General features: G+C 69.7%; 54 protein-coding genes (1 of these 54 only partly in view). 32 read left to right on the top strand and 22 right to left on the bottom strand.

What is annotated here, in order from left to right:
- Positions 1-3,597, bottom strand: partial view of a DNRLRE domain-containing protein gene (locus tag ACWD3H_RS02750; protein ID WP_451953795.1) — the 5' portion only. It extends 2,751 nt beyond the left edge of the window; 3,597 of the gene's 6,348 nt are visible here — the first part of the coding sequence; its start codon is at positions 3,595-3,597; its stop codon lies beyond the left edge, outside the window.
- A gap of 516 nt (positions 3,598-4,113) precedes the next feature.
- Positions 4,114-4,416: a hypothetical protein gene (locus ACWD3H_RS02745; protein ID WP_451953794.1), complete on the bottom strand. Its 303-nt coding sequence runs from the start codon at positions 4,414-4,416 to the stop codon at positions 4,114-4,116.
- Positions 4,417-4,658: 242 nt separating this feature from the next.
- On the opposite strand from ACWD3H_RS02745, the gene ACWD3H_RS02740 reads away from it, so the two are divergent.
- A complete protein-coding gene (locus ACWD3H_RS02740; protein WP_451953939.1) occupies positions 4,659-5,465 on the top strand; it encodes a ComEC/Rec2 family competence protein in 807 nt (268 codons plus the stop codon).
- Here the strand turns inward: ACWD3H_RS02740 and ACWD3H_RS02735 are convergent.
- Entirely contained in the window at positions 5,462-5,617 is a 156-nt protein-coding gene (locus ACWD3H_RS02735) for a hypothetical protein (RefSeq protein ID WP_451953793.1), read from the bottom strand. The genes ACWD3H_RS02740 and ACWD3H_RS02735 overlap by 4 nt on opposite strands.
- A gap of 109 nt (positions 5,618-5,726) precedes the next feature.
- Here ACWD3H_RS02735 and holA point away from each other — a divergent pair, with 109 nt between their 5' ends.
- Complete coding sequence (gene holA, locus ACWD3H_RS02730) at positions 5,727-6,698, top strand: DNA polymerase III subunit delta (RefSeq protein ID WP_451953792.1); 972 nt, start codon at positions 5,727-5,729, stop codon at positions 6,696-6,698.
- 280 nt (positions 6,699-6,978) lie between these two features.
- On the opposite strand, the gene rpsT is transcribed toward holA, so the two are convergent.
- Together rpsT and ACWD3H_RS02720 are read right to left on the bottom strand one after the other, a co-directional pair.
- Positions 6,979-7,254 carry a 30S ribosomal protein S20 gene (gene rpsT, locus ACWD3H_RS02725; protein ID WP_355549120.1) on the bottom strand — a complete coding sequence of 92 codons (276 nt, stop codon included), beginning with the start codon at positions 7,252-7,254 and terminating at the stop codon, positions 6,979-6,981.
- Positions 7,255-7,422: 168 nt separating this feature from the next.
- Positions 7,423-8,340, bottom strand: a complete 918-nt coding sequence (locus ACWD3H_RS02720; RefSeq protein ID WP_355549122.1) for a glycoside hydrolase family 18 protein — start codon at positions 8,338-8,340, stop codon at positions 7,423-7,425.
- 158 nt (positions 8,341-8,498) lie between these two features.
- Between ACWD3H_RS02720 and lepA the strand changes: the two genes are divergently transcribed.
- Both lepA and ACWD3H_RS02710 read left to right on the top strand, forming a co-directional pair.
- Positions 8,499-10,337: a translation elongation factor 4 gene (gene lepA, locus ACWD3H_RS02715; protein ID WP_451953791.1), complete on the top strand. Its 1,839-nt coding sequence runs from the start codon at positions 8,499-8,501 to the stop codon at positions 10,335-10,337.
- Between the two features lie 95 nt (positions 10,338-10,432).
- On the top strand, positions 10,433-11,068 hold the full coding sequence (locus tag ACWD3H_RS02710) for an MOSC domain-containing protein (protein ID WP_355632235.1): 636 nt from the start codon (positions 10,433-10,435) through the stop codon (positions 11,066-11,068).
- Positions 11,069-11,144: 76 nt separating this feature from the next.
- On the opposite strand, the gene ACWD3H_RS02705 is transcribed toward ACWD3H_RS02710, so the two are convergent.
- Positions 11,145-12,422, bottom strand: coding sequence for a glycoside hydrolase family 18 protein (locus ACWD3H_RS02705; protein ID WP_350913233.1), 1,278 nt, complete (start codon positions 12,420-12,422; stop codon positions 11,145-11,147).
- A 185-nt stretch (positions 12,423-12,607) separates the two neighbouring features.
- Between ACWD3H_RS02705 and hemW the strand changes: the two genes are divergently transcribed.
- Positions 12,608-13,819, top strand: coding sequence for a radical SAM family heme chaperone HemW (gene hemW / locus ACWD3H_RS02700; RefSeq protein WP_451953790.1), 1,212 nt, complete (start codon positions 12,608-12,610; stop codon positions 13,817-13,819).
- 13 nt (positions 13,820-13,832) lie between these two features.
- Here hemW and ACWD3H_RS02695 read toward each other — a convergent pair whose 3' ends face one another.
- Genes ACWD3H_RS02695 through ACWD3H_RS02685 form a run of 3 tightly spaced genes read right to left on the bottom strand, consistent with a single transcriptional unit; the run spans position 13,833 to position 16,125 of the window.
- Complete coding sequence (locus ACWD3H_RS02695; RefSeq protein ID WP_451953789.1) at positions 13,833-14,486, bottom strand: DUF4870 domain-containing protein; 654 nt, start codon at positions 14,484-14,486, stop codon at positions 13,833-13,835.
- A gap of 24 nt (positions 14,487-14,510) precedes the next feature.
- Positions 14,511-15,326 carry a DUF3097 domain-containing protein gene (locus tag ACWD3H_RS02690; RefSeq protein WP_399526214.1) on the bottom strand — a complete coding sequence of 272 codons (816 nt, stop codon included), beginning with the start codon at positions 15,324-15,326 and terminating at the stop codon, positions 14,511-14,513.
- Positions 15,327-15,384: 58 nt separating this feature from the next.
- Positions 15,385-16,125, bottom strand: coding sequence for a hypothetical protein (locus ACWD3H_RS02685; RefSeq protein WP_451953788.1), 741 nt, complete (start codon positions 16,123-16,125; stop codon positions 15,385-15,387).
- Positions 16,126-16,308: 183 nt separating this feature from the next.
- Here ACWD3H_RS02685 and hrcA point away from each other — a divergent pair, with 183 nt between their 5' ends.
- Genes hrcA through ACWD3H_RS02670 form a run of 3 tightly spaced genes read left to right on the top strand, consistent with a single transcriptional unit; the run spans position 16,309 to position 19,241 of the window.
- Complete coding sequence (gene hrcA / locus ACWD3H_RS02680) at positions 16,309-17,322, top strand: heat-inducible transcriptional repressor HrcA (RefSeq protein ID WP_355549200.1); 1,014 nt, start codon at positions 16,309-16,311, stop codon at positions 17,320-17,322.
- A gap of 14 nt (positions 17,323-17,336) precedes the next feature.
- A complete protein-coding gene (gene dnaJ, locus ACWD3H_RS02675; RefSeq protein WP_355549136.1) occupies positions 17,337-18,476 on the top strand; it encodes a molecular chaperone DnaJ in 1,140 nt (379 codons plus the stop codon).
- 33 nt (positions 18,477-18,509) lie between these two features.
- Positions 18,510-19,241, top strand: a complete 732-nt coding sequence (locus ACWD3H_RS02670; RefSeq protein WP_451953787.1) for a 16S rRNA (uracil(1498)-N(3))-methyltransferase — start codon at positions 18,510-18,512, stop codon at positions 19,239-19,241.
- A 160-nt stretch (positions 19,242-19,401) separates the two neighbouring features.
- Here ACWD3H_RS02670 and ACWD3H_RS02665 read toward each other — a convergent pair whose 3' ends face one another.
- On the bottom strand, positions 19,402-20,097 hold the full coding sequence (locus tag ACWD3H_RS02665) for a hypothetical protein (RefSeq protein WP_355549140.1): 696 nt from the start codon (positions 20,095-20,097) through the stop codon (positions 19,402-19,404).
- A complete protein-coding gene (locus ACWD3H_RS02660) occupies positions 20,094-20,573 on the bottom strand; it encodes a SigE family RNA polymerase sigma factor (protein ID WP_043655278.1) in 480 nt (159 codons plus the stop codon). The genes ACWD3H_RS02665 and ACWD3H_RS02660 overlap by 4 nt, the downstream gene beginning before the upstream one ends.
- A gap of 282 nt (positions 20,574-20,855) precedes the next feature.
- Here ACWD3H_RS02660 and ACWD3H_RS02655 point away from each other — a divergent pair, with 282 nt between their 5' ends.
- The 7 genes from ACWD3H_RS02655 to era all read left to right on the top strand — a co-directional run bounded on the left by ACWD3H_RS02655 (position 20,856) and on the right by era (position 26,514).
- Positions 20,856-21,206, top strand: a complete 351-nt coding sequence (locus ACWD3H_RS02655) for a histidine triad nucleotide-binding protein (protein WP_030903982.1) — start codon at positions 20,856-20,858, stop codon at positions 21,204-21,206.
- Positions 21,207-21,298: 92 nt separating this feature from the next.
- On the top strand, positions 21,299-22,363 hold the full coding sequence (locus ACWD3H_RS02650) for a PhoH family protein (RefSeq protein WP_350913248.1): 1,065 nt from the start codon (positions 21,299-21,301) through the stop codon (positions 22,361-22,363).
- 55 nt (positions 22,364-22,418) lie between these two features.
- Positions 22,419-22,901 (top strand): rRNA maturation RNase YbeY, encoded by a 483-nt coding sequence (gene ybeY / locus ACWD3H_RS02645; RefSeq protein WP_343979833.1) that lies wholly within the window; start codon positions 22,419-22,421, stop codon positions 22,899-22,901.
- Positions 22,898-24,199, top strand: a complete 1,302-nt coding sequence (locus ACWD3H_RS02640; RefSeq protein ID WP_355549143.1) for a hemolysin family protein — start codon at positions 22,898-22,900, stop codon at positions 24,197-24,199. Before ybeY ends, ACWD3H_RS02640 begins: the two co-directional genes overlap by 4 nt.
- A gap of 365 nt (positions 24,200-24,564) precedes the next feature.
- On the top strand, positions 24,565-25,191 hold the full coding sequence (locus ACWD3H_RS02635) for a hypothetical protein (RefSeq protein ID WP_451953786.1): 627 nt from the start codon (positions 24,565-24,567) through the stop codon (positions 25,189-25,191).
- A 52-nt stretch (positions 25,192-25,243) separates the two neighbouring features.
- On the top strand, positions 25,244-25,576 hold the full coding sequence (locus tag ACWD3H_RS02630; protein ID WP_350913254.1) for a cytidine deaminase: 333 nt from the start codon (positions 25,244-25,246) through the stop codon (positions 25,574-25,576).
- Between the two features lie 17 nt (positions 25,577-25,593).
- Positions 25,594-26,514 (top strand): GTPase Era, encoded by a 921-nt coding sequence (gene era / locus ACWD3H_RS02625; RefSeq protein WP_350913256.1) that lies wholly within the window; start codon positions 25,594-25,596, stop codon positions 26,512-26,514.
- A gap of 102 nt (positions 26,515-26,616) precedes the next feature.
- On the opposite strand, the gene ACWD3H_RS02620 is transcribed toward era, so the two are convergent.
- The 7 genes from ACWD3H_RS02620 to ACWD3H_RS02590 all read right to left on the bottom strand — a co-directional run bounded on the left by ACWD3H_RS02620 (position 26,617) and on the right by ACWD3H_RS02590 (position 32,890).
- The gene (locus ACWD3H_RS02620) at positions 26,617-27,333 is read right to left on the bottom strand and encodes an urease accessory protein UreD (protein ID WP_451953785.1); all 717 of its coding nucleotides are present in this window, start codon (positions 27,331-27,333) and stop codon (positions 26,617-26,619) included.
- 102 nt (positions 27,334-27,435) lie between these two features.
- Positions 27,436-28,104, bottom strand: a complete 669-nt coding sequence (gene ureG / locus ACWD3H_RS02615; protein ID WP_355549150.1) for an urease accessory protein UreG — start codon at positions 28,102-28,104, stop codon at positions 27,436-27,438.
- Positions 28,105-28,131: 27 nt separating this feature from the next.
- Positions 28,132-28,809 carry an urease accessory protein UreF gene (locus ACWD3H_RS02610; RefSeq protein ID WP_451953784.1) on the bottom strand — a complete coding sequence of 226 codons (678 nt, stop codon included), beginning with the start codon at positions 28,807-28,809 and terminating at the stop codon, positions 28,132-28,134.
- Between the two features lie 28 nt (positions 28,810-28,837).
- The gene (locus ACWD3H_RS02605) at positions 28,838-30,565 is read right to left on the bottom strand and encodes an urease subunit alpha (RefSeq protein ID WP_451953783.1); all 1,728 of its coding nucleotides are present in this window, start codon (positions 30,563-30,565) and stop codon (positions 28,838-28,840) included.
- On the bottom strand, positions 30,543-30,869 hold the full coding sequence (locus ACWD3H_RS02600) for an urease subunit beta (RefSeq protein ID WP_030903960.1): 327 nt from the start codon (positions 30,867-30,869) through the stop codon (positions 30,543-30,545). Before ACWD3H_RS02600 ends, ACWD3H_RS02605 begins: the two co-directional genes overlap by 23 nt.
- Positions 30,870-30,891: 22 nt before the next feature.
- Positions 30,892-31,194: an urease subunit gamma gene (locus tag ACWD3H_RS02595; protein WP_343978549.1), complete on the bottom strand. Its 303-nt coding sequence runs from the start codon at positions 31,192-31,194 to the stop codon at positions 30,892-30,894.
- Between the two features lie 139 nt (positions 31,195-31,333).
- Positions 31,334-32,890 carry an endonuclease/exonuclease/phosphatase family protein gene (locus ACWD3H_RS02590; RefSeq protein ID WP_451953782.1) on the bottom strand — a complete coding sequence of 519 codons (1,557 nt, stop codon included), beginning with the start codon at positions 32,888-32,890 and terminating at the stop codon, positions 31,334-31,336.
- Positions 32,891-33,193: 303 nt separating this feature from the next.
- On the opposite strand from ACWD3H_RS02590, the gene urtA reads away from it, so the two are divergent.
- The 7 genes from urtA (at position 33,194) to ACWD3H_RS02555 (ending at position 40,485) form a co-directional block, all read left to right on the top strand.
- On the top strand, positions 33,194-34,429 hold the full coding sequence (urtA, locus tag ACWD3H_RS02585; RefSeq protein WP_350913270.1) for an urea ABC transporter substrate-binding protein: 1,236 nt from the start codon (positions 33,194-33,196) through the stop codon (positions 34,427-34,429).
- Positions 34,430-34,548: 119 nt separating this feature from the next.
- Positions 34,549-35,415, top strand: coding sequence for an urea ABC transporter permease subunit UrtB (gene urtB / locus ACWD3H_RS02580; protein WP_355549161.1), 867 nt, complete (start codon positions 34,549-34,551; stop codon positions 35,413-35,415).
- Positions 35,412-36,521, top strand: coding sequence for an urea ABC transporter permease subunit UrtC (urtC, locus tag ACWD3H_RS02575; protein ID WP_355619590.1), 1,110 nt, complete (start codon positions 35,412-35,414; stop codon positions 36,519-36,521). Before urtB ends, urtC begins: the two co-directional genes overlap by 4 nt.
- Positions 36,518-37,276 carry an urea ABC transporter ATP-binding protein UrtD gene (urtD, locus tag ACWD3H_RS02570; protein WP_350913276.1) on the top strand — a complete coding sequence of 253 codons (759 nt, stop codon included), beginning with the start codon at positions 36,518-36,520 and terminating at the stop codon, positions 37,274-37,276. The genes urtC and urtD overlap by 4 nt, the downstream gene beginning before the upstream one ends.
- A complete protein-coding gene (gene urtE, locus ACWD3H_RS02565; RefSeq protein ID WP_343978534.1) occupies positions 37,254-37,943 on the top strand; it encodes an urea ABC transporter ATP-binding subunit UrtE in 690 nt (229 codons plus the stop codon). Before urtD ends, urtE begins: the two co-directional genes overlap by 23 nt.
- A gap of 113 nt (positions 37,944-38,056) precedes the next feature.
- The gene (locus ACWD3H_RS02560; RefSeq protein ID WP_451953781.1) at positions 38,057-39,430 is read left to right on the top strand and encodes a transporter substrate-binding domain-containing protein; all 1,374 of its coding nucleotides are present in this window, start codon (positions 38,057-38,059) and stop codon (positions 39,428-39,430) included.
- Complete coding sequence (locus ACWD3H_RS02555; protein ID WP_451953780.1) at positions 39,427-40,485, top strand: hypothetical protein; 1,059 nt, start codon at positions 39,427-39,429, stop codon at positions 40,483-40,485. Before ACWD3H_RS02560 ends, ACWD3H_RS02555 begins: the two co-directional genes overlap by 4 nt.
- Here ACWD3H_RS02555 and ACWD3H_RS02550 read toward each other — a convergent pair.
- On the bottom strand, positions 40,479-40,724 hold the full coding sequence (locus ACWD3H_RS02550) for a DUF2630 family protein (RefSeq protein ID WP_350913284.1): 246 nt from the start codon (positions 40,722-40,724) through the stop codon (positions 40,479-40,481). The genes ACWD3H_RS02555 and ACWD3H_RS02550 overlap by 7 nt on opposite strands.
- A gap of 294 nt (positions 40,725-41,018) precedes the next feature.
- On the opposite strand from ACWD3H_RS02550, the gene leuA reads away from it, so the two are divergent.
- From leuA to ACWD3H_RS02520, 6 genes are all read left to right on the top strand, one after another.
- Positions 41,019-42,731: a 2-isopropylmalate synthase gene (gene leuA, locus ACWD3H_RS02545; protein ID WP_350913286.1), complete on the top strand. Its 1,713-nt coding sequence runs from the start codon at positions 41,019-41,021 to the stop codon at positions 42,729-42,731.
- A gap of 201 nt (positions 42,732-42,932) precedes the next feature.
- A complete protein-coding gene (locus ACWD3H_RS02540; RefSeq protein ID WP_451953779.1) occupies positions 42,933-44,627 on the top strand; it encodes an FUSC family protein in 1,695 nt (564 codons plus the stop codon).
- A gap of 13 nt (positions 44,628-44,640) precedes the next feature.
- Positions 44,641-45,144, top strand: a complete 504-nt coding sequence (locus ACWD3H_RS02535) for a MarR family winged helix-turn-helix transcriptional regulator (protein WP_350913290.1) — start codon at positions 44,641-44,643, stop codon at positions 45,142-45,144.
- A gap of 680 nt (positions 45,145-45,824) precedes the next feature.
- Positions 45,825-46,139, top strand: a complete 315-nt coding sequence (locus ACWD3H_RS02530; protein WP_451953778.1) for an SSI family serine proteinase inhibitor — start codon at positions 45,825-45,827, stop codon at positions 46,137-46,139.
- Between the two features lie 255 nt (positions 46,140-46,394).
- On the top strand, positions 46,395-47,690 hold the full coding sequence (locus tag ACWD3H_RS02525) for an FAD-binding protein (RefSeq protein ID WP_451953777.1): 1,296 nt from the start codon (positions 46,395-46,397) through the stop codon (positions 47,688-47,690).
- On the top strand, positions 47,687-47,812 hold the full coding sequence (locus ACWD3H_RS02520) for a hypothetical protein (RefSeq protein ID WP_451953776.1): 126 nt from the start codon (positions 47,687-47,689) through the stop codon (positions 47,810-47,812). Before ACWD3H_RS02525 ends, ACWD3H_RS02520 begins: the two co-directional genes overlap by 4 nt.
- A gap of 27 nt (positions 47,813-47,839) precedes the next feature.
- On the opposite strand, the gene ACWD3H_RS02515 is transcribed toward ACWD3H_RS02520, so the two are convergent.
- Positions 47,840-50,041, bottom strand: a complete 2,202-nt coding sequence (locus ACWD3H_RS02515) for a DUF262 domain-containing protein (protein ID WP_451953775.1) — start codon at positions 50,039-50,041, stop codon at positions 47,840-47,842.
- Between the two features lie 112 nt (positions 50,042-50,153).
- Entirely contained in the window at positions 50,154-50,852 is a 699-nt protein-coding gene (locus ACWD3H_RS02510; RefSeq protein WP_451953774.1) for a TetR/AcrR family transcriptional regulator, read from the bottom strand.
- A gap of 113 nt (positions 50,853-50,965) precedes the next feature.
- Between ACWD3H_RS02510 and ACWD3H_RS02505 the strand changes: the two genes are divergently transcribed.
- The 3 genes from ACWD3H_RS02505 (at position 50,966) to ACWD3H_RS02495 (ending at position 53,244) form a co-directional block, all read left to right on the top strand.
- Positions 50,966-51,310: a YrdB family protein gene (locus ACWD3H_RS02505; protein ID WP_355549184.1), complete on the top strand. Its 345-nt coding sequence runs from the start codon at positions 50,966-50,968 to the stop codon at positions 51,308-51,310.
- A gap of 13 nt (positions 51,311-51,323) precedes the next feature.
- Positions 51,324-52,268, top strand: coding sequence for an NAD-dependent epimerase/dehydratase family protein (locus ACWD3H_RS02500; protein WP_451953773.1), 945 nt, complete (start codon positions 51,324-51,326; stop codon positions 52,266-52,268).
- An 85-nt stretch (positions 52,269-52,353) separates the two neighbouring features.
- A complete protein-coding gene (locus tag ACWD3H_RS02495) occupies positions 52,354-53,244 on the top strand; it encodes a Gfo/Idh/MocA family protein (RefSeq protein WP_451953772.1) in 891 nt (296 codons plus the stop codon).
- A gap of 20 nt (positions 53,245-53,264) precedes the next feature.
- Here ACWD3H_RS02495 and ACWD3H_RS02490 read toward each other — a convergent pair whose 3' ends face one another.
- Entirely contained in the window at positions 53,265-54,551 is a 1,287-nt protein-coding gene (locus ACWD3H_RS02490; RefSeq protein ID WP_451953771.1) for a Glu/Leu/Phe/Val family dehydrogenase, read from the bottom strand.
- Between the two features lie 240 nt (positions 54,552-54,791).
- On the opposite strand from ACWD3H_RS02490, the gene ACWD3H_RS02485 reads away from it, so the two are divergent.
- Positions 54,792-56,369: a DUF7800 domain-containing protein gene (locus ACWD3H_RS02485; RefSeq protein WP_451953770.1), complete on the top strand. Its 1,578-nt coding sequence runs from the start codon at positions 54,792-54,794 to the stop codon at positions 56,367-56,369.
- The last annotated feature ends 223 nt before the right edge of the window (positions 56,370-56,592 follow it).

The raw sequence follows: 56,592 nt of genomic DNA, 5'->3' as shown, positions 1-56,592 counted from the left end.
CCGCACCGGCTGCGCGACCGGGTCGGTGACCGTGGCGCGCAGCGCCGGGGTCAGGCTCGTGGTGACGGTGACGCCGTTCACCACCTGGGAGGGAGTGACCTGGAAGGCGCCGACCGTCGGGTTCGGCACGTCCACGGTGGCCGTCTGCCATGCCGACCACGCCGAGGTGGTCGCGGCGGTGGCGTTGGCCGCGCGGGCCCGCCAGCGGATCTTCCATCCGTCGGCCAGCTTGCCCGCGGGGACGCTTACGGTGGCCTGGCTGCCGGAGGTGACCGCCGGTGAGGTTCCGGTCCAGAGCTGGCCGCTGCCCTGACCGGTGGCGGCCGGGTCGTGTTCGACCTCGAACTGGCCGGTGAGGTTGCCGCCTGCGGTGTCGGCGACGGTGGCGGTGAGCTGCGGGGTGAGCGAGGTCGTCACCGTGGTGCCGTTCACGGTCTGCGCCGGTGTGATGGCCGGTGCGGAGACGGTCGGCGCGGAGGTGGGCCCGCTGGTGGTGATGGTCAGCGTGGGCGGCAGGTTGAAGTCGGTGTCCTCGGAGGAGGTGAACACCCGGTAGTTGTTGACGTTCGCCTCGCCGGGCGACTTGAGCACCAGGCCGTGGTTGGCGGCTCCGGCGGCCCAGTCCTGGGCGATGCCGGTGACGTTCCAGTCCATGCTGTCCGGGTAGGTGGCGCAGCCGGAGGTGACGCCCTTGAAGTTGGTGGAGGCGTCCTCGGTGGTGTGGGCGGGCTTGTTGGCCCAGTACATGTTGTCCGGGTCCCACGCGCCGGTGAGGCGGGCGACTTGGATGCCGTTGGCGAGCGCGGCGCCGCAGTTGTGGCTGTCGATGGTGTTCATCGACAACGTGGCGGCGGTCACCGTGCTGCCCTGCAGACCCGTGGTGTCGAACCGCAGGTGCACCCGGGCCTTCAATCCGCCCGCTGTCGTGCCGGCCATCATGTACTGGTTGTCCGGGAGCGCGGGCGATTCGTCGGAGTCATCCGTGCTGACATCGACGTCGGCGCCGAGCGGCAGCGTGACCACCGCGGCCACGCGCACCGGGTAGGCGGTGCCGACGTCGGCTAGGAACGCCTGGTCCGGCTTGACCACCAGCTCGGTGCGGCCGTCCTTGGTGACCACGTCCGTACCGGCCTGGCCGCGCTTGGCCGACGGAAGCTTACCCTTGTCGCTGCCGTCCGACACGATCGGCCGTGTCCCCGCGGCGACCAGCTTCTTATTCTTGCCTTTCAGCAGCAGCCGGCCGCCCTTGCCCTCGGTCAGGGTCAGGCCCTCGTCGTCTACGCCGATCCGCAGCTCCAGCGGCTTGGCGGGCCGCTGCCGCAGCACCACTTCATACCGGAACCCGGCCGACAACGCCGTCACCACTAGGTCGGCGCCCACACCCGCGGCGTCGGTGTAGGTGGCCACGCTGCCCTTCACGGTCGGCTTTGGCAGCGGTGTCGGCCAGCGCAGCGCGTACGACTTCCCGTCAGCGGACATCTTCACGAACGGATCCGTGCCGCCGGCGGAGATCTCGACCGCCGCGCCGTTGGCGATCACATTGGGAAGCAGCTTGCCGTTCTGTTCGTGCAGGGAAGTGTTGATGGGGACCCACGTCCCGTTGCGCTTGGCGCGTACGGGCCCCGCCGTCATCTCCGTGACGAAGGTCCCATCGGGCTGGGCATAGGTGATACTCCTCTCCGACGTCGCCTCGGCGACCTCGACCCGGCTGCCGCGGGCAGCGGCCTGCCACGCGGCGGCGACCCGCGCTGGCAGCGTGCTCTCGGGGGCCGGGCCGCCGCTTGTCTCCCCGACGCCCACATTGGTGAGGGCGGAGTCGTTGACGCCTGGAGTCCAGGCGACGTTCTCGCCCACCGTGGCGGTGTGGTCGTTCCCGGAGACGTCCGCGACGGTTGTGCCGGAACCCTCGGAGAACGGCCAGCGCGCGGTGACCCCCTCGTCCGGAGCCGGCAGCGGCTCCTCCAGCTCGTCGGTCGGCGTGTTGACCTCCTGGTCGCTGTCGGCCCGGTAGGCGAGGTCTTCGTCGTTGGTGACCGGCGCGGGCTCGGGAAGGGTGTTGGACACCCGTCCCTGCGCCTCCCACACATCGAGCTCGTCCCCGTTGCTGGGCGTCTCCTCGTCCAAACCGCTCAGGAACACGCCAACAATCGGGGTCCGCGCGGGCTCGAAGTCGACTGTGAGCCTGGGGCCGTGGGCGGGATAGCCACTGGTCTGTTCCCGGCTGCGGTAGCGGCGCCAGTTTCGCAGTTCGGATTCGTTACCCGCGGTGAGTTGGAATCCGTAGTTCGGTTCCCCGTTGGCCCATTCCTGGACGATGGTGTCGACCGAGTGGATGAGGTCGTGCTCGTAGTTCATCGAACCGGAGCAGTCGGGACTGTAGGCCCCGTACTCGGTGTCCGCGCCCACGCTGGTGACCGACGGCTGGCTGTTCCACTGCAGGGTCAGATGGTCCCAGTCGGAGATGACCCGCCGGGCGGTGATTCCGGATCCGACGAACTCGCCGCAGTCGTTGGACAGGTAGTTCCACAGCTCCAGGTCGGCGTTCTGGATCGTGGAGCCCCAGAACGGGTCGCTCGACTGCGGGAGCGGGAACTGGATGTAGGCGCGCCAGCGCTTGGCGATGTTACTGGAGTAGGACTTACCGACCCACATCTGGTCGCGGTAGTGCATGTCCCAGCTGTCGGTCAGGTCCACGTCATTGATGTACGTGTCCATCGGATCGCCGGGGGGACAGGGTTTGGCTGGGTCGCCCAGGGTGCACTCGTACCAGTCGTCGTCGACGGCGGCCATGGTCACCGGATAGGTCGTCGCCGGGTCGGCGAGGAAGGCCGGGTCGGGACTGTACACCAGCGCCGAGCCGTCCAGGCTCACCTGTGCCCTGCCGACCCTGACGGTGCCGAGGTCGGCGTTCGCGTCGGCTGCGGCCGCGTCCAGCAGCGCCGCGGGCCGGATGTCGAGGCTGTGCTTGCCGTTGTCGCTCTTCAGCGTCGGCTGCCCCTTGGCGTTTTTGCCGAAGGAGATGCCCTTGGGCAGATCCACCGGGACGCGGAAGGTCACCGGCCCGGCGGGGCGTTCCCGGATGACGATCTGCTGGCGGAACCCGGTCGCGGTGGCGATGACGACCAGGTCGACGCCCTTGCCGTACGCGGAGGAGTAGGTGGCGGTGCTGCCGTTGAGCGTGGGCTTGGGCAACGTGCGCGGAGCGTCGATCCGGGCGGCCATGTCGCCGCTCTTGCTCTTGATCGCTTCGGTGTCGCCGCCGGCGGACAGCGTCAGGCCGCCTTTGGCCGCCTTGGGCTTGATGACTCCGTCTGCCTTGACGAGGGTGGTGTCGAGTGGGGTGAAGCCGTCGTCGTCGGCGTTCTTGACCCGGATGGGCTCCAGGTACTGCTCCATCCGCAAGGTCTTGCCGTCGGGGTTGGCGTAGTAGGTGGCGCTTTCCGAGCGCAGTGACTCGATCTCGATGCGCCGGTTGTCCTTCTTCGCCTGCGCCAGCGCCTTGCCGGTGGGCGTGGTGGGGGCGCTCGGCGGCGTCTCGGGGGTGGGAGTGGTGGTGGTGGGTGGCGTGGGGTCCTGGGCGATCGCGGGTGCGCTCATCAGTGAGAGCGGCATGGTCAGGGCCGCGATCAGGGCAGCGCGGCGGCGCGTCCGGCTGGATGAGCCGGACGCTGTTCGTGATGGGTTCACTCGATCCTTTCGAACATATGTAGCAAAACAGAGTGATCATCACACGTGTAGCGATCTCACGTAAAGATCCTTTTCAGTAACGGGAAAGGGGGATTCCGTCACCACCGGATCTGTGGAGCCAGCAGGGATACGACATGGCGACTGGTCTAAGTTGGTAAGTCGTCCATCAACTGTGTTGGATGTGGCGGCGGCTCATTTTGGATTGAGCTTGGCGGATGTGGTCCACATTGAAGAACAGCAGCTTGATGGGGCCGAACCTGGGGGAGCGGACCTTGTCGGAGCTACTGGAAGGACGCCCCAAAGACGATGGGCGCGGCTCTTCTGCAGTGAGCTGGTCCGTCAGGCGGTGAGGGAGTGGTCAATTCGCTGAGCAGCGACAGATATCCCTGCACGCTGATTCGATCAAGCGACGGCGTGGTGACGGGATCAGCGTGGGTGACCACGGTTTCGCCAGCGGCGGCCAGGATCCCATCGAGGTTCACCAATGCTGAGCAACGCGCCACCGAGGTTCGCCAGGTCCACGACGCACTGGCCGCCGAGCTGAGTACGCTGCGCTACACGGTAGTCGAGGAACGTCGGCAGGCCTCCGCGCTGGCCCGGCAACAGGACGCCCGCATCGCCGAGTTGGAACGGGCACTGAGCGAACGCGAGACGGTGCTGGTTCTGCGCGATGAGCGGTTGCAGGCCGCCGTCGCCCACGTCGCCGCCGAACCCTTCGCGATCAAGCATTGGCGGCCGCCGAAACCGCCCGCGCCGAGACCGGCAAGATCTGCGGGCACCTGGAGGCGGAGCGACGGAACTGCGAGCACATCGCAGCCTAAGCCGGTGAGCTACGCATCGAACTCGCCACGACCGCCGCCACGCTCAGCAGCGAGCAGGCCACCTGACGTGCCTCCGAGTGACAGGTTCACGAGCTGCGCGCTCAGCGTCGCTGAGCCTGGAACTACCGTTAAGCGCATCTCCGCAACACACTGAGAGTTGACAGGGAAGATGTCGGCCAGGGAGACGCGTTGCTGGTCGCGGCAGGGCCTGGACGAGCCGTGGTGGTGGACGCGGGGCCCGATCCCGTCCGGGTGGACCGCTGTCTGCGTTCCATGGGAATCGGGGAGGTGCCGCTGGTCATCCTCACCCATCCGCACCTCGACCATGTGGGAGGGCTCGACGGTGTCTTCCGCGGGCGTGCGGTGGGAGCGGTGCTGGTGACCCCGCGCGGCACCGGAGGCGATGCCGGGGAGCACGAGGGGGTGAGGCTGAGCGAGGATCTCGCCCGCCGCCGTGTGGTCGAGTGGGCGGCGAGTCCGGGGGCGAGCTGGCGGTTCGGGCCCTCCGAGCTGACGGTCATCGGCCCGGTGGCCGAGGCGTCCCTGACCGGCGCGGGGAAGGGAGCGGCCGTCAACAACGCCAGCGTCGTGGTGCATGTTCGCTGGGCCGCGGGGTCGGCTCTGCTCAGCGGCGACATCGAGACCGAGGCTCAGGCGGAGCTGCTCCGCAGGGGCCTGCCGCCCGCCGAGATCCTCAAGGTTCCGCATCACGGGTCCAGCAGGTACGACCCGGCCTTCTTCGCCGCCATCGGTGCTCGTGCCGCCCTCATCAGCGTGGGGGCGGACAACGACTACGGCCATCCCGCCCCGTCGACCCTGGCCACGCTGTACCGGCTCGGTGTGCGCGTCCACCGGACGGACCTGTCGGGGGACCTCGCCGTGGTGGACAGTGGGGGAGCCCTGTCCGTCATCCCCCAAAGGAGCGCTCCGGCCGGAGGGGCTCCGGTACGGGGCTAGGACGTGACCTTGGCCGGGCGGCGGAACTCGGTGTCCACGTCGGCGGCGTAGACCGACCGGCTGCAGCGCGCGCAGCGGTACATGATCGGGCCCTCGTCGAGGGATGTTCCGCAGTGCGGGCAGGCGTGGCGGCGAATAGTGGAGTTTGTCATGGTTTTCACCTCCTGTGATGTTCCCAGGGTGTCTCACGGCACCTGCATTCCAATTGCGAACGACTTGCCGATGCCCCTCCCGTCACCGGGACATGGCATGCTGCTCGGCATGGCGGCAACCGATCCGGCACCCGTGATCCTGATACTCGGCGACGAGGAACTGCTGGCCGACCGCGCGGTGAGCGAGGTGACCTCGGCGGCCAAGGCGGCCGATCCGACCGCCGAGGTGCACGATCTCCCCGGCGCGAAGATGGAGCTCGGGGAGCTCACCCGTCTGACGTCGCCCTCGCTGTTCGGCGACAGGTCCGTGGTGGTCGTCCGCTCGGCCCAGGACCTCGGCAAGGACGTCATCGCCGAAGTCGTCTCCTATGCGGCTCACCCGGCCGAGGAGACCGTGCTGATCCTCGTCCATCCGGGGGGCGTCAAGGGGAAGGCACTGGTCGACGGGGTCAAGAAAGCCGGGGCACAGGTGGTCTCGGTCACCAAGGTGACCAAACCGGCCGAGCGGCTGGCGTTCGTCAAGGCGGAGCTGAAACGGGCCGGGCGCACCATCGGGGCGGACGCCGCCGCCGCGCTCCTCGACGCCGTGGGCAACGACCTGCGCGAGCTCGCCGCCGCCTGCAGCCAGCTCGCCTTCGACACCCCCGGCAAGGCGATCGACGAGGCCGCCGTGGCGCGCTACCACCGGGGCAGGGCCGAGGTCAGCGGGTTCACCGTGGCCGACTCGGCAGTCGAGGGGCGCCTGGGCGACGCCCTGGAGCAACTGCGCTGGGCCCTGGCGACCGGTACGGCACCGGTCCTGCTGGTCAGCGCGCTCGCCGGGGGCCTGCGCTCGCTGGCGAAGGTGGGCGGTGCTCCCCGCAACCTGAGGGGCGGTCAACTCGCCGGCCAGCTCGGCATGCCGCCCTGGAAGATCGAACGGGTCCAGCGGCAGCTGAACGGCTGGGGGCCCGAGGGCCTCGCCCGCGCGATCCAGGCCGTCGCCACCGCCGACGCTCAGGTGAAGGGCGGCGGCGCCGACCCCGCGTACGCGCTGGAGCACATGGTCCAGACCGTGGTCGCCAGCCGCACCGGACGCTAGCCTGCATTCCGCACATGACCCCGATCGACCTGGGGTGATCACCCGCTGCACTGGATCAGGTATAGCTGCTGAGCTGCAACGATGCGGCAGGTGCGGAAAACGGGGCCGGCCGGGCGGGGACACGCTCGGCATCACGCCGCCCCGGCCCGCAGAGGCGTGCCGTCGGCGACGCGTCACGAGGCCACCAGGGGCGAGAAACTCGGTGCGCCAAGTGTCACGGGCGGATGAAACGCAAGAACGCCGCACCCCGCGAGGGGGGCGGCGTCCGCGAAACCTGAAACTACTTGGTGGCCGTCGACAGGGCGGCGGCGCGCTGGGCGATCGCCGACTTGCGGTTGGCGGCCTGGTTCTTGTGGATGACGCCCTTGCTGGCAGCCTTGTCCAGCTGGCGGGCGGCGGCGCGCTGGAGCACAGCGGCCTGCTCGACGTTACCCTGGTCGGCGGCCTCGCGGAACTTGCGGATGGCCGTCTTCAGGGAAGACTTGACAGCCTTGTTACGCAGCCGGGCCTTCTCGTTCTGCCGGTTGCGCTTGATCTGGGACTTGATGTTCGCCACGAAGAAGCCTCGGTGAATGTCGTTGGATGGGGCGCGCGGGCAGAGAGGGCGCGCCACACGCAGTTGACTAGGCTACCAACTGCCGAGGTCGTCGCTCAAATCGACAGGCCGGGCAGAGGGATGCCTGATCAGTTTAGCGTGTGATTCTGATCGCTCGGACCGTAATCCTCACGGCTTGAACCAGAACTTGTCGTACTCAGCCCAGTCCTCCTTGGTGGCGGCGAAGTCGACGTAGATCGCCAGCCCGAACCGCTCACGGGGTTTGCCGTACGAGGTCAGCGCCAGCCGGGCGCCCCTGGCCGCCTTCTCGACGCTCTCGGCCTCGTCGGCCCAGGAGACGCCGTGGTCGTGATAGGCCGGGGCGCCGATCAGCACCGTCTTCTCCTCGGGGACGAGTTCCAGCGCCAGCGTGCTCTGCCGCACGACGTAGCCGCCGTATACGGAGGGGAAGGGGAGATACGAGTCGTAGGTCATGATCGCTACCTGGTCGGTAAGCTTCGCCACCTGGCGGAAGTAGTCGGGCGACCAGTACTTGTCGTGGCCGAGGACGGCGCGTACGGCCGGGCGGGTGAGCGGGAACGGCTCGATCTGCGGGGTCGAGGTGGAGAGCAGACCGTCGCCCACGATCGCGCGGGTCCGAGTCAGCAGGTCGAGGAACTCGGTGTCGCCGTCGCCGATCGGCTCGAAGTTGTAGTGCACGCCGTCGAAGCCGAGCGCCATGATCGCGCGCGCCCCGTCCAGCACACGCTGCCTGGAGGCCGCGTCGTCGAGGTCCAGGGTGCCGTCGACCTTCTGGCCGAGCCAGGCCGAGATCCTGACCTTCGGCAACTCCTCGCGCCACCACTTCAGAAGGTCGACGGCCCTGGGATATCTCTCGATGGGCAACGTCCCGTCGTGGTCGAACGGTCCCGAGTGGAGATAGACGTCCTTGATACCGGTCTTGCGGAGCCTGGCGGCGAGCGTCCGCACGTCGTCGTGGGTCTTCCTGCCGTCGACCCATGCGTGGCCGAGCCACAGGGCGTCGTGGCCGGTCGTCTTCGCCCACGGGGCGGGCGTCCCGGTAAACTGCAGGGTGAGGGTGGCCACGGCCAACCCTGGAAGCGCAAGGAGCAGGGCCGCCACCACAGCGAGAAAACGCAGGCCGAGTCGTGCTCTGGTCCGGGCAATCACCCGGACATGTCACCATGGAAGGCGGCTGGCATGCCAGTCGTGTGATCGTCATCAATCTGTTGAAACGGACCCCGGTGCGCATTCAGCCTGGCCAGACCGACCCCGCGGTGCTTCGCAACTTCTGCATCATCGCGCATATCGACCATGGCAAGTCGACGCTAGCCGACCGCATGCTGCAGATCACCGGAGTGGTCGACGACCGTTCCATGCGCGCCCAGTATCTCGATCGGATGGACATCGAGCGCGAGCGCGGCATCACGATCAAGTCGCAGGCGGTCAGGCTGCCGTGGAAGGTCGGCGAGACCGACTACGTCCTCAACATGATCGACACTCCCGGGCACGTCGATTTCACCTATGAGGTCTCCCGGTCGCTCCAGGCGTGTGAGGGCGCGATCCTGCTGGTCGACGCCGCGCAGGGGATCGAGGCGCAGACCCTGGCCAACCTCTACCTGGCCATGAACAACGACATGACGATCATCCCGGTGCTCAACAAGATCGACCTGCCCGCCGCCCAGCCGGAGAAGTACGCCGCGGAGATCGCCCACCTCATCGGCTGTGACCCGGAGGACGTGCTGAGGGTCTCCGGCAAGACCGGTGTGGGCGTTCGCGAGCTCCTGGACCACGTGGTCGAGAACATCCCGGCCCCGGTCGGCGACGCCGACGCGCCCGCCCGCGCGCTGATCTTCGACTCGGTCTACGACACCTACCGAGGCGTGATCACGTACGTCCGGGTCATGGACGGACACCTGGGCAAGCGTGAGCGCATCCTGATGATGTCCACCGGCGCGGCCCACGAGACGCTGGAGATCGGCGTCATCTCGCCCGAACCGAAGATCGCCGACCAGGGGCTGGGCGTCGGTGAGGTGGGCTACCTGATCACCGGTGTGAAGGACGTCCGCCAGTCGCGGGTCGGTGACACGGTGACCTCCGTGTCGAGGCCGGCCGTCGAGGCGCTCAGCGGATACCAGCACCCCAAGCCCATGGTCTTCTCGGGTCTGTACCCCATCGACGGTGACGACTATCCCGAGCTCCGCGAGGCGCTGGACAAGCTCCAGCTCAACGACGCGGCCCTGGTCTACGAGCCGGAGACCTCCGCAGCCCTGGGCTTCGGCTTCCGCTGCGGCTTCCTCGGCCTGCTCCACATGGAGATCGTCCGCGAGCGGCTGGAGCGCGAGTTCAACCTCTCGCTCATCTCCACCGCGCCCAACGTGGTCTATCGAGTGATCATGGAGGACGGTAAGGAGGTCGTCGTCACCAACCCCTCGGAGTTCCCCACCGGCAAGGTGGACAAGGTCTTCGAGCCGATGGTGAAGTCGACGGTGCTCGTCCCGTCGGAGTTCATCGGCGCCATCATGGAGCTCTGCCAGAACCGCCGGGGCAACCTGCAGGGCATGGACTACCTGTCCGAGGATCGCGTCGAGATCCGCTACACGATGCCGCTCGGCGAGATCATCTTCGACTTCTTCGACCAGCTCAAGTCCCGTACGCGCGGCTACGCCTCGCTGGACTACGAGCCCTCGGGCGAGCAGGAGTCGGACCTGGTCAAGGTCGACATCCTGCTCCAGGGTGAGGCCGTGGACGCCTTCAGCGCCATCGTTCACCGGGAGAAGTCCTACGCCTACGGCGTCGAGATGGCCAAGAAACTGCGCGAGCTCATCCCCAGGCAGCAGTTCGAGGTGCCGATCCAGGCGGCCATCGGCGCCCGGGTCATCGCCCGTGAGAACATCCGTGCCATCCGCAAGGACGTCCTCGCCAAGTGCTACGGCGGCGACATCTCCCGCAAGCGCAAGCTGCTGGAGAAGCAGAAGGAGGGCAAGAAGCGGATGAAGATGGTCGGCCGCGTCGAGGTGCCCCAGGAGGCGTTCGTCGCCGCGCTGTCCACCGAGTCCTCCGTGGACAAGTCCAAGAAGTAAAGGACGCCGAGGGCCCGGCCAGGCTTGGAACCGGGCATGGAGAAGCGGTGGACATCGGTTCGCCTTCCGATTGAGGGCTCCGATACCGTCCGGTCATGCACATTGTCTCGGTGAACGTGGGTCGCGCGGTCGACGCGGAGTGGGCCGGTCGTCTCAAGCGCACCGCGATAGACAAGACCCCCGTGGGCGGCCGGGTCGGGGCCTCGGAGAGCGGTCTGGCCCAGGACGAGAGGGCCGACCTGGAGCACCACGGCTCTTCCGATCAGGCGCTCTACGCCTACGCGCGGGAGGACTATGACTGGTGGCAGGCCGAGCTGGGCCGGGAGCTGCGCGACGGCATGTTCGGGGAGAACCTCACGACAGCGGGGCTCGACGTCAACGGGGCCAAGATCGGGGAGCGCTGGCGGATGGGCACGGTTCTGGCCGAGGTGACCGGACCGAGGGTGCCGTGCTCGGTGTTCCGCGGCTGGATCGGGGAGCAGGGCTGGCTCAAGAGCTTCACCCGGGCCGGGCGGGTCGGCGCCTACCTTCGGGTGGTCGAGCCGGGCGAGCTGGGCCGGGGCGACACCGTCGAGATCGTCTCGCGCCCCGAGGGCAGCGTCACGGTCACCGAGTCCTTCCGCGCCTACCACGGTGACAGAGACCTGCTGCGCCGCCTGCTCGCCCACCCGGGCCACCCGGAGAAGTGGGACAGGGTCGCCGAGCGGGTGCTGGGCCGCGAGCGCGGTTAGGCGTCCGGGGACGAACGTGCGGGCGGGGCCGCAGGTGACCCAGATTCTGCGGCCCCGCCCGGTATGAGAGGGTCGCTCAGCGCAGGATTCTGTAGAGCGCCGAGGTGAGCGACGCCGAGGTGTCGTCCTGGTCGATGGACCACATCATCGAGCCGCCGAGGCCCTTCAGGCGGATGTAGGCCGCCTTCTGGGCCAGCGAGGCCGGGTCGTCGTAGGACCAGAACTCGTTGCCGTCGTAGAGCCACACGGTTCCGGTCAGCAGGTCGCGGTAGCGCTTGCCCGGCTTGTTCACCAGGATCTTGTAGTCCTCGCTGCCGGCGGCGAAGGTGCCCGGCGCGGGACCGGTGGCGGTGCCGTACAGGCCGTTCCTGCCGCCGGTGACGCCGGTCCAGCCCTGACCGTACGCGGGCACGCCCACCACGATCTTCTTGGCCGGGGCGCCACGCGTGAGGTAGTCGCGGACCGTCTGATCCACGCTGTACTTCACCGGGTTGGGGTCGCGCCGGTCGTTGAACAGGTTGCCGTTGTGGCCGGTGACGTTCTCCCACGAGCCGTGCAGGTCATAGCCCTGGACCGTGGCGAAGGTGAGCTGCTTGAAGACGTCGCGGACCTCGAAGCCCGCATCGATCTTCGCGGCGGCGGCGGGCAGGAAGGCGGTCAGCTCGGTGCGCCGGTCGAACTCGTTCATCTGGCGGCGCAGTTCGGTGACGAACAGGGTGAAGTTCCGCTTGTCCTCGGGACGGATGACGTTGCCCTCGTTGCCGGAGGAGCCCGGCCACTCCCAGTCGAGGTCGATGCCGTCGAACACGCCCGCTCCGGTGCCGGGGGCGGTGCCGGGCAGGTTGCCCCTGAGCCACAGATCGATGCAGGAGGAGGCCAGCCTGGCGCGCCCGGAGGGGGTCAGCACCGCGTCGGAGAAGTACTTCGAGCCGGTCCAGCCGCCGAGGGAGATCAGCGTCTTGAGGCCGGGGTGCTTGGCCTTGAGCTTCTTCAGCTGGTTCAGGTTGCCGTTCAGCGCCTGGCCCTCGGCGTCGCCGACGCCGTCCACGCTCTGCTCGGCGGCCACCGGGCGTTGCCAGTCGGCCCACGGGTCGGCGGAGTAGCAGTCGCCCTCGGCGTTGACGAAGCCGAAGGCGTAGTTGATGTGAGTCAGCTTGGCGGCGGCGCCACTGCTCTCCATGTCCTTGACGTGGTAGTCGCGGCCGTAGACGCCCCACTGGATGAAGTAGGCGACCCGCTTGAAGCGGTCACCGTTTCCTGAGGGGGTCTGGGCCTGGGCCGGGGCCGGTAAGGCCACCGCCGCGAGACCTGCGGCGAGGGCTGCCGCGATCATGTTCCGGAGGAGTCTCTGCACGGGCTTCTCCACTGCTCGGAATAGTAACTTATAGGAAACTTTCCTTTAAGTTTTCCCGGATCGTAGACCTGTGCGATCCGGCCGTCAACGGCCCGCGGTGGTTTGACCGGTGGACGGCCGGCGGCGGGCGTTCCACAGCCGGGGCGACGTCCCGGGCATCGCGTGGGGAGCGGCAGACTTGGGGCGTGCCATCCACACTTCCCGACGGGGATCCCGTACCCGCCTCGGGCGAACTCCCCGAGAGCGCGCTCGCCGGACTCGGCGAGCGGCCCTTCGGCTTCTACGTCCACGTGCCCTTCTGCGTGACCCGGTGCGGTTACTGCGATTTCAACACCTACACGGCCTCGGAACTCGGTCCCGGCGCCGCGCAGCGGGACTACGCGGACACCGCCGTCGACGAGGTGCGGCGGGCGCGGGCCAACCTCGGCGCCGCGCGCCTCCCGGTCGAGACCGTGTTCTTCGGCGGGGGCACCCCGACCCTGCTACCGGCCGGAGACCTGGTACGGATCCTGGGGGCGATCGAGGAGGAGTTCGGGCTCGCTCCCGGCGCCGAGGTGACCACCGAGGCCAACCCCGAGTCGGTGGACCCCGCCTACCTGGCGGAGCTTCGCGAGGGTGGGTTCAACCGGATGAGCTTCGGGATGCAGAGTGCCCGTGAGCACGTGCTCGCGGTGCTGGACCGTCGCCACACCCCCGGCCGCCCGGCGCGGGCCGTACGGGAGGCGAGGCAGGCGGGGTTCGAGCACGTCAACCTTGACCTGATCTACAGCACGCCGGGGGAGAGCGACGACGACTGGCGTGCTTCGCTGGCCGCGGCGATCGAGGCGGGACCCGACCATGTCTCCGCGTACTCGCTGATCGTCGAGGACGGGACGAGGCTGGCCGCCAGGATCAGGCGGGGCGAGCTCCCGATGCCCGACGACGACGTGGCCGCCGACCGTTACCTGATCGCCGACGCCATGCTGGCCGAGGCGGGGTTCGAGTGGTACGAGGTGTCCAACTGGGCGACCTCCGAGGCCGGGCGATGCCGGCACAACCTGCTCTACTGGACCGGCGGAGACTGGTGGGGCGTCGGCCCGGGGGCGCACAGCCACGTCGGCGGCACCCGCTGGTGGAACGTCAAGCACCCCGCCGCCTACGCCCGGCGACTGGCCGCGGGCACCTCGCCCGCCCAGGCGCGAGAGGTGCTGGGGGCCGCAGACAGGGTGGTGGAGCGGTTGATGCTGGAGCTGCGGCTCGCCCAGGGCTTCCCGCTCGGGGAGCTCGACCGCCCCCGGGTGGTCGCCCGCGCGCTGGCCGACGGCCTGCTGGAGACGGAGCCGTTCAAGGCGGGCCGGGCGGTGCTCACCCTGCGCGGCCGCCTGCTGGCCGACGCCCTGGTCCGCGACCTCACCTGAGTTCCGGCCCCGGTCAGCTGACGAAGCGGATGCTCATCGGATAGCGGTGGTTCTCCCCCCGGTTGGCCGCCACCGCGGCGATGACCATCATGATGATCGACCCGATCCAGACGAGGAACATCAGCACGAAGCCGATGAGCACGAACACCAGGACCATGCAGACGAAATAGGCGATCATCACCGTGAGCTGGAAGTTGAGGGCCTCGGCGGCCTGGTCCCGCACGTAGGGTGACTCGTCCTTCTTGGCGAGGTAGAGCACCAGCGGGCCGACGAAGCTGGTCAGCAGGCCCAGCAGGTGGGCGAGCATCGCCATGGTGGTGTCGTCACTGCCGGGCCGCGGGCCGTAGGTCCCCGGCGGCGCCTGGTAGCCGTAACCCACCGGCCGGCCGTACCCGCCGTACTGGGCGTATCCATCCTGGTAGCCGTAACCGCTCGGGTCGTACGGGGGGGAGGGGTAGCCCTGGCCCGGCTGTCCGTGGCCCTGGCCCGGCGGCGGGACGCTCTGGCCGGGCATGGTGTGTCCGGGTGTCGTGTGGCCCGGCATGGTGCGGCCCGGCGTCGTGTAGCCGGGCGTCGTGTAGCCGGGCGTCGTGTGGCCGGGCGGAGGATCGCCGATGCGCCGCTCCGTCCGGTCCTCGCCCGGTGAATCCCCAAGGTTCTCGCTCATGGCCCCTCCTGATGGGTTGACGGCCTAGCCATCCTCGCCGGGAACCGTGACGAAGTCGATCAGCTCTTCGACCGGACCGAGCAGCTCGGGCTCCAGATCGGCATATGTCGTAACCGATCCGAGGATGCGGCGCCACGCGTCGCCGGGTTCCGTCTTCCAGCCCAGCGCGGCGATGACGCCCTCCTTCCAGGGCACGCCGCGCGGCACCGACGGCCAGGAGGAGATCTTGAGCGTGTGCGGCTTGACCGCCTGCCAGACGTCCACGAACGGGTGCCCGACGATCAGCACGTGCGGGGAGGAGATCCGCGCGGCGATCCGGCTCTCCTTGGAACCGGGGACCAGGTGGTCGACGAGCACACCTAGGCGGCGGCCAGGGCCCGGTCGGAACTCCTCGACGATGGCGGGCAGGTGATCGACCCCCTCCAGATACTCCACGACCACACCCTCGACCCTCAGGTCGTGGCCCCAGACCTTCTCCACGAGCGCGGCGTCGTGCACGCCCTCCACGTATATCCGGCTCTCCCTGGCCACCTGGGCCCGCAGGCCCTCCACCGCGATGGAGCCCGACGCGCTCCGCCTGGGGCCACGTGGCGCGGCGGCCGGGCGCACGAGCGTCACCGCCTTGCCCTCCAGGAGGAACGCGGCGGGCTCCAGTGGGAAGACCCGCCGGCGGCCGAAGCGGTCCTCCAGGGTGACGGCCTCCTTGTCGCAGGCCACCACGGCGCCGCAGAAGCCGCCGTCGGCGTCCTCGACGACCAGATCGAGTTCGGCGGGAACCTGGGGAATCCCCCCTCTGCGGGGGCGCCGCCAGTCTCCCGCCAGAACGTCACGCTCGTACATCACCGACCGCCCACCGTCTCTCGCAAAGGATCACGTGGGACGCTAGCAAACGCCACGGTCACCTGCCGTAGGGTCCCGGCGCTCCCCACTGCCCCGCCGACGCGGCGGCCCTGCGCTTGCGGGCGTTGCCCCGCTTCACCAATACGACGATCGTCACGATGATGGCCAGCAGGATCCCGATGCCGGGCACCGCGAACAGGGCGATCACCCCGCCGACCAGTGATCCGGCGGCGAGTTCCCGGCCCACGCCGAACGTGGTGCCCTCCACGGGGTCGGCGGTACAGGTGACCTGGTAGTCGCCTGCCTGCTCCACGCCGATCTGCAGGCCCATCTCCCAGACGACGCCGTCGGAGCCCGACACGGTCTGCTGGACGAGCGGCTTCTGCAGGCTGGGCGTGCCGGTGCCGCCGGTCAGCGTGCACTCGAAATTGGTGGGTCCACTGGTGGAGACATAAATGGCGGGCTTGTCGGCCGGGTCGAGCGTGACCGTCGTGTTTTCGCCGGGGGCGAACGTCTTCGTCGGCGCCGCGCTGGTGACCGCGCCCAGCACGCCACCGGCGAAGCCGCCGATGCCGACGATGATGCTGACCAGGGCGAGCAGCCATACCCCGACGATCCATCCGATACCGGGCTTGATCTTCCCGGTGGGGGGCGGGCTCTGCGGGGCGCCGTAGCCGGGAGGTGCGTAACCGTAGGAGGGGCCGTTCTGGTGGGGCTGCTGACCATACGGCTGCTGGGGGGAGCCGTAACCGGGGTTGCGGGAGGCATCACCCGGAAAAGAACCAAAATCATTGGACATGTACGAATTGTGGTGGAAATTGGTTGAAGCGCGATAGCAGTTGACTTGCCAACGGCTTGGCGTCATCATCCGCACCTCTTGCTTATCGCGCCTTCCGCACGGGGGCCGTACACTTGGCACTCGGGAACACAGAGTGCCAGACCTCGTGTTTCCCATCTGAACGCAGGCAGGGAGGTGACCACGTTGGTCGACGACCGGAAGCTCGCCGTGCTTCGCGCCATCGTCGAGGACTACGTGTCCACCAACGAGCCGGTGGGTTCCAAGGCTCTCGCGGATCGGCACAGTCTGGGGGTGTCCCCGGCGACGATCCGTAACGACATGGCGGTGCTGGAGGAGCAGGGCTACATCGCCCAGCCCCACACCAGCGCCGGCCGGGTGCCCACGGACAAGGGCTACCGGCTCTTCGTTGACCGGCTCTCGCAGGTGAAACCCCTGTCGAGCGCGGAGCGCAAGGCCATCGAGAGCTTTCTCGCGGGTGCGGTGGACATCGACGACGTCGTCATGCGGACGGTGCGGCTGCTTGCCCAGCTCACCCGGCAGGTCGCCGTGGTGCAGTACCCGACGCTGACCAACTCGACGGTCCGGCACGTCGAGCTGGTGCCGCTGAGCGAGCGCCGGCTGATGTTCGTGCTCATCACCAACACCGGCCGGGTGGAGCAGCGCGTGGTCGAGCTGCCCGACGTCGTGGACGAGCAGCGGGTGGCCCATCTGCGAGCGGTCCTCAACACCTCCCTCGACGGCTGCGGGCTCACCGGCGTTCCCGACAAGGTCGCCGACCTGCCGGAGCGGCTGCCCGCCGAGGACCGGCCGCTCGCGGCCACGATCCTGTCCGTGCTGCTGGAGTCCCTGGTGGACAGGCACGATGAAAAGATCGTTTTTGCCGGGGCCGCCAACCTCGCGGGAGCCGACTTCACGGTCGGGCTCCGCGATGTGCTGGAGGCGCTGGAAGAGCAGGTCGTGCTCATGCGACTGCTCGGTGAGACCTCCGACCTGTCGGCGCTGACCGTGCGGATCGGCTCGGAGAACCCCTACACCGGACTCCAGGGCACGTCGATCGTCGCCGCCGGATACGGTTCTGGGGACAAGCAACTGGCCCGGCTAGGTGTGCTGGGCCCAACGCGGATGGACTATCCGGTCACGATGGGCGCGGTGCGCGCGGTGGCACGCTACGTCAGCCAGATCCTGGCTGCATCATAAGAGGTCAACGAAAAGTGGCTAAGAGCGACTACTACGGCACCCTCGGGGTGCGCCGTGACGCCAGTGCGGAAGAGATCAAGAAGGCGTACCGACGTCTGGCGCGCGAACTGCATCCTGACGTCAACCCCGACCCCGAGACTCAGGAGCGCTTCAAGGAGATCACCCAGGCCTACGAGGTCCTGTCCGACTCCAGCAAGCGGCAGATGTACGACATGGGGGCCGACCCGTTCGCCTCGGGCGGTGCGGGGGCCGGAGGCTTCGGTGCCGGTTTCCCGTTCAGCGACATCATGGACGCCTTCTTCGGTGCGGCCGGTGGCGGCGGCGGTCGCGGCCCCCGCTCGCGTGCCCGTCGCGGACGCAACGCCACCATCCGGGTCGAGCTCGACCTGCGCGAGTCGGGCTTCGGCACGACCCGTGAGCTGGTCGTCGACACCGCGGTGGTCTGCGAGGTCTGCACGGGTTCGGGCGCCGCCGCAGGCACCCACCCCGACACCTGTGACATGTGTCATGGCCGGGGCGAGGTCTCCCAGGTCACCCGCTCCTTCCTCGGCCAGGTCATGACCTCACGGCCCTGTCCCCAGTGCGGCGGCTTCGGGTCGATCATCCGCCACCCCTGCCAGGAGTGCTCCGGCGACGGCCGGGTCCGTACCCGGCGGACCATCAAGGTCCGCATCCCGGCCGGGGTGGAGGACGGCACCCACATCCAGCTCGCCGGAGAGGGTGAGATCGGCCCAGGTGGCGGCCCGCCCGGCGACCTGTTCCTGGAGATCGTCGAGCGCCCCCACGAGATCTTCGAGCGGCGCGGCGACGACCTGCACTGCACGGTGCAGATCCCGATGACCGCGGCCGCGCTCGGCACCATCCTGACCATGGAGACGCTCGACGGAGCCGAGGAGCTGGACATCCGTCCCGGTACGCAGTCGGGGCAGACGATCCCGCTCTACGGCCGCGGTGTGCAGCGCCTGAACGAGACCGGCCGCGGCGATCTGCTGATCCATGTGAACGTGGAGACCCCCTCCCGTCTCGATACGGCACAGGAGGAGCTGCTGAGGGAGCTCGCCAAGCTCCGCGGCGAGGAGCGCCCGCCCGGCAAGTTCGCCCCCGGGCAGCAGAGTTTCTTCTCCCGGCTGCGGGACGCCTTCAATGGCCGCTGACCCGGACCGCTCCCGCTCACGCCCCGACGGCTCATGACCGTTCCGGTCTTCCTGGCCGAACCCGCCGACCTGGCCAGGCCGGAGTTCGTCTTCGGCGGCCCCGAAGGGCGCCACGCGGCGGCCGTACGGCGGCTGCGGGCCGGGGAGCGGCTTGACCTGACGGACGGGGCGGGCTCCGTCGCCGAGTGCGTGGTGATCGAGGCGGGCAAGGATTCGCTCCGGGTCCAGGTACTGCGCCGTCACGAGGTGCCCGTGCCGTCCCCGCGTCTGGTCGTGGTCCAGGGGCTGCCCAAGGGCGACCGGGGCGAGCTGGCCGTGGAGATGATGACCGAGGCGGGGGTGGACGTGATCGTCCCCTGGGCCGCGGCCAGGTGTGTCACCCAGTGGAAGGGCGAGCGCGCGGCCAAGGCGCTGGCCCGCTGGCGCTCCACGGCGCGTGAGGCGGGCAAGCAGTCACGTCGCTTCCGCCTGCCCGAGGTGACCGAGCTCGCCTCCACCGCCGGGGTCGCCGCCCTGCTGTCGGCGGCGGCGCTCGGCGTCGTGCTGCACGAGGAGGCCGCCTCCCCGCTGTCCGGCCTGCCGCTCCCCGCGGGCGGCGACATCGTCGTGGTGGTCGGCCCGGAGGGTGGGGTGTCGCAGGAGGAGATCGCCGTCTTCCGCGAGGCCAAGGCGGTGCCGGCGCTGCTCGGGCCGACGGTGCTGCGTACCTCGACGGCCGGGGTCGTCGCGGCGGCGGTGCTCCAGACACGCAGCGGCCGCTGGTGATCCCCGGCCGGCGGTTCTGAGCCCCGCGCCCGGTGCCTTCCGCCTACCGCGTCGGGCACCGTGGCACGCCGCGGCTCCCTCCTCCGCCCCGTGGGACTCCTCCGCCTCGGGAGAGGCCGTCCGACCGATCCTCGGCACGCCGGGATCCGCCGGACAGGGCCTAGCTGCTGACCGGGGTCGGCGCGGGGATGCTCGCCTCCGTCGGCATCGGGGGCGACGCGTCATCGGACGGCCCGCACTCATTGGCCGAGCACGGGCTCTCCGAGGGAGCCGGCGGTCTCGTCTTCGTCGGCGCGGGGGTCGCCTCGGCCTCCTCGCACTGCTTGGAGATCCCGCTGGGGTCGACCGGCGGTTCGTCGAGGGGGGTGGGGCAGGTGGGCGTCGGCGTCGGCCTGGGAGCCGGCGGTGCCGGGGTCGCCTTGGAGGTCGGCCTCGTGCTGGGCGTCGTGCTCCTGGACGGCGTGGGCGTCGGCGGGAGCGTGCCGTTGCCCGCCTCCGACTTGCCGACGGCGGGGGGCTGGGCGGGGCCGGACGACGGCTGGGACGGAGCCGGGGGCCTTGAGGTGGCTGATCCGTCCGGCGGGGGAGTGGACTCGGTGAAGTTGACCGTGCCGGTGCTCACCTGGGGGATCACCTGTTCGCGGAACTGGGGGACCACCATGACGATGGTCGCCGCGACGAGGAGCGCACCGGCGACGGAGGCTCCGGTCCGCCACCACGTCAGCCAGCGGAGCCCACGTCGCTCGATACGGGCGCGAATTATCTCCAGCCCGTCAGGGGAGGGAACGACCGAGTTCGCCTCCGCGCTGAGCGCACGGCGGAGCAGCTCGCCGTACTCATCCGGGGAGTCGGTCATGACAGTTGCTCCAGTGAGGTTCGTAGGGCGGCCATGCCGCGAGCGGTGTGGCTCTTGACCGCGCCTTTGCTGATGCCCATCGCGTGGGCGATCTGCGCCTCGGACAGGTCTCCGTAGTAGCGCAGGACCAGGGCCTCCCGCTGGCGCGCGGGCAGCCCGCGGAGCGCCTCGATGACGGCGGAGCGCTCGAACTCGCCGATCGCCCCGTTCTCGGCGCTCGGCGCGTCGGGCATGCCCTTGGGCGCGTACTTCTCGACGACCGCCCGGTGCCGAAGCACCGAACGTGATCGGTTCACGACCGACTGTCGCAGGTAGGCCAGTGCCTTGTCGGTGTCGCGCAGGCGACGCCAGGCGCCATGGATGGCGACGAACGCGTCCTGCACGACCTCCTCCGCGGTCGCCATGTCGCGAACGAGGAGTACGGCGAGACGGACAAGAGACCGATAGTGCGCGCTGTAGAGCGCGGTAACGGCCATGTCGGCATCCCACCCGACGGGCGCCGCCCCGAGCGATCTGTCTGCCACGAGGGTCTCGGTGGTCACATCAGTGGGACGCTCGGCCTTCCCAGAGGGTTTACGCTCTTCCGGTTCATTAAGGGGCATGACCCAGTCGTGTCCTCGCCAGGCGGCCATATGGTGCTGTGCGCAAAGGCTGTCTTGGTTGAAGTTTTGCACAACCACCATATCCGGGCGGATCTTTGTTTGCTGGCGGGAACCATCACCGATTCACAACGTCCTCGGCGATAAGGTGCCTGCATGGTGAGCGAAGCCGACTGCCTGTTCTGCAAGATCGTGGCCGGGGAGATCCCCGCGGAGATCGTCTATGAGACCGATCGCACGCTGGCCTTCCGTGACGTCAACCCCCAGGCGCCGACCCATGTGCTGGTGGTCCCCAGGGAGCACCATCGGGACGCCGCGGCGCTGGCGGCCGCCGACCAGGGGCTGGCCGACGACGTGCTCAAGACCGCGCACGCGGTCGCCAGTCAGGAGGGAGTCGCGGAATCGGGCTACCGGCTGGTGTTCAACACCGGACCCGAGGCCGGTCAGACCGTCTTCCACGTGCATGGACACGTGATCGGGGGGCGCGGGCTGAAGTGGCCGCCCGGCTGAAAACCGGCAAGCGCGATCCTGGCGATCACGGATACGATGGCGTTGAAGTTCCACGCCTATATCTGGAGGCGAACAGGCCGTAGGGCCAGCTCATGTCCGAGACAAACGATTCCAGCAGAACGTCGCCGAGGTCCAGGGGTTCCAGCCGGACTCAGGCAAAGGTGGTGATTCCGGACGATCAGTCGATGGTCAGCCTGCTGGGCTCGCGCGATGAGCTGTTGCGCGTCATCGAGGGCGCCTTTCGCGCCGACATCCACGTCCGGGGCAACGAGATCACCGTCACCGGCAGCCCGGAGGAGAGCAGCACCGTGGTGCGGCTCTTCGAGGAGATGTCCGAACTCGTCCGCGGAGGCGCGCAGCTCACGGTCGACGCGGTCGAGCGCAGCATCGCCATGTTGCGGATGACCTCCGACCGTCCCGCCGAGGTGCTCTCGCTGGACATCATCTCCTCGCGGGGCCGGACCATCCGCCCGAAGACCGTGAACCAGAAGCGGTACGTCGACGCGATCGACAAGTTCACCGTCGTCTTCGGCATCGGCCCGGCCGGCACGGGCAAGACCTACCTCGCGATGGCGAAGGCCGTGAAGGCCCTCCAGGAGAAGAAGGTCAACCGGATCATCCTCACCCGCCCCGCGGTCGAGGCGGGCGAGCGGCTGGGCTTCCTGCCGGGAACGCTCTACGAGAAGATCGACCCTTACCTGCGCCCGCTCTACGACGCGCTGCACGACATGCTCGATCCCGAGTCGATCCCCCGGCTGATGGCCGCGGGCACGATCGAGGTGGCCCCCCTCGCCTACATGCGGGGCCGCACGCTCAACGACGCCTACATCATCCTGGACGAGGCGCAGAACACCTCGCCGGAGCAGATGAAGATGTTCCTGACCCGGCTGGGGTTCAACTCGAAGATCGTCGTCACCGGCGACGTCACCCAGGTCGACCTGCCGAACGGCACGCAGAGCGGTCTGCGGGTCGTCCAGGACATCCTCGAAGGCATCTCTGACATCCACTTCAGCCGTCTGACCAGCGACGACGTGGTGCGCCACAAGCTGGTGGGCGACATCGTGGACGCGTACGGGCGCTATGACGAGACGCAGCGCCAACGCGCGCCGCAGCAGATCAAGGGCATGGTCAAGCAGCGTCCTCGGGAGAGGACATGAGCGCGGAACGATTCCGGAGCGGGTCGCGCGGCACGGGGGAAGCAGGGGGGGACCTGTGAGCGTCGAGGTCAACAACGAGTCCGGCGTCGAGATCGACGAGGGGCTCATCGTCTCGCTGGCCGGGCATGTGCTGGAGCGGATGGGCATCAACCCGCTCGCCGAGCTGTCGATCCTGGTCGTCGACGAGGAGACCATGTCGGTTCTGCACGAACGGTGGATGGGGGAGCCGGGCCCCACGGACGTGCTCGCCTTCCCGATGGACGAGCTGCGGCCGGGACCGGGCGCGGGGGCACGGCAGGAGGGTGACTCGCCCACCGACCCGGCGCTCCTCGGTGACGTGGTGCTCTGCCCGCAGGTGGCCGCCAAGCAGGGGGCCGAGGCCGGGCACGGCACCGAGGCCGAGCTGGAGTTGCTGTGCACGCACGGCATCCTCCACCTGCTCGGCTACGACCACGCCGAGCCCGAGGAGCACAAGGAGATGTTCGGCCTTCAGGGCGAGCTTCTGGAGTCGTGGCAGGAGGTGCGCCCCCAGCGGTGAACCTCGCCAACGGGTGGTTGTTCTCCGCCGTCGTCCTCGTCGTGGTCGGCGGGTTGATCGCCAGCGCGGAGACGGCTCTGACTCGTATCTCAAGGGTTCGCGCGGAGGAGTTCGTCCGTGACGGCCGCCGGGGCGCGGTGCGTCTGCAGGCCATCGTCGCCGACCCGCCGCGCTACCTGAACCTCCTGCTCCTGCTCCGGCTGAGCTGCGAGCTGGTCGCCACGGTGATCGGCACGCTGCTCTTCATCGACTGGCTCGGGGACCAGGGCTGGGCCTACGCCGCGGCGGCGGCGGTCATGATCGTCGTCAGTTACGTGATCGTCGGGGTCTCCCCGCGCACGCTGGGCCGCCAGCACGCCGAGCCCATCGCGCTCGCCAGCGCCCCCGTGGTGTACGGCCTGACCCGGATCTTCGGCCCCCTGCCCAAGCTGCTCATCCTGCTCGGCAACGCGGTGACGCCGGGCAAGGGCTTTCGCGAGGGCCCCTTCACCTCCGAGGCGGAGCTGCGGGACCTGGTCGATCTGGCCGAGGAGCGCAGGGTCATCGAGCCAGACGAGCGGGAGATGATCCATTCGGTCTTCGAGCTCGGCGACACCCTGGTCCGCGAGGTCATGGTGCCCCGCACCGACATGGTGTTCATCGAGCGCGGCAAGACGCTGAGCCAGGCCATGTCCCTCGCGCTGCGCAGCGGTTTCTCCCGGATTCCCGTGGTCGGCGAGAACGAGGACGACGTCATCGGCATCGCCTACCTCAAGGACATCGCACGCCGGGTGCAGGACACCGGTGACGACGGGCGCGCCGAGCCGGTGGAGTCCATCATGCGCCCGGCCACCTACGTGCCGGAGAGCAAGCCGATCGACCAACTGCTGCGCGAGATGCAGGCCCGCCAGATCCACCAGGCCATCGTCATCGACGAGTACGGTGGCACGGCCGGCCTGGTCACCATCGAGGACATCCTGGAAGAGATCGTCGGTGAGATCACCGACGAGTACGACCAGGAGGTCCCCAGGGTGGAGCCGCTTGAGGGCGGCGCGGTACGGGTGACCGCCAGGCTCCCGGTGGACGATCTGGAAGACCTGTTCGGCATCGAACTGGAGGTCGACGACGTCGAGACCGTCGGAGGGCTGCTGGCACACGCGCTGGGCCGGGTGCCGATCGCCGGTTCCCAGGCGGTGGTGGAGGGTCTCAGCCTGACGGCCGAGAGCCTCGCCGGGCGTCGCAACCGGATCGGCACGGTCCTCGTCACCAGGATCGCCCCCGCGGAGCCCGACTCGGTCTCGGCCTCCCCCGACCAGTGACGGGCTGGGGCGGTGGATTTGCCCCAAGTCGTCCGCAAGTGCTCTGCAAGCGGCACGGGTGATGCTTCTCGCACGGCACCTGGTCGCGCGGGAGCCGGTGGGAGATCCCCGCGTCCGGAGGGGTTCGCGGCGCGTGGGTCGGCTCACGGGGGAGAAGAGTTCACGTAGGGCTTCGTGGCCGTCCTGCGTCACTCGCTTAGGGGTGTTCTCGACCGTGAAATACGGTTGAGGGCACCCTTAGGCGTTTCTTAATGATTGCCGCTTTTGCGGACGGGGAAGAAAGCGAGTCGGCGAGGACGAGACGCCTCGCACATGACATCGGGGGGATGGTCATGACGCGGGGGATGAATATTGTCGTTTTTGCGGTGTTATGTGGACTTATCGTGGGCGGGGCGGCCGGATGCGCCGGCGGAGCGGGGGCCGGCGACGCGATGGACGGCGCCGCGGAGCTGAACCGGCTGCGGGGAGTGCTCGACGAGACACGAGGGCTGCCCGACGGGTTCTCGGCCCGTCCGCGGGACGGCTGGCGCGCCCCGTTCCAGCCGGTGAACGAGGACTGCCGGCTCGTTCTCGACACCGCGGGAGGCAGGCCGCCGCAGCGGGCACTGGGGGCGCGGGCGGCCGTGACCTACCAGGGTGACGGAGTCGGGGAGCTGGCCGGATTCGGTCTGGCCTCCTACCGCGGTGACGACGCCGAGCTTCACTTCAACGAGCTCACGGAGGCGCTGAGCGGCTGTCCGGTCGCACGTGCCCAGGTGGCGGGCCGCGGCACCGCTCTTCGGGTCTCCCCCCTGAACCTGGCAGGGGTCGGTGACGAGGTGCAGGCCAGGCGGCTGAACGGAAAGCTGAACGGATATCCGTACGAGATGCACCTGGTGTTCGCCCTCAGCGGCCATACCCTGATCTCACTGGTGCACGCCGGTGTCAGGGACGTCGACGCCGAGCGCACCCGGGAGCTCGCCCGCCTGCTGGTCGACGAGGTCGCCGCCTGAGCGAGGCGGCAGCCGTGTCGTTTTGGTGCCGGGAGCTGAATACCCTTGTGCTGTGAGTGACGCGACCCTCGATCCCGAGGACAAGAAGATCATCGTGCTGGCCCGTTCCGCCCGTGCACGCAACGGAGCCGCCGAGGGCGCGGCCGTACGGGACGAGACAGGCCGGACCTACTCGGCGACCAACGTGGCGCTGCCGTCGCTGACCCTGTCGGCGATCCAGGTCGCCGTGGCGATGGCGGTGTCCGGTGGAGCGGAGTCGCTGGAGGCGGCCGCGCTGGTCACCGCGGGTGAGGGGCCCTCCGACGACGACACGCGGGCGGTCCGCGACCTGGGTGCCGAGACCCTGCTCGTGGCCGGTCCTGACGGGACACCGCGTCAGAGCTGAGTCCGGCATCGGCGACAATGGTTGACGTGAGTTCCTCAGCTGCTGATTTCCATGCCGGTTTCGCCTGCTTCGTCGGCCGGCCCAACGTCGGCAAGTCCACGCTGATGAACGCGTTGGTCGGCACGAAGGTGGCGATCACCTCCTCCAAGCCCCAGACGACCCGCCGGGCCATCCGTGGCATCGTGCACCGCCCCGACTCCCAGCTCGTCATCGTCGACACGCCGGGCCTGCACCGGCCCCGCACGCTCCTGGGTGAGCGGCTGGACAGCCTGGTGCTCTCCACCCTCACCGAGGTCGACGTGATCGGCTTCTGCGTGCCCGCCAACGAGCCCATCGGCAAGGGCGACCGGTTCATCGCCGAGAAGCTCGCGGGCGTCAAGAAGACCCCGGTGGTCGCCGTGGTGACCAAGTGCGACCTGGCGACCCGCGAGCAGATCGCCGCGCAGCTGCTCGCGGTCTCCCAGCTCGCCGAGTTCGATGACATCGTGCCGGTCTCCGCGCAGTCGGGTGAGCAGCTCGACGTGCTGGCCGACGTGCTGGTCCAGCGCCTGCCCCAGAGCCCGCCGCTGTACGAGGGAGGACAGCTCACCGACGAGCCCGAGCAGGTGCTGGTCGGCGAGCTGATCCGGGAGGCGGCCCTGGAGGGGGTGCGCGACGAGTTGCCGCATTCGATCGCGGTGGTCGTCGACGAGATGCTTCCCAGACAGGGGCGTGACGACCTCCTCGACATCTACGCTCACATGTTCGTCGAGCGTCCGTCCCAGAAGGCCATCGTGATCGGGCACAAGGGCTCCCGGCTGAAGGATGTCGGCAGCCGCGCCCGCCGGCAGATCGAGGCGCTCCTCGGCACCCGCGTCTACCTCGACCTGCGCATCAGCGTCGCCAAGGACTGGCAGCGCGACCCCAAGCAGCTCCGCCGCCTGGGTTTCTACGACTGACGGTTCCCGGCACGGCGGCGCGAGCCGCGGCTGTGCGGGCCCGGCTCCCGGGGACCGTGGCGGTGCTCCCTCAGTGCTCCCTCAGTGCTCCCTCAGTGCCCCTCAGCGGCGGTCGGTGATGGCCTCCTCTCCCTGCCCGAGCCGTCGCCGCAGCTCGACCGCGTCCCGGCCGAGCGCGGAGACCAGGGTGGCCGGCCCGGCCAGGGGCAGGGCGGCCCAGCCCTGGCCGACCACCGTCTCCGGCGCCCGGCCGGTGATCAGGATGCTGCCCACGCAGCGGGCGTCGCCGTAGACGGCGGGACTGCCGTCGATCTCCGGGTCGCCCACCACGAACTCCTGCCGGAGCAGCGGGACCCCTCCGAGAACGGCGTCGAAGCGTGAGTGGCAGCGTCCGGGGCGCTCGCCGTACCGGCCGAAGACGATCTCCTCGCGCCAGCGCACCCGCGCGTCCTCGGCCAGATCGAGCCGGACGACCATGCGGTGCAGGCAGCCCGCCGCGAGCACCGTCGGTTCTGGCGCGAACCTGAGCGAGGCGCCCGCGCCGACCCGGGCCGTGATCGTCATCAGTGACTCGGCCCCCGCGGGGCCGGGCAGCACCAGAGTGCTCGCGACCGACCGCACCTCCAGTTCGGTTCCCGGCGCCACCTCGATGTCGAGGGCCAGATCGTCACCGCCCAGCGGACCCGCCGCGGTGGACACCAGGTGCACCCGGCCGGGCGCGGTCGCCCGCAGCGTGAGCGGTGGGCCGGAACGCATCGTGGCGAGGACGGTCCGGCCGGCCGCGTCCCGCCGGGTGGCGATCGCCGCCCGCGCCCTCATCGCCCGCCGTCCTGCCTGCTCCGGCCGTGGTACGGACCCCGCCGGCGCCGGCGCCGGAGCGGGCAGGACGGGTGCGGGGACCGGGTCGGTGAGGGGCATGGGTCAGGCGTGGGAGTGCTCGTGGGCCCAGGACTCGACGAGGCCGGTGACCCATTCGGAGACCGCGTACGCTCGTGGATCCTCCCTGATCGAGGTGAAAAGCACGGGTTTGCCGTCCCGTACGGCCGCCGCGTCGCGTGACATGACCGTGAGGTCCGCGCCGACCATCGGGGCCAGATCGGTCTTGTTGATCACGAGCAGGTCGGCCGTCGTCACGCCGGGGCCGCCCTTGCGCGGGACCTTGTCGCCGCCGGACACGTCCAGCACGAAGATCTGCCGATCGGCCAGGCCCCTGCTGAAGGTGGCGGTGAGGTTGTCCCCGCCGCTCTCCACGATCACCAGGTCGAGCGGGCCGAACCGCTCCTCCAGGGTCTCCACCGCGTCGAGGTTGGCCGCGATGTCGTCCCGGATGGCGGTGTGCGGGCAGCACCCGGTCTGCACGGCGACGATCCGCTCCGGGTCGAGCACGCCCGCCCTGCGCAGGAAGTCGGCGTCCTCGGTGGTGTAGATGTCGTTGGTGACCACGCCCAGGTGCATGAACGGGCCGAGTGTCCGGCACAGCGCCGCGGTCAGCGCGGTCTTGCCGCTGCCGACGGGGCCTCCGATGCCCAGGCGTAACGCCCGGCCGTGCGGGTCGGCCGCATGGTGGTGGTCGTCGTGGTTGGCGCCCATATGGGTCACCGTCCTTCCAGATGGTCGTCAGGAGACGAAAAGCCGTAGATCCGCACGAATGTGGTGTTCGGCGAGCAGGTCGAGCGCGGGGGAGGCATGCGCGGGCAGCGCCTCCCAGCCGGTGGGGACGGTGGCCGCGACCCTTTCCAAGGCCGGGGCGAGATCGGCGAGCAGTCGGTGGACGGCGACGGGGTCGAGGCCGAGCAGCCGTACCGCCGCCGTGGCGGGTCCGGTGACGGAGGTGTAGGCCGCCGCGAGGGCGGCCTCGGCGGGGGAGCATCCCGCCACGGCCGCCACCGCGCCGAGCGCGAGGGGATGGTGGGCGCCCTGGGGCAGGGCCCCGGCCAGCGTGTCGAGCACCGGGGAGGGCCAGATCCTCCGCGAGGTCCGCAGCAGCAGCCTGCCCTGGGTGCGGCTCGCCTCCCGCTGGGCGGGCGAGGAGATCCTGGCGTCTGCCTCCGCGTCCAGCCGCGTCCACTCCGGGCGGCCGGTCGCCGCGGGGGGAGACGCGCCGAGATCGCAGGCCGCGGCGGCGAGGGCGGCCGTCACCAGGCCCGCGGTGGCCAGCCGGCCCCGCAGGAAGGCGGCGAGGCCGGCGAGGTCGTGGATCGCGCCGATCCTGACCGCCTCCTCGGCGCCACCGGAGTGACCGTGCCCCCCGGCGGGCAGCCGGGAATCGGCCAGCAGCAGCAGCGCGGCGTTCATCCGGGGCTCCCTTCGGCCGGGCAGGAGATCAGAACAGGAAGTAGCGCTGGGTCATGGGCAGGGTCTCGGCGGGGGCGGGTTCGATCAGGTCGCCGTCGACGCTGACCGCGAAGGTGTCGGGGTCGACGTCGATCCTGGGCATGGCGTCGTTCAGCGGCATGCTCTCCTTGCCCCTGCGGCGGACGTCGGCCACCGGCAGCAGGCGCCTGCGTACGGCCAGCCGGTCGGCGAGGCCGTCCTCGATCGCTAGCGGGGCGACGAAGTGGACGGACGTGGCGGCGGCGGTGACCGGGGCGGCACCGAACATCGGGCGCGGCATGACCGGCTGCGGGGTCGGGATGGAGGCGTTCGCGTCGCCCATCTGGGCGTAGGCGATCACACCGCCCTTGACCACCAGGTTCGGTTTGATACCGAAGAAGGCCGGGTCCCACAGGACCAGGTCGGCCAGCTTGCCGGTCTCCACCGAGCCGACCTCGCCGTCCAGGCCGTGGGCCACGGCCGGGCAGATCGTGTACTTGGCGACGTAGCGCCGGGCCCGGAGGTTGTCGGCGGGGCCGTCACCCGGCAGAGCCCCCCGACGGCGCTTCATCACGTGCGCGGTCTGCCAGGTCCGGATGATCGTCTCGCCCACCCGGCCCATCGCCTGCGAGTCCGAGCCGATCATCGAGATCGCGCCCATGTCGTGCAGGATGTCCTCGGCCGCCATTGTGGACGGCCGGATCCGGGACTCGGCGAACGCCAGGTCCTCGGGGATGGACGGGTTGAGGTGGTGGCAGACCATCAGCATGTCGAGGTGCTCGTCGAGCGTGTTGACGGTGTGCGGGCGGGTCGGGTTGGTCGAGGACGGCAGGATGTTGCCGTAGGAGGCGACCCGGATGATGTCGGGCGCGTGCCCGCCGCCGGCTCCCTCGGTGTGGTAGGCGTGGATCATCCGGTCGCCGATCGCCGCCAGCGTCGACTCCACGAACCCGGCCTCGTTGAGGGTGTCGGTGTGGATCGTGACCTGGGTGCCGGTGGCATCGGCCACCGACAGGCAGGCGTCGATGGCGGCCGGGGTGGTGCCCCAGTCCTCGTGCAGCTTGAAACCGGAGGCCCCGGCGCGGAGCTGTTCCAGCAGCCCCTCGCGGCTGACCGTGTTGCCCTTGCCGAGCAGCGCGACGTTGATCGGGTAGGAGTCGAGAGACTCCAGCATCCGGGCGAGATACCAGGTGCCGGTGACGGTGGTGGCCTTGGTGCCCTCGGCGGGCCCGGTGCCGCCGCCCACGATGGTCGTCACTCCCGCGGCGAGGGCCTCGTCGAGGATCTGCGGGCAGATCAGGTGGACGTGGGAGTCGATCGCCCCGGCGGTCAGGATCTTCCCGTTGCCCGCGAGGATCTCGGTCGAGGGGCCGATCACCAGGTCCGGATGAACACCGTCCATGGTGTCGGGGTTTCCGGCCTTGCCGATCGCCACGATACGGCCGTCCCTGACTCCGATGTCCGCCTTGACCACGCCCCAGTGGTCGAGGATCACCGCGCCGGTGATCACCAGGTCGGGTGCGCCCTCGGCCCTGGTGGTCCTGGCCTGGCCCATCGACTCCCTGATGACCTTGCCGCCGCCGAAGACCGCCTCGTCGCCCGCTCCGGCGGGGCCCGTCGACAGGTCCTCGGTGACCTCGATGAGCAGGTCGGTGTCCGCCAGCCTGATCCGATCACCGACGGTGGGGCCGTAGAGCGCGGCGTAGCGGGATCGTTCAATGAACACCGGGACTCCCATCGAGAGGTCCGGCCCATTCGGGACGGAGACCGGGGACGATCCGCAGCCCGCCGATCGGCACGAGGGTCACGTCGCGCTCCACACCGGGTTCGAACCGCACCGCCGTACCCGCGGGGACGTCGAGCCGGGTGCCCCAGGCCGCCTGGCGGTCGAACTCCAGGCCGGGGTTGCACGCGGAGAAGTGGTAGTGCGAGCCGACCTGGATCGGCCGGTCCGCGGTGTTGACGACGCGGACGGTGACGCGCTCGCGGCCCGGATTGAGCGGGATGGGCGTGTCGCCGTACAGGATCTCGCCGGGTGTCATCGGCGCTCACCGCTCCTTGGGGTCACGGGATCGGCTGGTGGACGGTGACGAGCTTGGTGCCGTCGGGGAAGGTGGCCTCGATCTGCACGGACGACAGCATCTCGGGCACCCCCTCCATGACGTCGTCGCGGGAGAGCACCTTGCGCCCCGCCTCCATCAGTTCGGCGACGGTCCGCCCGTCCCTGGCCCCCTCCATGAGGAAGGACGCGATGATCGCGGTGGCCTCGGGGTGGTTGAGCCGGAGGCCACGTGACCTGCGGTCGCGGGCGAGACCGGCGGCGACGTGGATGAGCAGGCGTTCCTGCTCGTGTGGTGTGAGCCGCATTCCCGGACCATAGGAACCGGTGGTTTCGGTGACGTTGCACGTCGATGTCGTGTCGGTTTCCAGGTGGCGCGGGCTGTACGAACGGAGGAAGGGCGGCATGGAGCCGCCCTTCCTCCGCGGGGAGGTTCGGTGCGTCCGGTCAACGCATCCTGAAGGTGGTCAGAACCGCGGCGTGGTCGGAGGTCCAGGCGTTGCCTGAGTGGCCGGGTATGGGGGCGGGGGTGCCCTCGACCAGGGCGCTGGAGTCCAGCACCCGGAGATCGCCCGCGTAGTGTACGAAGTCGATCCGGTCCTGCGGCTCCGGCTCGCCCTTGTGGGCGTCGTGGCCGTAGCCGCCGGTGAAGGTCGGGTAGATCGGTGACCAGGTGATGCCGGGGGCGGCGACCGGGTCGGGGTGGGCGACCCGGAAGGAGTCCTTCAGGCCCGCCTTCTCCGGCAGGACCGAGGCGGGCCAGGCCACGGAGTCATAGCCGCAGCGCCTGGTCGCGGGCGTCCAGTCCAGGTGCGAGGGAGCGTTGAAGTCACCGGTCAGCAGGACGGGGGTCCGCTTCGCGTCCCGCAGGTCGGACTGCATGGCCGCGAGGACCGCGGTGATCTGCGGGGTGCGCCCCGAGGAGACCTCGTTGGCCAGGAGCCGCTCGTGGCTCATCTTCCCGAAGCAGGCGTCGTAGGGACCGTAGGGCGTGTAGCCGAGGTGGACATTCCAGATGACGACGTCCTGCCTGTGCTGGTCGTCGACCCGGATCCTGGCGGTGATCCCGGCCAGTCCCGACGCGGCCGGGAGCGGGCCGCGCGAGGTGATCGGGTAGCGGCTGACGATGCCCAGGTCGTTCCCGGCCTGGAAGTGTTCCCAGCCCAGCGCCTCGGCCAGTTCCTTCGCGGAGGTGCCGGAGGTCTCCTGCATACCGACCACGTCCACGTCCTGGTCGAGCAGGAACTTCAGCTGCTTCTCGCGGGCGCCCTTCACCTGGCTGCCGCCGTGCCAGAGGTTCCAGCTCATCGCCTTGAGGTCGGGCACGAGCTTGGCGCCCGGAACCCTGACCTCGATCGCCGCGGTCACCGAGGCGGTCTCGCCGGCGCCGTTGCGCGCCTCGATCCGCACGGCCGCGGGCCGGAGCGCGTCCGGCGGGCGCGGGGTGCCCGAGATCCTGCCGTCCGAGCCGACGGTGACCCAGCGGGGCCCGGAGGTCTTGCGGAACGTCAGGCCCTCGGCGTCACCCCGGGTGAGGCCGCCGACGGTCGCGGCGTACGGCTTCAGCGCGCGGGCGTTGCGCAACGGGACGCGGTCGCTGACGAAGTGCAGCGGTTCGGCGCTCACGATCTTCAACTTGACGGGCTGGGCGAGCCAGGCATAGCCGTCCTTGGCCAGGGAGTAGGCGACGTAGTCACCCGGTTCGAGACCGTCGGTGGGCAGCGTGGCGGTGCCGGAGCCCTCGGGGATGTAGACCCACTTCAGGGAGGGGCCGACGTATTTCTCGGCGACCGGGCCGTTGCCGGGGTCCGTATACAGGCCGATCCAGTTCTTCGGGTCGGGACGGGGGGTGGAGTAGGTCAGGCTGATCGGTTCACCGGCCTTCACCGAAGCCGAGATGACGTTCAGCGTGCCGTCCGTGGCGGCGAAGGCAGGGACGTTCACCAGGCCGCTTGTCAGACCGAGTGTCACTACGGCTGCCGCCACCATGAATAACCGGCGCATTCAGGCTCCTTATGGGGTTCTTGAGGCGAGATAAGCCTGAAGCGCCCCGGTAACGGCATGGTGTATGACGACTGTCATTCAGATTGCGCGCACCGGAAACTCATTACCGCTGCTCAGTATCACGTCGTTTCGCGATTTGTCTGTACAAGTGCGTGCAGTCTGTCTGTATCGCTGCGCTCTGTCACGGCGGTGATATGCCGGTAAGACGCAATTAACAACCGCGAACTAGGCGGGAAACCTCACTCAGTCACCTTGGCGGCAGATAGATCGGTGCGGGGGCCGTACCGGCAAGGAGGAAAGTCATTGAGGAAGACAGCATGGTGCTCCGTGGTGGCCGTCGCGGCGCTGGCCGCGACGCTGACCGCCTGCGGCGGTGAAGCCCCTGCGAACAAGGACGCGGCCGCCGCGAGTGGCGGTGACGGAGACATCAAGGTCGGCATCCTGCACTCGCTGAGCGGCACCATGGCCATCAGCGAGGTGACCGTCAGGGACGCCGAACTGCTCGCCATCGAGGAGATCAACGCCGCCGGGGGAGTGCTCGGCAAGAAGCTGGTCCCCGTGGTGGAGGACGGCGCGTCCGACTGGCCCACCTTCGCGGAGAAGGCCACCAAGCTCATCCGCCAGGACAAGGTCGCCACCACCTTCGGCGGGTGGACCTCCGCCAGCCGCAAGGCGATGCTGCCGGTCTTCGAGCGGAGCAAGGCCCTGCTGTGGTACCCGGTGCAGTACGAGGGCCTGGAGAGCTCGCCGTACATCTTCTACACCGGCGCCACCACCAACCAGCAGATCATCCCCGGCCTCGACTACCTCAAGGAACAGGGCAAGAAGAAGATCTTCCTGGTCGGCAGCGACTACGTCTTCCCCAGGACCGCCAACAAGATCATCAAGGCGTACGCGGCGGCGAACGACATGGAGATCCTCGGCGAGGAGTACACCCCGCTCGGCCACACCGAGTACAGCACGCTGACCAACAAGGTCCTCCAGGCCAAGCCGGACGCCGTCTTCAACACCCTCAACGGCGACAGCAACGTCGCCTTCTTCAAGCAGCTCAACAGCGCCGGGGTCACCGCGGAGAAGATGCCCGTGCTGTCGGTGAGCGTCGCCGAGGAGGAGGTCAAGGGCATCGGCGTCGACAACATCGCCGGCCACCCCGTCGCCTGGAACTACTACCAGACCACCGAGAACGCGGCCAACGAGAAGTTCGTCGCCGCGTTCAAGGCCAAGTACGGCGCGGACAAGGTGACCTCCGACCCGATGGAGGCCGGATACAACGCCGTCTACCTCTGGGCCGAGGCCGTCAAGAAGGCCGGCAGCGTCGAGGTCGAGGCGGTCAGGAAGGCGGCGGGCGGCATCGCGCTGGACCGTCCCGAGGGCCTCGTCACCATCGACGGTGAGAACCAGCACATGTACAAGACGGCCAGGATCGGGGTGATCCAGCCCGACGGTCTCATCAAGGAGGTCTGGAACTCCGGCCAGCCGATCAAGCCCGACCCCTACCTCAAGGGCTACCCCTGGGCGAGTGGCCTGGCCACCGGCTGACCCCCCTCAAGACAGGTTCCGGACCGGGCCGTGACCAGATCACGGAAAGTACCGTGGCGCGCCCACAACGCGGCGCGGCCCGGTTCCGGAGCCACACACTCGTAGGAAGGGGACCTTCGGTGGAGGCCTTTCTCAACCAGCTCCCGATCGGCCTGTCCATCGGCGCCGTGCTGCTCCTCATCGCCCTCGGGCTGACGTTCACGTTCGGTCAGATGGGCGTGATCAACATGGCCCACGGCGAGTTCATCATGGCCGGGGCGTACACCGCCTACCTGCTCCAGGACCTCACCGGCCGGATGGCGGTGATCGTGGCCCTGCCCGTCGCCTTCCTGGTCGCCGGGCTGATGGGGCTCATCCTGGAACGGACCGCGATCCGGCACTTCTACGGCCGCCCGCTCGACACCCTGCTGCTCACCTGGGGCGTCAGCCTCGTGCTCCAGCAACTCGCCCGCGACCTGTTCGGGGCGCCCAACGTGCAGGTCCAGGCACCCACCTGGCTGCAGGGCGGCATCGCGTCCCTGCCGTACAACCGGCTGTTCATCTTCGGCCTGGCCGTCGCCACGGTCATCGGCATCTGGGCCTACATGAACCGCACCGGCGCCGGCCGCCGGATGCAGGCCGTGATGCAGAACCGGCAGCTGGCCGCGGTCAGCGGCATCAACACCGCCCGAGTGGACCAGCGGACCTTCTTCATCGGCTCAGGGCTGGCCGGGGTCGCCGGGGTGGCGCTCACCCTCATCGGCCCCGTCGGCCCGGCGCTGGGCACCTACTACATCGTCGACGCCTTCCTGGTGGTCGTCGCCGGAGGGCTCGGCCAGCTGCGCGGCGCCGTCATCGCCGCCGCCGGCCTCGGCCTGCTCAACTCCTACGCCGAGTTCTGGAGCGACGCCAGCCTGGCGAAGGTCATCGTGTTCGCCGCGATCATCGCCTTCCTCCAGTTCCGCCCGCAGGGCCTGTTCGTACTCCGATCGAGGGCGCTCACGTGAATCTCACCCGCCTCAGAGGGCCGGGGCTCTTCGCGGCGGTGGCCGTGCTCGCCCTGGTCGTCGCACCGCTGCTGCTGGAACCCTTCCGCCTCGGCCTGCTGGCCAAGTACCTCTGCTTCGCGATCATCGCCCTGGGCATCGGACTGGCCTGGGGGCAGGGCGGCATGCTCGTCCTCGGCCAGGGCGTGTTCTTCGGGCTCGGCGGCTACGCGATGGGCATGCACCTGAAGCTGGTGGACGCCCAGGGAGACCTGCCCGACTTCATGGTCTGGAGCGGGGTCGAGCAGCTGCCCGCGCTCTGGAAACCGTTCGCCAACCCGGTGTTCGCGCTGGCCATGGTCGTACTCGGGCCGATGCTGATCGCCACCGTGCTGGGCCTGCTGGTGTTCCGCCAGCGGGTGCGCGGCGCGTACTTCGCGATCCTCACCCAGGCGCTCGCCGCCGCGTTCGTCATCCTGCTCGTCGGCCAGCAGGGCCTGACCGGCGGCACCAACGGTCTGACCAACTTCTTCGACCTGTTCGGCCAGGACCTGGCGGCGGACTCCACCCAGCGCGGGCTCTACTTCGTGGTCGCGATCGTCACCGGGCTGCTCTACCTCGGTGCCCGCCAGCTGGTGGGCAGCCGCTTCGGGCGGCTGCTCGTCGCGATCAGGGACGGCGAGGACCGTGTCAGGTTCCTCGGCTACGACCCGGCCAGGGTGAAGACCGTCGTCTTCGCGATCTCCGCGGGCATGGCCGGGCTGGCGGGTGCCCTGTTCGTGCCGGTGGTCGGCATCATCTCGCCCGCGCTGCTGGGGGTGGTCCCCTCGCTCGAACTCGTCGTCGCGGTCGCGGTGGGCGGCAGGTTCGCCCTCGCCGGGGCCATCCTCGGCGCGGTCGTCATGGGGTACGCCAAGACCTCCTTCAGCGAGCAGTTCGCGGACGGCTGGCTCTACCTGCAGGGCGCGCTGTTCATCCTCGTGATGACCCTGGCCCCCAGAGGGATCCTCGGCCTGGCGGCGTCGGCCCGCGACGCCCTGGCCCGGTGGCCGAAGCGCCCCACGGCCCCGGAACCCCCGCCCACGGACGACGCCCCCGGCAGGAGAGTCATGGAGGAGGTCGGATGAGCCCGATCATCGAGGTACGCGGGCTGTCGGTGGTCTTCGACGGCTTCCGCGCCATCGACGGCATCGACCTGACCGTCGAGGCGGGGGAACTGCGCTTCCTGATCGGCCCCAACGGCGCGGGGAAGACCACGCTCATCGACGTCATCACCGGCCTCACCCGCCCCACCACAGGCGAGGTCGTCTTCGACGGCCGCAGCCTGGCCGGCCTGCGCGAGCACAGCATCGTCCGGCTCGGCGTCGGGCGTACCTTCCAGACCTCGGTGGTCTTCGAGGAGCTCACGGTCCTGGAGAACCTCGACCTGGCGGCCTCCTTCCGCCGCCCGCTCTGGTCGCTGGCCCGGCGCAGGCGCGGGATCTCCACGGCCGTCGCCGACGCGCTGGAGACCACGGGGCTGCGGGAGCTGGCGGACCGGCCCGCGGGGGTGCTCTCCCACGGGCAGCGGCAGTGGCTGGAGATCGGCATGCTGCTCACCCAGAGCCCCAAGCTGCTCCTGCTGGACGAGCCGGTGGCCGGGATGTCGAAGGACGAGCGGGAACGGACCGGCGAGCTGCTGACGTCAGTGGCCAACGACCACACGGTGATCGTGATCGAACATGACATGGAGTTCCTGCGCAGGTACGCCTCGCAGGTCACCGTCCTGCACGAGGGCAAGGTGCTGATCGAGGGCTCGGTGGACCAGGTCCGCGACGACCCGCGCGTGCAGGAGGTCTATCTCGGAAGGAAGCGCGGAGATGCTGTCAGTACAGGATCTTGACGCCGGGTACGGCAGGGCCCGGGTGCTGTTCGGGGTCTCCCTGCGGGTGGAGCCAGGGCAACTGGTGTGCGTGATGGGCCGCAACGGGGTGGGCAAGACCACCCTGCTCAACACCGTGATGGGCGTGCTGCCCGCCACCGCGGGTTCGGTCACCTTCGAGGGCCGGGACGTGACGCGCCTGCCGCCGCACGAGCGGGTACGGCTCGGCATGGCGTACGTCCCCCAGGGGCACGAGACCTTCCCTCAGCTCAGCGTGCTCGGCAACCTTCAGGTCACACTGGAGGCCTCCGGCGGCCCACAGGAGGCGCTGGAGGAGGCGCTGGAGACCTTTCCCCGGCTGAAGCCGCTGCTCAAGCGGCGTGCCGGATTCCTGTCCGGCGGACAGCAACAGCAGCTCGCGATCGCCCGCGCGCTCGTCACCCGGCCCAGGCTGCTCATCCTGGACGAGCCCACCGAGGGCATCCAGCCCTCGATCATCATCGAGATCGAGGAGGCGATCGAGCGGCTGCACGCCTCCGGCCTGTCGCTCCTGCTGGTCGAACAGTATCTGGACCTGGCGCTCCGTCTCGCCGACCGTTTTCTCATCCTCGACGCCGGGCACGTCGCTCATTCGGGGGCGGTGGAGGAATTACACGGGGAGGAAATTCACCGCCTTCTCGCCGTGTGAACCGCACTAATTCATATCAAGAAAGTCGTATTTGATCTCTTCTTGATGAAGAACCTCCCGCTGCGGGCGACGGCGACATAACCTACCCAGCAAAAAGGGAGTCCGGGGGTGTCATGGCGGAGGAACCTGCGGACGGGGGAACGCGAGCGGAGGGGACACCGGACCCTCCCGGGAATCACGGTCGCTCCGACCGGCAGCCCGGCCGCGAGACCGGCAGCCCGGCCGACGACGAGCGCGAGGGGCGATCGGGCGCCGAGACCGGCGGATCGCCCGGTGACGATCGTGACCGACGGTCCGACGATCGACATGACCGTGAGCGGCGCTTCGACGGCCGGTACGAGCGCGGCCGGTGGGACGACGACAGATACGGTCAGGAGCGCCGGTTCGACGAGCGGTACGAGCGTGACCGGCGGGACGACGACAGGTACGGCCGCGACCCGCGGCCCGAGGATGTGCGGCCCTTCGAGGACGCGTACCCCGGGGCGCGGATCGATCCGCCGGGGACGCCCGCCAGGCGCGGGTTCCGCCGGTTCCGGCTGACGGCCTGGATCGCGCTGGTCGTCGCGGCGGTCGTGGTCGGGGTGTCCGTCGCATGGGTGAACGGGCCGCCCACCGAGGCCGAGCTGCGGGAGAAGGCGGGACTCCTCAGCAAGGACAGGCTCCGGATCGGCGTGAAGGACGACACCCCGGGCATCGCCCTGAGGTCGAAGGACGGGAGCGGCTTCGAGGGCTTCGACATCGACATCGCCTACATGATCGCGGCGGATCTGGGTTTCCGGCGCGACCAGGTCGAGTTCATGTCCATCGAGACCGAGGACAGGGCGCGCATGCAGGCCCGGAACGAGAACGGGGGATTCGTCAGGGTCGACCTCGTGGTGGCGACCTTCAGCGTGACGCCCGACCGCAAGGCGGACCCCTCCGTCGGCTTCTCCACGCCCTACCTCTTCACCGAGCAGTCGGTGGTGACCAGATCCGACTACGAGGACGAACACGTCGCCTCCCTGGGGCAGCTCGAGGGCAAGAAGGTCTGCTCGCTCGGGACCTCGACCTCCCTGGTCGAGCTGAGCAAGGCGATAAGGGGCAACCCCATCGCCGAGGGCCTGATCAGCAAGTGCGTGGAGCGTCTCCGGAGGGGCGACATCGACGCGGTGACCACCGACGCGGCACTCCTGGCCGGGTTCGTCGCGCAGGACAGGAACCTGCGTCACCACGACATCGCGCTGGAGAAGACGGAGATGTGGGCTGTCAACGCGGGGCCCAACGCCGCGCTGCGCACCCTGGTCGACCTCGCGCTCTACCGTTCCTACGCCGATCCGCAGAACCAGCGCTGGGAGGAGGCGTACAAGACCCACATCGAGCCGCTGCTGAAGACCAACCCGGGGGTGAACGTGGCCCAGGCGGAGCAGCCGTGCGCGCTTCCCCCGCCGGTGCGCCGCTGGCCGTGGGAGCGGACCCTCCCCGTCCAGGATTGTCCCTCCGCCCCTTGAAGACCGACAGGCGGGTCAGGGACGCGCCGAGGAACCAGGAGTGGTTCCTCACGCTGCTGCCGGTGTTCCCGATCGTCCTGCTGGTGATGCGGCTGTGGTACGCCAGCCGGCAGGACACCCAGACGCTGCTCCTGCTCGTGCAGACCATCAGCCCGCTGGGCATGCTGAGCGCGATCCTGCTGACCACGGTGTGGGTGCTGCCCGTCGTCGTCGTCGGCGGCCGGCTCCTCGGCACCCTCTGCTGGATCAGCACGGGCCGCTCCTCATGGCTGGTGCGCGCGGCCCGGCGGCTGCCCGGCTGGGTCGCCGGCCTGGCCGTCGTGGTGGGCGTGGGCACCTGGCAACTGCGCTTCCTGCCGACGCTGATGATGCTGTCGCTCGCGCTGGCGGGCCTGATCGTGCGCGAGCGGTTCCCGGCCAACGAGGAGTTGCGGACCACGTTCTGCTACGCGCTGCCGCTGATCGCCGCGGTGCTGTCGTACGTGCTGCTGTGGCCCGCCGTCGTCACCGCGTTCGCCGAGCGGGACGTGGCGACCGCGATCCTGCTGACGCTCCCCCCGGTGTGCGCGCCGCTGCTGACCGGCCCGGTGCCCGCGGCGTCGGCCAGGGTGCTGACCCATGGCATCGCGATCGCGATGGCGGTGTTCACCCCGTTCCTGGTCGGCGCGGTCGTGATGAGGGCGCCGATCCTCCCGCTGGTCGCCCTGGAGATCACCGGGGAGAAGTCCTCCGAGGTGCTCGTGGGCTACATGGTCGCCAGTGACGACCTGATGACCACGGTCCTGCACCGCGACGGTGCGGTGAGCTTCATCTCCAACGAGCGGCTGCGGTCGAAGGTGCTCTGCCCCGACCCCGGCGAGGTGCCCAGGACATGGGCGAACCTGCACGGCTGGTACGTCGAACAGAGCGTGATCTCCTGGCTCGCCCCGGTCTCGCAGCGGACCCCGGCCGATTCACGCTGCGAGGGCCGCCCGGCCGCGGAACCCGCTCCCGTCTCACCGTCCCCGACCTCGACTCCGACTCCGGCAGGGGCCTTCGGGGCGGGCGGTCACTGACGGTAGTCCTCGACCTCGTCGATCGGGCGGGGCGCGGCGGAGTCGGGGTCCTCACCGAACTCGCGGCGGGCCCGGCGCTGCCTGAGCAGGTCCCATGCCTGGTCGAGAGCCTCCTCCAGTTGCTGGATCCGGTTGTTCTCCTCATGCGAGGAGATCGAGTGCGAAGTCAGCCTCTTCCGGAGCTCCCGCTCCTCGGCGATGAGTTCGTTGATGTGGGCGAGGATGTCGACGTCCCTCATGGCAGTTCCCCCTGTCAGAGTTCTCCTCAGGTGACCGTACCGTCGGAAGCCGAGCCGGTGGCGCCGGCGTGCTTCGCGTCGCGTGCCCATCCTCGGACGGACTCCCGGAGATCTTCGAGTTCCGCCATGTGAGACCGGGGCTCGGGCATTCGGACCCGTCTGATAGCGTGCTATGCATGCTGCGCGGGCTGCTTCTTAGCTGCCGCGACGAGGGCCTGTAAGGGCCGGCTCCCTCGTCGCGGAGCGAGCCATGCGTGTCGGCCACGATTGTTTTCCCAGTCGAGGAGCCTTTGCATGTATCCGCAGCAGCAACCCAGCCCCATGCCGTTCAAGCGCTACGAGTCCTTCGCGCCGATCCGGCTGGCCGACCGGACCTGGCCGGACAAGGTCATCGAGCGGGCACCCCGGTGGTGTGCCGTCGACCTGCGTGACGGCAACCAGGCGCTGATCGACCCCATGGACCCCCACCGCAAGCTCAAGATGTTCGAGCTGCTGGTGAAGCTGGGCTACAAGGAGATCGAGGTGGGCTTCCCCGCCGCCTCCCAGACCGACTTCGACTTCGTACGGCAGATCATCGAAGAGGATCTGATCCCTGACGACGTGGTGATCCAGGTCCTGACCCAGGCCAGACCCGAGCTGATCGAGCGGACCTTCGAGTCGGTGCGCGGGGCCAAGCAGGCGATCATCCACCTGTACAACTCCACCTCCACCCTCCAGCGCAGGGTCGTCTTCGGCCAGGACCGCGAGGGCATCACCGCGATCGCGGTCGAGGGCGCCAAGCTCTGCAAGAAGCTGGCCGCCGAGATGGACGGCACGGAGATCTACTTCCAGTACTCCCCGGAGTCCTTCACCGGCACCGAACTGGAGTACGCGGTGGAGGTCTGCGACGCCGTCAACGACGTGTGGCAGCCCACCCCCGACCGCAAGGTCATCATCAACCTGCCCGCCACCGTCGAGATGGCCACGCCCAACATCTACGCCGACCAGATCGAGTGGATGCACCGCAACCTGGCCTATCGCGACTCGATCGTGCTCTCCCTGCACCCCCACAACGACCGGGGCACCGCCGTCGCCGCCGCCGAGCTGGGCTACCTGGCCGGGGCGGACCGGATCGAAGGCTGCCTGTTCGGCAACGGAGAGCGCACCGGCAACGTCTGCCTGGTCACGCTGGGCATGAACCTGTTCTCGCAGGGCATCGACCCGGAGGTCGATTTCTCCGACATCGATGAGATCCGCCGGATCACCGAGTACTGCACCCAGCTCCCCGTCCACCCGCGCCACCCGTGGGGCGGCGAGCTGGTCTACACCGCCTTCTCCGGATCCCACCAGGACGCCATCAAGAAGGGCTTCGAACACCTGGAGCGCGACGCGGCCGCCGCGGGCGTCCCGGTCGAGGAGTTCACCTGGGCGGTCCCCTACCTGCCGATCGACCCCAAGGACATCGGCCGTACGTACGAGGCGGTCATCAGGGTCAACAGCCAGTCGGGCAAGGGCGGGGTCGCCTACATCATGAAGGCCGACCACCAGCTGGACCTGCCGCGCCGCCTGCAGATCGAGTTCTCCCGCGTCGTCCAGGGCCGCACCGACGCCCTCGGCGGCGAGGTGAGCCCGGCCCAGATGTTCGAGATCTTCACCGACGAGTACCTGCCGAACGAGGTCGGCCCGTGGGGCCGGCTGGGCCTGCTGGCCCACCGCACCGCCTCCCAGGGCGACGAGAAGGACGCGATCAGCGCCGACCTGCGGATCGACGGGGAGATCCGGGAGGTCGAGGGTGTCGGCAACGGTCCCATCTCCGCCTTCTGTGAGGCCCTGGCCAGGGTCGGCATCGAGGTTCGCGTCCTCGACTACGCCGAGCACGCCCTGAGCGCCGGCACCGACGCCAAGGCCGCCTCCTACATCGAGTGCGAGATCGCCGGCCAGGCCCTGTGGGGTGTCGGCATCGACGCCAACACCACCGCCGCCGCGCTCAAGGCCGTCATCTCCGCGGTCAACCGCGCCAACCGCTAGTCCCCGGCACGACCGGCCGGGGCAACGCGTCCGACAACGATCCACAAGGTCATCTGTCGCCTATTCGACCGCGCCTCCCGCGTAACCCGCGGACGCGCGGTCGAGTCGTCTCGGCAGGTGGCCGGGGCGGTGGGGAAACCGGTCGTCCTGACGCCATATAATTTATAGGTAAAACACTTGCTAATCATATGAACGGGGATCATGAAGGAACAGCCGGGCGGACGGACGCGGCGGCTGCCGCTGAGGGGAGTGTTCCGGCTCGGCCGGTTCGGCGACATCTGGCACAAGCACGCGCTCAGCGCGGTCATCGCGCTGGCGATCCCCGACCTGATCCTTCTCGCCACGGGCCGGCTGGATCTGGCGGTCTACACCTCCGCCGGAGCGATGTGCGCCCTGTACGCGCACGGTCTGCCGTACGCGGCGCGGGCGCGCAGCCTGATCTGGGTGGCGCTGGGCATGATCGGCGGGGTGGGGGTGGCGCTCGTCACGTCCGGCCTCACCCGGTCCACCGCGATCCTGATCATCGTGTCCGCGGTGCTGGCCGCCCTGCACAAGGTGGTCTGCGACGCCACCCGGATCGGCCCGCCCGGGAACCTGATCTTCACCTTCATGGCCGCGACCTGTGCCTTCATTCCCCAGCGGCTCAGTGAGGTGCCCTTCCACCTGGCGCTCGCCGCACTGGGCGCCCTCCTTGCCTGGCTGGTCTGCATGGCCCCGGCGCTCGTCCGGCCCGAGGGCCCCCAGCGGATCGCCGTCGCCCGCGCGCTGGAGGCGGTCGCGCGGCTCCCGCGGGCGGCCCCCTCGCGACGCGACCCCCAGGACGACACCCCGGCGCGGATCACCCCGGTACCCCGGGTCCGCCATGACGCCGCCGCGGCGGTGAACGCCGCCTGGCGCACTCTCCTGCCGGTGCCCGCGAGCCCGAACCGCGGCGCGCTGGAGCGCCTGCTGGTACACGCCGAGGAGACCCTCGCGACGGGTTTCAGCACCGAGGCCGCCCGGCTGACGGGCTGGGCCACCGACCTGCGCCGGAACCGGCCGCTGCCCCGCACGAGCCTCACCGGGAACGAGGCCGCCGAGCTGACCGGCATCGCGATGGAACGGGCCGTCCGGAGCCGCGAGCCGAGTGTGCTGCGGGCGTTCCATCCGGCCTCCGCGCTGTTCCCGATCGGGATCAGGGTCGCCGTCGGCTCCGCTCTGGCCGGGCTGACCTCGATGGCGCTGGGGGTCGGTCACCCCTACTGGGCGGTCGTGATGGCCGCCTCCGTCTTCCAGGCCAATGCCGTGCTGTCCTGGCAGCGGGCGCTGCAGCGCGCCCTCGGCAGCGTGTTCGGACTGCTCGCCTTCACCCTGCTGCTGCCGATCAGCCGCACCGGGCAGCTCGCGCTGGTGTTGCTGGTGCTGCTCCTCCAGTTCTGCACCGAGGCGTTGATCACCCGTAACCACTGGCTCGGCACGGTGTGTGTGACCCCGATGGCCCTTCTGCTGACCGAGTTCTCCGGATACCAGCCCGCCGGGCAGCTGATCGCCGACCGCTGGCTGGACACCTGCGTGGGCGTCGCGGCGGGACTGCTCGGCTGCCTGCTGGTGACCAACCGCCGTACCGCCGGCCGGATCGACGCCGCCCTGCACCGGGTGGCCGTCACCCAGGCCGCGGCAGGACACCTGCTGGAGAGCGGCTCCGCGGGCCCCGGCGACATCTCCCGGGCCCGAGGCCTGCTCGTCGCCGCCCTGGTGGAACTCCGGGAGGCCGCCGAGGTCGCCGCCGGCGAGTGGTGGCAGCGGGTGCTGCCGGCGGAACAGATCGCCCAGGCCGAGCAGGAGGGCCACCGTACGCTCGCGCGCCTGAGGGGACCCGCCCGGGATAGAGTCGCCTCAAAGTCGATCAGCGGGTGAGGGAAGCGGGGGCGTGGAGGACATCGTCGCGCAGGTGATGCGCCAGTGGCAGCGCGTCCACCCGGGGCTGGACACCGCGCCGATGGCCGTGATCGGCCGCCTCAACCGCTGTTCCCTGCTGATCCAGCAGGCCGCCGACGCGCCGCTGCGCGAGCACGGTCTGACCCGGTCCGAGTTCGACATCCTCGGCGCGCTGCGGCGGCTGGATCGGGAGCTCACCCCCAGCCAGATCGCCAGGGAGACCTTCGCCTCCGGTGCCGCCGTCACCAAGCGGCTACGGTTCCTGGAGGAGCGCGGACTGGTGGCCCGCCGTCCCGACGACCGGGACGGGCGGGTGTCCCACCTCTCGCTCACCGAGCAGGGCCGTACGCTCATCGACCGGATGCTCCCCGAGCAGGTCGACTACGACGCGTCGCTGCTGGCCGGCCTGGCCGTGGAGCGGCAGCGGGAGCTGGCGGAACTCCTCGGCGAGCTGCTCCTCCTGCTGGAGGGACGGCCGGGCGTCCGGTCGCTCTGAACGTGCCCCGGTGCGGGCGCCGTCACCTGGCATCCTGCTTCCGCAGTGGCGACCGGCGGTACGAAGCGGGTTCGGCCGAGGCCTTTCCAAACTGGTGAATTCATGGCATTCCACGGCGAGTCGCTCCGAGGTGCCCCATCGTTAGCGACATAGCATCTTTCCAGCTCAGGGCGTAATTCGCTCCCCCCGAACACATCGAAAGCGACATTTTCGGCTATGTACGGAATTCGTATTCATCGGGGGAATTCATGCGATGTATCTTTGGCCTGGCCACCGCCGGGCTCGTCCTTCTCAGCGGCACGACGGCCGCCGCGGACGCGCTGCCGCAGCCGCCGGGCCGCGGGCCCGACCCGGCCGCGGGCCGGCCGATCGCCGATCCGCCTCCGTGGCCGCCGCGGCCGATGCCTCCGGGACCCGGATCGATCATGCTGCCCCCGGGGCCTGGGCCGTTGCCTCCGGGACCCGGGTCGATGATCCCACCCCCACGACCTCCGTGGCCGCCGCGGCCTCCGCTCCCGTGGCCACCCGGCACCTGGGGCCAGCCGATCCCACCTCGCCCGACCCCGATTCCGCCGTGGCCGACTCCGTGGCCGCCGCGCCCGTTCCCGCCAAGGCCGACCGGATGGCCGCTTCCGCCGTGGCCGACCCCGTGGCCGCCGCGCCCGATTCCGCAGTGGCCCGTGACGGTGGGCGTACCACTGGGCAGGGATCTCTCACTGACCATCGCGGGCAGGTTGGGCACCCGTAGCGTCCAGCTCAGTTGCTCGCCGGTCTTCGGGACGCACCCGCGCGCGGCGGACGCGTGCGCGGCGCTCTACCCGGCGCAGGGCGACCCGGCCCGGGTCGGGCCGACGTGGATGGGGTGCGCGCGGGTGTACGACCCCACGACGGCGAGTGCGACCGGCACGTGGGACGGCCAGTACATCCAGTACCGGCGGACCTTCAGCAACGAGTGCGACATGCACGCCGCGACAGGTCCGGTCTTCGAGTTCTAGGTCCTGACCTTCGAGGGGCCGGGAGAGGAGAGCGCCCACCCGCCGGCGCCCGGAGAGGATCGGGCCGCCGCCCGTCATGAAACGGCGGCCCGATCCCCGGAACATCGGCCTGCACGGCGGCGGGGCATTCCGCCGCCGTACGAGCCTGAAATACCCTTGGGGCGGTGATGCCGTCGTCGCGCCCTCGCATGGCCACCCGTGTGCGGCGCGCATCCGCCGTGCACGGCCTGGCGCGAGGCGTAGAGAGGGCACGACTTGACCGGACGGCTGCTGAACTGGGCGGGCAACATCACCTACGGCGCCGCGCGGTTCCACCGCCCCGGCAGCATGGAGCAGCTCCAGGAACTGGTCGCCGGCAGCGACGCCGTCCGGGCACTCGGCACCCGGCACTCCTTCAACGAGATCGCCGACCGTCCCGGCGGTGACCTCGTCTCGCTGGAGGATCTGCCGGGTGGGCCCGAGCTCGACCCGGCACGCGGCACGGTCACGGTCGGCGCCGGGGTGCGCTACGGCGAGCTGAGCCGCTATCTGCACGGTGCGGGCTACGCGCTGCACAATCTCGGCTCGCTGCCGCACATCTCGGTCGCCGGTGCCTGCGCCACGGCCACGCACGGCTCGGGCGATGCCAACGGCAACCTGGCGACCGCGGTCTCCGGCCTCGAACTGGTCACCGCCGACGGTGAGGTCACCTTCCTCAGCCGGGAGCGGGACGGCGACCGCTTCGCGGGGGCGGTCGTCGGGCTCGGCGCGCTGGGAGTCGTCACCAGGGTCGTCCTCGACGTCGTCCCGGCCTTCGAGGTGCGGCAGCACGTCTACGAGAACCTGCCCTGGGCGCGCCTTGAGGAGCACTTCGAGGAGATCACCTCGGCCGGGTACAGCGTGAGCATGTTCACTGGATGGGACGGCCCGGTGATCGACCAGGTGTGGGTGAAGCGGCGTGACGGCGAGCCCGGCCCGTGGGAGCCGGTGTCGCGCTGGCTGGACGCCACGGCCGCGCCGGCCGACCGGCACCCGCTGCCGGGGCTGTCCGCCGTCAACTGCACCGCGCAACTGGGGGTGCCCGGCCCCTGGTACGACCGGCTGCCGCACTTTCGCCTGGACTTCACCCCGAGCAGCGGGGAGGAGCTCCAGTCGGAGTATCTGCTCCCGCGCCGCCACGCCCTGGCCGCGCTCCGCGCGCTGGACGGGGTCAGGGACGTCGTCTCCCCCGTCCTGCAGGTGTCGGAGATCCGCACCGTCGCGGCGGACGAGCTGTGGCTGAGCCCCTCCTACCGCCAGGACGTCGTCGCGGTCCACTTCACCTGGAAGAAGGACTGGCCCGCGGTGCGCCGGGTGCTCACCGTGATCGAGGACCTGCTGGAGCCCTTCGAGGCCCGCCCCCACTGGGGCAAGCTCTTCCTGATGGGCTCTGAGCGCCTGGCGTCCCGGTACGACCGGCTACCGGACTTCCGGCGGCTGGCCGCCGACCTCGACCCCACGGGCAAGTTCCGCAACCCGTTCGTGAACGATCGTCTCTTCGCGGGTGATTCTCCCTCACCGGTGTCGAGGTGACGGTCCACCTGCCGGAGGTGGATCCCCGGCCGGCCGGTCGTCTCGCCGAACGGGCACACCGGCACTGCCCCTACTCCACGGCACTGCCGGGCAACGTCGACGTCGGACCGAACCTCGCTTGAGGGAGGCTTCACCCTCCGGCCGGTTCGTCAGTTCTTGGAGACGAGGCCGCGGGTGATGGCCTCCTCGCGGAGGCGTTTCAGCGGGATCGCCGCGCCGTCGCGGTCGATGCGCCAGACGTCCCAGCCGGCGCACGCCTTGCTCCCCGCGGCCGCGGCCCCGGCGGCGGACAGGGAGTGGTACGCCTGGTCCGTCGCCGCCAGCCTGATCCTTCCGTCCTCCTCGATCGTGGCGTGGTGGACCTCACCCTTGACCGTACGGAAGATCTTGGCGTTCGGTGCTATCAGGCCGCTCCTGATCAGGTCGGCGACCTCGACGCCGTAGTGGCGGCGGGCCGTGGGCGACTCGACAGGAGTCGGGAGCGGGATCACCGGCAGGCGGAAGCCGAGCCTGGCCGGGTTCCAGATCTCCTCGCAGAGCAGCCGGTAGAGGTGCTGGCGCTGTTCGATCTCCCGTACCCCGAAACCGGGGCAGGGCCGGAACGCCTTGTCCAGCCCCGAGTCCCTGAGGTAGTGGGTGAACGGGGTGTTGCGCAGGCGGCTCTTGGGGTGCAGGGAGGCGGCGAGCCGGTTCTCCGCGTAGTAGTGCTCGATCTTCCTGTCGTAGGGATCGTCGCGGAAGCTCGCGTTGACCGACTTGGGCAGGAGCAGCAGGGCGCCGAGGCGGTTGCGCCGGATGTAGAACTCGGCGGTGGTCTTGACGGCGTCCCGGTACCGTTCGAAGCGGTTGGCCCAGATGTGCTCGATCTCGTAGTCGCGCCGCCCCCGCAGGAAGGCGTACTCGTGCTGCCCTCCCTCGCAGGCGCGCTGGACGTGGGCGGTCATCCGGGAGAGCAGGTAGCGGACCACGCGGCGGTTGTTGGCCCGCAGCCCGAAGGAGGCCAGCTCGCGGAAGTCGTGGTCGAGCAGGGAGGTCTCCCGGCCGAGGACCGTGGCGACGTCCTCGACGGTCCGGCAGATCCGCAGGACGGGGATCAGCCGGTGGATGACCTCGTCGAGGTCGCGGCGCTGCACGGGAAGGTTGTTGACGCACCTGCGCACGTAGAGGAGGTCGAGGAATGAGGCGACCATCGAGGTCTTCCGGACGAACACCTCGTCGGTGTCCTCGGGAGAGACGACGGAGAGCAGCAGCGTGAACTGGTTGTCGATGCCGTTGTATCCGTTGAAGTAGACGGCTGCCAGGGCGGGCGTGAACTCCCGGCAGGCGCGGAGCAGCTCGCAGTAGCGTTTCGACACGTCCGTGAGCTTCCGCACGAACTTCTCGGCCTCCGCCGGGCGGCCGAGGCCCAGCTGGACGTCGTTGCGCAGGATCCACTCGTGGACGGCCCGCCCGATCTCGGCGGCGTCCTCGGAGTCCTTGTCGAGGTGCGCGTACTGCGCCAGCAGGAACGAGCGGACGTACGCGCTGGGCGTGTTGGCCTCGGGGGAGTCGGTCTCCGCGGTGGTGAGACGGGCCAGCATGTCGGCCCACTCCCTGCCCAGTTCCTCGCGCGGCTGCTCGCCGATCCGCCGGAAGAGATGGCCCTTGAGCAGGTCCACGTGGCTCAGCCGGAGCCCCCGGTCGTTCATCGACACGAAGATCTCGCGGCCGTTCTCCTGGTCGAGGGCCCGGATGCCGACCAGGCAGACCCGGTCCAGCAGCCACCGGACGAAGGGCACCAGGGCCTCGCCGCGCAACTCCTCGGGGAACTCCCCGTCGATCTCCCTGCTCCGGTCGTGCAGGTTGCGCACCGAGATGTGCGCGTCGTCGGGCAGGGTGAACCCCTTGAGACCGTTCCAATCGGTGACCAGGGAGTTGAGCAGCTGCGCGCGGGACAGCTCCTCGGAGCTGCCGACCTTGAAGCTCCGCCTGCCGTGCCGCGCCGTGTAGGTGAGCCCTTCCAGCTCGTCGACGTTGATCCACATCTCCTGGTCGAGCAGCAGCTGCCGGAGATAGATGAGCACGAGGTGGAGGGTGGTGACGCGCTGCTGGCCGTCGACGAGGAAGGTGCGGCCGTCGCTCTCGTGGTAGACGTAGGGGCCCAGGAAGTACGGGGCGTAGCGGCCGGCCTCCTCCTGGTCGTGCAGGGGGTTCCACTGGCTGAGGAAGCGCTGGCTGAGGTCGTCGATCAGCGTGCTGACCTCGTGCCGGGTCCAGGTGTACTCACGCTGGTAGTAGTCCAGTGCGAAGGAGTTCCGCTCGAAGAGGGTGCGGACCGTCACGCCCTCGCCGTGAATGGGACTGTCCACCATGAAGTCGGCAGCGCCTCTCGCCTGTGGGGGGACGGCTCACTCGAAAGCCGATTCTTCTCATTTATCACGTTGAATCGGCAACCGTTACCGATCGCCGCTAAGTCGTGACGTGTCAGGCGGGCAGGCCGAGGGTGCGGGCCTGACAGCGCATGGTGTGGTCGAAGGCCGCGGCGCGGTCCAGGATCGCGTTGTTGAACTGGCCGAACAACTCGAAGCTGATCCAGCCGAACAGGCCGGTCCAGGTGATCAGGCCGCGGACGATCACGTCGTCGGGGACGTCGGGCATCAGCTCGCGCAGGCGTGCGGCGTCCTCGCGGAAGGACGGCGGGGCGGGCGGGTGGTCGCCGGGCGGGTTCAGGGTTCCGGCCCGGTGGGCGTCGGAGACGATCCGGCCGTAGACGACGGTGTCGCGGATCGCGGCGGGGACGGTGTCCTGCGGAGCCTGGTAGCCGGGGACGGGGGAGCCGTACAGCAGGGCGTACTCGTGCGGGTGGGCCAGTGCCCAGTCCCGTACGGCGTGGCAGACCGCCATCCACCTGCCCGCGTGGTCGGTGTGCGGGACGGCCGCGTCGGCGTTCTCCACGGCCTCGCCGAGGGCGTTGTAGCCGTCGATGATCAGGGCCGTGAGCAGGTCGTCCTTGGAGGGGAAGTAGCGGTAGATCGCGGAGGAGGCCATGCCCATCTCGCGGGCGACCGCGCGCAGGGACAGGCCGCTCGCGCCGTCGACGGCCAGTTGCCTGCGGGCGACGTCGGTGATCTCGCGGGTCAGCTCGGCCCTGACCCTTTCGCGTGCGGTGAGGCTCGAACTCATGTCCCGACCATATCAGAGCACTGGAAAGAAACGAGAGCACTGCTCTTGACGAACAGCGCTCTTTAACGAGAGCATTGCTCTCAGAACGGAACGGCAATCTCTTAGGAGCTCCCATGATCTCCCTGGCCAAGAACACCAACCTGCTCGTCATGTTCCTGCTGGAGCTGGGCGTGCTGGCCTCGGTCGGTTACTGGGGTTTCGTCACCGGTTCGAACTGGCCGGTGAAGCTGCTCCTCGGCCTCGGCGGCCCCGCGCTGTTCGTCGTGGCCTGGGCGATCTTCGGCGCGGCCAACGGCGCGACGATCCCGCTCACCGGTCTCGCCCGTGCCGTCCTGGAGGTGCTCTGGTTCGGTGGCGGCGCCGCGGCGCTGGTCATGGCCGGCCGTGTCGTCCCCGGGATCGCCTTCGCCGCACTCTTCGTCGTCAATGCCGCGCTGCGGCTCCTCTGGAACCAGTGAAGGAAGAACCATCATGGCCAAGCACGTCATCGCGGGAGCCGGTCAGGTCGGCTCCGAGGTCGCCCGGTTGCTGGCCGGGCAGGGACACGAGGTGGTCCTGGTCAGCCGCTCGGGCTCGGGACCCGAGCTGCCGGGCATCCGCAGGGTCGCCGCCGACGCGGGCGACCGCACGGAGCTGACCGCCCTGACCAGGGGCGCCGCCGTCCTCTACAACTGCGTCAACCCGCCCTACCACCGGTGGGCGCGGGACTGGCCGCCGCTCGCCGCGTCGCTGCTGGGAGCCGCCGAGGACACCGGCGCCGGATACGTCATCCTCGGCAACCTCTACGTCTACGCCGCTCCCACCAGGCCGATGCGGGAGAGCGACCCGTTGACCCCGCCCAGCGCCAAGGGCGAGATACGGGTCCGGCTGTGGCAGGAGGCCCTGGCCGCGCACGAGGCGGGCCGGGTCCGGGTGACCGAGGTACGCGGATCCGACTTCTTCGGCCCCGGCTGCCTGGACCAGTCACACCTGGGGGAGAGGCTCGTCCCCAGGCTGCTGACGGGCAAGGCCGTTCGCGTCGTCGGCGACCCCGCACAGCCGCACAGCTGGACCTACGTGCCCGATGTCGCGCGGGCCCTGATCGCGGCGGGAGAGGGCGAGCGCGCCTGGGGCCGCGCCTGGCACATCCCGACGAACGAGCCGATGACGGTGCGCGAGGTCGCCGCGCGGCTGTGCGCGCTCGCCGGAATCCCCGACCCGGGGGTCAAGGCCATGCCGCACTGGCTGCTGCGCGCCGCCGGGACCTTCTCCCCGATGCTCGGCGAGCTGGAGGAACTGCGCTACCAGTTCGTCCGGCCCTTCGTCCTGGACTCGAGTGACTTCCAGGAGGCCTTCGGCATCGCGCCGACCCCGATGGACGAGGCGCTGGCCGCGACGATCGCGTGGTGGCGCGACCGCCTGGCCGCGGCGGCGTAGGGACCGGTCGGACGCCGTACGGCGGGTGCGCCGGCCCGGGGGCGCGACGTACGCGCCGGAAAAGCACGCGTCGTAGGCTCTCAGCATGAAGATCGCTGTCATCGGCCTCGGGGACATCGCGCAGAAGGCCTACCTGCCCGTCCTCGGCGCGACCCCCGGCCTCGACCTGCACCTGTGCACCCGCGACCGTGCCACGCTCGACCGCCTCGGTGACGCCTACCGGGTCGAACGCCGGCTCTCCTCGGTGGACGAGGTGCTCGACGCGGGGGTCGAGGCGGCCTTCGTGCACGTCGCGACGGAGGCGCACGTGAAGGTCGTCGAGCCGCTGCTGCGGGCCGGCGTCCACGTCTACCTGGACAAGCCGATCGCCTACACCCTCGCCGAGGCCGAGCGCCTGGTGCGGCTGGCGCGGGAGAGCGAGCGGTCGCTGTTCGTCGGTTTCAACCGCCGTAGGGCGCCGTCCTACGCCGCTCTGCGCGATCTTCCCCGCGATCTGGTGGTGATGCAGAAGCACCGTGCGCGCCATCCGGAGAACCCGCGGGCCGTCGTCTACGACGATTTCATCCACGTCGTGGACACGCTCAGGTTCCTGGTGCCGGGCGAGGTCGAGCACACCGTCGTCCGCACCCGGGTCAGGGCGGGACTGCTGGAGCACGTGACGCTGGAGCTCTCCGGGGACGGCTTCACCGCCTTCGGGATCATGAACAGGGTGGGCGGCCTGGCGGAGGAGAGCGTGGAGGTCATGGGCGGCGGCGCCAAGCGCCGGGTGGTCAACATGGCCGATGTGACCGACCACGCCGGCGCCGAGACCCTGACCAGGCGGGGCGACTGGACCCCGGTCTCCCGGCAGCGGGGCATCGAGCAGGTCTGCCTGGAGTTCCTCGACGCGGTCCGCTCCGGCACCGTCGTCGACGCCGCCGACGCCCTGGCCACCCATGCGATCTGCGAGGAAATCGTCACCGCCGCGGCCCGGTAGCGCGTGACGGGGTGCGGCTTTTAGGATCGGAGCCCGCGCGAGCGGTGCGCCTCGGCGACCCGGCCGACGCCGATCACGTGGGCGGCCTGGCGCAGGGTGATCCCGCACTCGGCCGAGACCGCCGCGACCGTGTCGAACGCGTTCTCCACGAGGCCGCGGAGCCTCGCGTCCACCTCGCGCGCGCTCCAGGAACGAGCCTGCGCCTCCTGCAGCCACTCCAGGTAGGAGACGATCACACCGCCCGCGTTGGCCAGGATGTCGGGGACCACCGTGATGCCCGCGTCGGCGAGGACGCGGTCCGCCCCGGGCGTGGTGGGGCAGCTGGCACCCTCCACGATCAGGCCGGCCCTGATCCGGGGGGCGTTCTGCTCGGTGATCGCCCCCTCCAGGGCCGCGGGAACGAGCACGTCCACATCGAGTTCCAGCAGGTCGTCGTGGGACAGCGGGTCCGCCTCGCGGTAGCCGCGCACTCCACCGGTCTCCTTCGACCACGCCCGCAGGCCGTCGACGTCCAGGCCCGAACGGTTGACCACGGCCCCGGTGCTGTCGGAGACCGCGACCACGAGAGCGCCCGCGTCGGCGAGGTGGCGCGCGGCGGGGGCGCCGACCTTGCCGAAGCCCTGGATCGCGACGGTACGGCCCTCGGGGGAGCCGCACATGGCCCTGAGCGTGGCGAACCGCACGCCGCGTGAGGTGGCCTCCGCCCGCTCCGGCGCGCCGCCGGAGGTCGATCCGCCGGTCATCACGCCGGGCACCGGGTAGCCCGCGTTCACCGAGTAGGTGTCCATGATCCAGGCCATGGTCCGCCTGTCGGCGCCGACCTCGGGGGCCGGGACGTCCCGCTCGGGGCCGACGATCGGCAGCACCTCGTTGACGTAGCGGCGGGTGACCCGCTCCAGCTCCCGGGTGCTCAGCGAGGCGGGATCCACCGAGACGCCGCCCTGGGCGCCCCCGTACGGGATGCCGGCCAGCGCGCACTTCCACGTCATCCCCATGGCCAGCGCGGTGACCTCGTGGACGTCGGTGCGGGGGTGGAAACGGATGCCGCCCTTCGCCGGGCCACGGGTGATGTTGTGCTGCACCCGGAAACCCTGCACGACGTCCATCCGGCCGTCCTCGCGGCGGACCGGAACCGACACGGTGAGTGAGCGGCGGGGAGTGGCGAGCATGGCGCGCAGGCTGTCGTCCAGGTCCAGCCGGTCGGCCGCCTGGCCGAGCTGGAAGAGCGCGGTGTCGAGGGCCTGACGGCCAGGGCTGACGGGAGCGGTGGTGGCCGGCGTCGTCGACGGCACCGTGAGCGTCCTCAAGGGAAACCTCCGTACGGTGAGCGGGGCGCCTTTGCTCCGCCCGGGGCAGCTGGTCACGATCAGAGTAGGTGCGCTTTTTTGCCTGCGGGGACGGGCAGTGTTTCGTTCTCGTGACCGCTCCGAGGCCTGGTCGCGCCACCGCGACCGGATGGTGCGTTGTTATCTGTCCGCGTCTCTGGGCAATCTGGGAGGAAGGTACGGATCTGGTGGGCTCCGGTAAAGGATTCCTGCCGTCGTGCGGTGACTGAGGGGATGAACGTGCCGGAACTTGTGGTCGGACCGATGTTGCGTTACGTCGACGAGACGAGCGCGTCGGTATGGCTGGAGACGAGCGAGCCGTGCGAGGTGACGGTCGAGGTCGGTGGCGTGAGCTCGCAGGCCAGGACGTTCACGGTCCACGGTCACCACTACGCGATCGTGGACGTGGCGGGCGGCGGGACCTACCAGGTGCGCCTGGACACCGAGACCGTGTGGCCGCTGCCCGACCAGCCGCCCAGTCGCATCCGCCTGCTCGGCCCCGGCGGGCCGGACCGGGTGATGTTCGGCTCCTGCCGGACCAGCGTGCCGCACGACCCCCTGCACACGATCTCCCACGGGGTGGACATGCTGCGCGCGTACGGCTGCACCCTGATGGAGGCGCCCGAGGACCGCTGGCCCGACCTGTTGCTGCTCCTCGGCGACCAGGTCTACGCCGACGAGCCCTCCGCCGAGATGCTGGAGTTCATCGGAAACCGCAGGGACAGCGAGCCGAAGAAGGAGATCGCCGACTTCGAGGAGTACGCCGAGCTGTACCGCCTGGCGTGGACCGACCCGGAGATTCGCTGGATCCTCTCCACGGTGCCCACCGCGATGATCTTCGATGACCACGACCTGCGCGACGATTTCAACACCTCCAGCACCTGGCGCGAGCAGATGGAGCACGTCCCGTGGTGGCGGCACCGGGTGATCTCCGGGATCGGCGCCTACTGGGTCTACCAGCATCTGGGCAACCTGTCGCCGGCGGAGCGCGCCGCCGACGAACTGCTCAGCAAGGTGTGCGCGGCCGAGGGGGACGGCGGGGAGGTGCTCGACGCGTTCGCCGAGCACGCCTACGACGTACCCGCCGACAGTCGGTGGAGCTACGCCCGCGACCTCGGCGACACCCGCCTGGTCATGCTGGACTCCCGTTGCTCCCGCCGGCTCACCCCGAAAGACCGGCGCATGATCGACCCGGTGGAGTGGGAGTGGCTCACCGAGCAGCTCCAGCGGGACGGCGCGAAGCGCTACGTGATCGGCTCCTCGGTGCCGTTCCTGCTTCCCGCGGGCATCCACCACATCCAGAACTGGAACGAGGCGCTGGCGCAGGGGGCCTGGGGCGCCAGGGTGGCCCGCTGGTCGGAGGCGCTGCGCCAGGGGCTGGACCTGGAGCACTGGGCGGCCTTCCGGCGCTCCTTCGAGGACCTGTTCAGGCTGCTGGCCGGGCTGGGCAGGCCGGTGATCATACTCTCCGGAGACGTGCACTACTCCTATGTCTCGAAGGCGCACGGGCTCCCCATCTACCAGCTGGTCTGCTCGCCGATCCGCAACCCGCTGAGCCGCACGCTCCGCCTGGCCAACATCGTCGCCCAGTTCGGTGTCGCCAGCCTGATCGGACGCTCGCTCTCCCGCCTGGCCAAGATCCCCAAGGCGCCCTTCAGGTGGCGGATCACCAACGGCCCGTGGTTCTCCAACGCGGTGGCGGTGCTGTCCCTGGACACCGACCCCACCTCGGTCCGCTGGGACACCGCCACCGGAATCGACGTCTCGGAGATCACCACGGTGGAGCTGAAGGGGATCTAGGAGGCTGGTGTTAAACGGCCGCTTAGCGATCATGCTGGAGCGCCACACCCACAGAGCATGCAGATTCGGCTTCCAACTGGAGTGTGTGCTCCCGATCCTCACCGTTCTTGACGGCTCGGCGGAGGGGCCAAGATTACTTCGCGCGAAAAACACCAGCCTCGTAGGAGCCGTCCCCTGGTCCCCGGCCGGGGGGCCGGGGGGGGGTGCGTAGGTGGGCGCGGGA

Source organism: Streptosporangium sp. NPDC002607, assembly GCF_053592655.1.
Note: the sequence above shows the minus strand (reverse complement) of the source record. Positions and strands in the feature narration are given on the sequence as shown.

What these genes read in the sequence shown, in the direction of transcription:
- ACWD3H_RS02745 (WP_451953794.1), bottom strand. Translation starts at nt 4,416, where the DNA reads ATGCTTGATCGCGAAGGGTTCGGCGGCGACGTGGGCGACGGCGGCCTG.
- ACWD3H_RS02735 (WP_451953793.1), bottom strand. Translation starts at nt 5,617, where the DNA reads ATGACAAACTCCACTATTCGCCGCCACGCCTGCCCGCACTGCGGAACA.
- holA (WP_451953792.1), top strand. Translation starts at nt 5,727, where the DNA reads ATGGCGGCAACCGATCCGGCACCCGTGATCCTGATACTCGGCGACGAG.
- ACWD3H_RS02710 (WP_355632235.1), top strand. Translation starts at nt 10,433, where the DNA reads ATGCACATTGTCTCGGTGAACGTGGGTCGCGCGGTCGACGCGGAGTGG.
- ACWD3H_RS02695 (WP_451953789.1), bottom strand. Translation starts at nt 14,486, where the DNA reads ATGAGCGAGAACCTTGGGGATTCACCGGGCGAGGACCGGACGGAGCGG.
- ACWD3H_RS02690 (WP_399526214.1), bottom strand. Translation starts at nt 15,326, where the DNA reads ATGTACGAGCGTGACGTTCTGGCGGGAGACTGGCGGCGCCCCCGCAGA.
- ACWD3H_RS02685 (WP_451953788.1), bottom strand. Translation starts at nt 16,125, where the DNA reads ATGTCCAATGATTTTGGTTCTTTTCCGGGTGATGCCTCCCGCAACCCC.
- ACWD3H_RS02670 (WP_451953787.1), top strand. Translation starts at nt 18,510, where the DNA reads ATGACCGTTCCGGTCTTCCTGGCCGAACCCGCCGACCTGGCCAGGCCG.
- ACWD3H_RS02665 (WP_355549140.1), bottom strand. Translation starts at nt 20,097, where the DNA reads ATGACCGACTCCCCGGATGAGTACGGCGAGCTGCTCCGCCGTGCGCTC.
- ACWD3H_RS02660 (WP_043655278.1), bottom strand. Translation starts at nt 20,573, where the DNA reads ATGGCCGTTACCGCGCTCTACAGCGCGCACTATCGGTCTCTTGTCCGT.
- ACWD3H_RS02650 (WP_350913248.1), top strand. Translation starts at nt 21,299, where the DNA reads ATGTCCGAGACAAACGATTCCAGCAGAACGTCGCCGAGGTCCAGGGGT.
- era (WP_350913256.1), top strand. Translation starts at nt 25,594, where the DNA reads ATGGTTGACGTGAGTTCCTCAGCTGCTGATTTCCATGCCGGTTTCGCC.
- ACWD3H_RS02620 (WP_451953785.1), bottom strand. Translation starts at nt 27,333, where the DNA reads ATGAGGGCGCGGGCGGCGATCGCCACCCGGCGGGACGCGGCCGGCCGG.
- ureG (WP_355549150.1), bottom strand. Translation starts at nt 28,104, where the DNA reads ATGGGCGCCAACCACGACGACCACCACCATGCGGCCGACCCGCACGGC.
- ACWD3H_RS02610 (WP_451953784.1), bottom strand. Translation starts at nt 28,809, where the DNA reads ATGAACGCCGCGCTGCTGCTGCTGGCCGATTCCCGGCTGCCCGCCGGG.
- ACWD3H_RS02605 (WP_451953783.1), bottom strand. Translation starts at nt 30,565, where the DNA reads ATGGGAGTCCCGGTGTTCATTGAACGATCCCGCTACGCCGCGCTCTAC.
- ACWD3H_RS02600 (WP_030903960.1), bottom strand. Translation starts at nt 30,869, where the DNA reads ATGACACCCGGCGAGATCCTGTACGGCGACACGCCCATCCCGCTCAAT.
- ACWD3H_RS02595 (WP_343978549.1), bottom strand. Translation starts at nt 31,194, where the DNA reads ATGCGGCTCACACCACACGAGCAGGAACGCCTGCTCATCCACGTCGCC.
- ACWD3H_RS02590 (WP_451953782.1), bottom strand. Translation starts at nt 32,890, where the DNA reads ATGCGCCGGTTATTCATGGTGGCGGCAGCCGTAGTGACACTCGGTCTG.
- urtD (WP_350913276.1), top strand. Translation starts at nt 36,518, where the DNA reads ATGAGCCCGATCATCGAGGTACGCGGGCTGTCGGTGGTCTTCGACGGC.
- urtE (WP_343978534.1), top strand. Translation starts at nt 37,254, where the DNA reads ATGCTGTCAGTACAGGATCTTGACGCCGGGTACGGCAGGGCCCGGGTG.
- ACWD3H_RS02560 (WP_451953781.1), top strand. Translation starts at nt 38,057, where the DNA reads ATGGCGGAGGAACCTGCGGACGGGGGAACGCGAGCGGAGGGGACACCG.
- ACWD3H_RS02550 (WP_350913284.1), bottom strand. Translation starts at nt 40,724, where the DNA reads ATGAGGGACGTCGACATCCTCGCCCACATCAACGAACTCATCGCCGAG.
- leuA (WP_350913286.1), top strand. Translation starts at nt 41,019, where the DNA reads ATGTATCCGCAGCAGCAACCCAGCCCCATGCCGTTCAAGCGCTACGAG.
- ACWD3H_RS02540 (WP_451953779.1), top strand. Translation starts at nt 42,933, where the DNA reads ATGAAGGAACAGCCGGGCGGACGGACGCGGCGGCTGCCGCTGAGGGGA.
- ACWD3H_RS02515 (WP_451953775.1), bottom strand. Translation starts at nt 50,041, where the DNA reads ATGGTGGACAGTCCCATTCACGGCGAGGGCGTGACGGTCCGCACCCTC.
- ACWD3H_RS02510 (WP_451953774.1), bottom strand. Translation starts at nt 50,852, where the DNA reads ATGAGTTCGAGCCTCACCGCACGCGAAAGGGTCAGGGCCGAGCTGACC.
- ACWD3H_RS02505 (WP_355549184.1), top strand. Translation starts at nt 50,966, where the DNA reads ATGATCTCCCTGGCCAAGAACACCAACCTGCTCGTCATGTTCCTGCTG.
- ACWD3H_RS02500 (WP_451953773.1), top strand. Translation starts at nt 51,324, where the DNA reads ATGGCCAAGCACGTCATCGCGGGAGCCGGTCAGGTCGGCTCCGAGGTC.
- ACWD3H_RS02495 (WP_451953772.1), top strand. Translation starts at nt 52,354, where the DNA reads ATGAAGATCGCTGTCATCGGCCTCGGGGACATCGCGCAGAAGGCCTAC.